This is a genomic window from Rhizobium sp. AAP43, from assembly GCF_001296045.1.
Classification (GTDB): domain Bacteria; phylum Pseudomonadota; class Alphaproteobacteria; order Rhizobiales; family Rhizobiaceae; genus Allorhizobium.
The window spans coordinates 113,941-169,182 of sequence record NZ_LJHS01000009.1 but is presented as its reverse complement, the minus strand read 5'-3'; the positions used below and the strand labels follow the sequence as shown (position 1 = coordinate 169,182).

The following is a 55,242-nucleotide window of genomic DNA, read 5'->3' as shown; positions in this document are numbered from 1 at the left end:
GCCCCGGGCTTGTTCACTCGGTGATGCGACAAAAAAAACGGCCCGCGCAGAGGCGGGCCGGAGGTCAGTTGCGCGGTGGATCTCAAAAGGCCTGTTTCGGCACTAGTCTGGTATGGCCCAGGAATGGAAGACAGAGCGGCTTGATCCTCCCTTGCCGCGATGTGTTCCGCTTTCCACGTCGTTTGCAGCCACGCGATCCGTCAGGTCATTGCCTGCGAGACCGAGCCGTACCTGCTCGACGAAATAAGAATGGGGCAGCTCAACGTCACTCGAAGCACGCAACTGTTCCGCCAGTCGATCGATCAACTCGGGTCCATCGATCATGCGCTCGGCGGGTTTACTCACACGCGTCTTGATTACAGCGGTCTGCCAGGTCATCGCATATCCCTCCTCGATAGTGCGTGCAGGGGCAGGATGCTCAAGAAGATGCTGAAACGCAATGCGATGCGTCAATTTCCGAGGCGTGATTCGCTAAGCACTCAGAAAGACAGGCCATTCTTTTTCGTGAGGGCCTGTGAACGTTGTTGCAAACGATTGCCCACGAAAATTCAGGGCCAGCGTACCATCGGTGGTAGCGATGACAGAATCGATTCGACGTTTCCGCCCGTCTTCAAGCCGAAGATCGTGCCCCGGTCGTACAGCAGGTTGAATTCGACATAGCGGCCACGACGGACAAGCTGTTCCTCGCGGTCAGCATCGGTCCAGGGAGCGTTGAAGTTGGCCCGGACGATCTGCGGATAGATTGCCGCAAAAGCCTGGCCGACAGAGCGGGTGAAGGCAAAATTTGCCTCCCAGCCGCCGGCATTGGCCTCGTGATGCAGCCAGTCGTAGAAGATGCCACCGATACCGCGGGCCTCGTTGCGATGGGGCAGGAAGAAGTAGCGGTCGCACCATTCCTTGTAGGCAGGATAATCAGCAACGCTCGGATGGGCCTCGCAGGCCTTTTGCATGGCGGCATGGAAGGCGAGCGTGTCTGGATCATCCTGGGTACGGCGGCGATCAAGCACGGGGGTGAGGTCAGCACCGCCGCCAAACCACTGGCTTGAGGTAACGACCATGCGCGTGTTCATATGCACGGTCGGGACGTTGGGGTTAACGGGGTGGGCGATCAGCGAAATGCCGGAGGCCCAGAAGCGCGGGTCTTCCTCGGCGCCTGGCATCTGCTTGCGGAATTCGGGTGAGAATTCGCCATGGACGGTGGAGGTGTGGACACCGACCTTTTCGAAGACGCGGCCTTCCATCATCGACATGCGGCCGCCGCCGCCCTTGCCGTCGTCGCGCTGCCAGTCCTTTGCGACAAAGCGACCGGCGGGGCGATCAGAAAGGGGGCCGGTGAGCTCGTCCTCGATGGTCTCGAAGGAGGCGCAGATGCTGTCGCGGAGGCTTTCGAACCAGGCACGGGCCGTGGCCTTCTTCGCCTCGATATCGTCGGGCAGCCCCTTTGGCAGGTCCGGTCGCTCCATGGTCTTCTCCCCCTTTGCGGTCATTCAGCCCTTATCAGGTCCGAGACCGGGCCGCCACCGAGGCGGGCTTTGCGTCCCCGGAAAATCTTCTCGCCAAGAACGCGAAGGCGCATTAAAGTTGCACGCATGCGAGGGATGTCACGATGAAGATGCCCGGTCCGCCGTCATTTCACGGCCTGAAGAAGCGCATTGCCGAACAGCGCGCCCATGCCGCGCTTGGGGGAACCTCTCAATTCGTCAGGGAAACCTACTGCCAATCCCGAGAGGAAGCCCGGGCGACGGCGCGCGAATGGTTCAATGCCTTTCCAAAGGCTGCCTATTGGACAGAGGTCGAGAGCTGGCGCCAACTCGAGGGCGATCAGATCGAATTCACAATGCGGCGTCTGTCATCGGCCGACTGAAAGTCAGGCTGTTGAGACAAACTGGCTTTGATCGTGAAAAAGCGATGCGATCTGAAGTCTTGCTAAAATTCTAATGTTTCGATCAATCGAAATACAAATGCTGCCTGTCAGTATGCCCCATGACGACGGACGGCATGATGCCGCCCATGAAGCGACATGACAGGTGGCGAGTTCTCCATGACCTCAGTTTCGTTCAATCCGACTTCGACCAGCGCGGCCTCGCGGCTTGCGGCGTCTTCCGTCGCCCTGGACGCCTCCCAGCGCCAGACCGCATCGGCCAAGACCGTTGCCCGTGCGCAAGATGACGCCGCTTACTGGTCGATCGCCACCACGATGCGCGCCGAGAGCCTGTCGATGACGGCAGTCCAGGATGCGAACAGCCTTGCAGCCGCAATGACCGATACAGCCGCCAGTGGGCTCGACAAGGCCACCGATGTCGTCGCCCAGATCCAGCAGAAACTGATCATTGCCAAATCTGTCGGGGCCAACCGTGCCACGATTGGCAGTGACATTAATGAGATGAAGGGGCAACTGGCCTCAATCGCAGTATCTGGTGGTTTTGCGGGGGAAAACTGGCTGCAGGTGGAAGAGGGGAGCCGCCCTAAGGTCGCTGCGCTGCTGGCATCCGTGACCAGCAATGGCGCCGGCGACCTCTCGATCAACATGATCGACTTCGACACCGGCAACTCTACGCTGATTTCGAAGCAGGATGCGGCCGATGGCATGTTGACGCGGGCCTATTCCGGCACAACGATCAGCGGCGTGAACTATAATTATTACCTCCTCGACGCGGGATCCGCAGTCGGTAATGGCAATGCATCGCGCGAGATCCGCGTCGATCAGAACACAACCAGTGACGAACTCGACGGGATGATCACGACGCTCAATCGCGTGATGATCGACATGGTTGGGGCGAGCGCCGATGTCAGTTCGACACGCAACCGAATTTCGGCCAATGTCGATTTCGTCGAGGATCTGCAGGGCTTGAACGACGCGGCTGTCAGTCAGCTGGTGGATGCCGATATGGGCGAGCAGTCCGCCCGCGAGGCAGCGCTCGGCGCTCAGCGACAGCTGCAGGCGAGTGGGCTCAACATCGCCAACAACTCCATGTCGCTGAAGTTGAGCCTTTTCCTGTAAGCCTCTGATAAAAAATGGAAAGACGCCGGTTTTCTGGCGGCTTTCGTGTCTCAGCGGCGGCGTTTGCCAGCGGCAGGCTTGGCTTTGCTGCGCGGCAGGACGACGGGCTTTGACGCAGGCTGCGCGATGGCTTTCGTTGTAACCGGAGCCTCCGCTTGTGCGGTCAGAGGTTCCGAAACGTGCTCTGTGGTGGCGGGCTCGACAGGAATTGCCGGTTCCATCACAGCTGTGGAGAGCGATGTCGGTACCGCTTCCTCGGCGCTGTCCGTGACGTCCAGCTGGGTCGCAACGGGTAGGCTCTGCGGGTCGATGGCCGTGGTGCTGGCAACTTCGACCGCGGCCACGGGTTCCTCCGTGAGGGCCGATATTGGCTCTGGCTTGGCTTCCACGGCGGGCTCGGGCGGGATTTCGGTTTTAGGCGCGAGCGCCGTCACGGGCGCGGCAGGCAGTGTGCTTGCCGGGATTTCCTCAGGTGCGGCCTCGGGCGCCGTCGATAAGATTGGCGTTTCGACCACAGCGCCCCGGGCCATGATGCCCTTGAGGATCTTTGTGACGTGAAGTGTGCCGGGCAGGTCGGTATTGGTCGAATGACCGCAGAATGGCACTTTCAGGTCTGCCGGGATTTTCGGGCGAGAATTCAGTTCGCCAAACCAGTCCAGTTCGCCAACGACATCGATGACTTCGGTAAAGGCCTCCGGCATCTTGATGCGACCGCCGAAGGTGACGACGCGGCAGGCATCAACAAGGGTTGCGAGACGTTCCGGGTCGTTGCGCTTGAGTGTGAAGAGGGCGTCGGCAATGACTTTGTTTCCGCGCGAGTGCCCCGCGATGAAGGTAAAGGATAGATCCTTGTCGGCCAGCAGGGTTGCGACCGTATCGCTATCCAGTCCGGTGCGGCGCGCTGGGTTCGTGTCTGCGGCCCGCTGCCCGTAGGCCCCAAGTTTGGGGCGGCCGACCGCATCGTCGATGGCCTCCAGATTTCCGCGGATATGGCCCATCCATCCGAAGAGGAATGCGCCGCCGATTGCCTCGTTGACAAGGTCACCGAGACCATAGCCCGAGACCACGGCTGCAACCGGCTGTCCAAGTGCATCGGCAACGTTACGGGCAAAGGCGGCAGCCCCGATCGCCGAGCCACCAATGCCGGCGACGGCCATGGAATGGACGTCTTTTCCGCCGCGAAGCCGGTATTCCTCGACGCTGTCGCATAGCGTCAGCATGCCGTGGCCGGTCGGCGGCACGATCATGATCAGCCCCTCGGAGGCGATGCTGTCGCTGACATAGAAGGTTTCTTCGGCCGTCAGGGCCTTCACGTCATAATAGAGTGCGTCAAGCCCGGTGTTGCGAAGCCGCCAGGGCTCGAGGGCGGCGTTTCGAACGGGGCGGCGGCTGAGCCGTTCGGGGAAACTCAAGGATCGTGCGAACTGCGTCAGGCCTAGGGCAAATGCTGTCTCGAACATGGCTCCAACTCCCGTAATGTTGCGCCGCAGCATACCGCCTTTCGGGTGAATTAGCAATCTTTCAAGCGCTTCATGCGGGTATTCAAGCCCAGACTTTCGCTGTAGCCAAACGCGCCACTTGACCTCAAGGGTGGTTGAGGTCCGATGATTGTTTCGTCGATTTGAAAAGAGGGGGTCTGGGATGGCAGCAGGCAGAAAATGGCAAGCGCAAGCGGCGTCAGGGCCCTGTCTGGCGCATGGCTTCGCCAGCGATCATTGCGGCGGAGAGAGCGACGTTGATCGACCGCTGCCCTTCGGCCATGGGAATGAGCACGCGCTCTTCCGCAAGGTCATGGACATGCTCCGGGACCCCCGCGCTTTCGCGACCGAAGAGGAGAATATCATTCGCCCGGTAGTCGAGGCGGGTATAGGGGAGGGCCGCCCTTGTCGAGGCGAGCACCAGCCGGCGTCCCTCACTGAGCCGCCAGGCGTCGAAGCGGTCCCAGTTGATGTGCCGGGTCATGGCGACGCTGGCCAGATAATCCATGCCGGCGCGCCTGAGATTTTTGTCGGACAGGACAAAACCGGCGGGCTCGATGATATCGACCTTCAGCCCAAGACAGGCGGCAAGCCTCAGGATCGTGCCGGTATTGCCGGGAATGTCGGGCTGGAACAGGGCGATGCGCAAGTCGGTCATGGCGGTTTGCTTACGACAGGTGACGGCGCGGCTCAAGCGTGGTGGCAAACGGCGGCCTGCTTCGCGCCAGTGGTCCTTCTTCTCGATCCACCATGGGCCCTGGCTGTGCCTCTCTTGCAACAGTCACGGTGGAATGCCCGGCCTTTCGAAGAGGCTTATGGTCAAAAACTGAACAGGACGGTAGAAAGAGTGCCTGTTCAACACGCAAGCGGGAGGGCCATTGATGGATCGATCTGGTATTCACACGCCATTCCGCGTTTTTACCCTGATTGCGTGACGGCGAGTTCATCGCCCTTCTTTCACCGGTAATTTCGTCCTGAGGCCGACAAGGCCTTCCTCATTGACATTTCGCGCCGTCGCGACACCGCATATCCGTCAGGCTGCGCCTATCCATTTCGGAGACATCTCATGTTCTCGTGGTTCGAAAACCGCCTGAATCCCTATCCGTCCGACGATCCTGTGCTGCCGCCGAAGGGGCTGATCGCCTTCTGCTGGCACTATACGCGGGCGGCGCGCTGGTGGTTGGTCGTGCTTGGCGCCTGTTCGGGCCTGATCGCGGTCGTGGAAGTCCTGCTCTACCAATTCCTCGGCAATATCGTCGACTGGCTCTCGACAGCCAATCCTGACACGTTCCTGCAGACGGAAGGCGGCACGCTGATGTGGATGGCGGCGCTGCTTCTCCTCGGCATGCCGCTGCTCGGCATCATGCACACGATCACCATGCATCAGGTGCTGGCGGGCAGTTTTCCGATGATCGCACGGTGGCAAATGCACCGTTTCCTCCTGCGTCACTCGATGACCTTCTTCGCCAATGAATTCGCGGGCCGGGTCTCGACCAAGGTCATGCAGACGGCACTCTCCATCCGCGAAAGCGTGATGAAACTGATCGACGTCTTCATCTATGCGACGACCTTCTTCGTCTCGATGCTGGCGCTGGTCGCGTCGGTGGACTGGCGGCTTGGCATTCCCCTGGTGGCATGGCTGGTGATCTATGCGCTGATCTTGCGCCACTTCATTCCGAAGCTGCGCAAATCGTCCAGCGAGCAGGCTGATGCCCGCTCGATGATGACGGGCCGGATTGTCGATAGCTATACCAATATCGGCACCGTGAAGCTCTTCTCGCATGCCGGTCGCGAAGAGGTCTATGCGCGCGAGGGGATGGATGCCTTCCTTGGCACCGTGCATCGCCAGATGCGGCAGATTTCGCTTCTGAACATCTGCGTCGACATGAATAATGTGCTCGTCCAGTTCCTGGTGGCTGGCCTTGGCATCTGGTTCTGGCTGAACGGAACCGTCACCGTCGGCGCGATCGCCGTGGCGATCGGCCTTTCCATGCGTATCAACGGCATGTCGCAGTGGATCATGTGGGAGGTGGCATCGCTCTTCGAAAACATCGGCACCGTCTATGACGGCATGAGCATGATGACGAAGGCGCATGACATTGTCGATCAACCTGGTGCAAAAGCGCTCGAAGCGCCGAAGGGCGAGATTGTCTATGATGGCGTGCGCTTCCACTATGGCAAGGAAAAGGGTGTCATCGAGGACTTCTCGCTGACCATCAGGGCAGGCGAAAAGGTTGGTCTCGTTGGCCGCTCCGGGGCGGGCAAGACGACGCTGATGAACCTGCTGCTGCGGTTCTACGATCTCGAGAAGGGCAAGATCCTGATCGACGGCACGGATATCTCAACCGTGTCGCAGGACAGCCTGAGAGCGCTGGTCGGTGTCGTTACGCAGGATACGTCCCTTTTGCATCGCTCCATCCGCGACAACATCGCCTATGGCCGGCCTGATGCCACGGATGCCGAGGTGATGGAGGCGGCGAAGCGTGCCAATGCCTGGGACTTCATCGAGGCACTGTCCGACCAGCAGGGACGTCGGGGACTGGACGCGCATGTTGGCGAGCGGGGCGTCAAGCTGTCCGGCGGTCAGCGCCAGCGGATCGCGATCGCCCGCGTCTTTCTCAAGGACGCGCCGATCCTGATCCTCGACGAGGCGACGTCGGCACTTGATTCCGAAGTCGAGGCGGCGATCCAGGAGAGCCTGTTCAAGCTGATCGAGGACAAGACGGTGATCGCGATTGCCCATCGCCTGTCGACCTTGACGCAGATGGATCGCCTGATCGTTCTCGACCGGGGACGGATCGTCGAAGAGGGAACGCATCTCGATCTGGTGGCCAATGGCGGCATTTATGCCGACCTCTGGAACCGGCAATCGGGTGGTTTCCTGGCGGACCAGCACGATGCCGGGAGCGCGAAGGAGGTGGCGGCGGAGTGATCCGCCTCCACCATTCCGGCCTCTGGATTCAATTGGTCGTGATACCTACTGTTTTTTGTTATAATAAATGAATTCTTTAAATATTGCCGGGTAGAGCTGGGTCCGTCGCAACTCCACGGACATGAAACGTCCCTTTTTCGGTCAGGCTCGATGCGCTTCCTGACATGTTGCGGCATGCGTCTCTCCTCCCCGGAATCTACTCATGTCAGACATTAAAATCAGGACCTTGCTGCCCGTGCTTTTTGCCGTGGTGGTGGCCTTTGGTATCGGCCAGGGCATTCTTGCGACCCATTTCATCAGCAACGTGAAGGCGCAGGTCGATGTGATCGGCCGCGAACGTTTGCCACGGACCATCGGCGTTTCGCGCATGAACGACACCTTTGCAGAAGTCAGGCGCACCTATGCGCTGCTGCTGAGCGCCAATCCTGGCGAGGAGGTCGCGAGCAGGGAGGCCGCGGCCCAAACCGCCATCGAACAGCGCAATGCCGCCTTTGCCGATTATGAAAAAATGATCACGCTGCCGGCGACCAAGGCCCGCTTCGAAGCCATGCGCACCGCAATGGCCGACTACGATCGTCAGGGCAAGCAGTTGGTCACCATGGCGGCGGCCGGCGATCGGGAAGGGGCAAAGGCCTTGTTCTCCGGCGAGATGGCAGCCAATGCCAAGACCCTGGGTGGGCTCATGCAGGAGATGCTGAGCGCCAATGCCGAAACCACGCAGACGGCTCTGACCAATGCCGACGAGATATCAAGCTTCGCCATCAATGCGACGATCGCTTCGGTCGTGATCAGCACGCTGATCGCCGCCCTCGCTGCCTTCTTCAGCTTTCAACGCATTGTCCGGCCGATCTCGGCGATCACCGCATCGATGAACGGGCTCGCCCGTGGTGATACACAGAAGGCCATTCCGTTCGATCACCGCCGCGACGAAATCGGCGAGATGGCAGCGGCCGTATCCGTGTTCCGTGACAATGCGCTTGAGCGCGCCAACCTGGAGCGCAAGGCGGAAGAGAATCGCAGCCTCAGCGAAACCGAGCGTCTGGCCCGGGAAGAGCAGAAAGCGAAGGAAGCGGCTGAAGTGCAGTTTGCCGTCGACCAGCTCGCCTCCGGCCTGCAGCGTCTTTCGGACGGTGATCTGACGGTCAAGCTCGACCAGGCCTTTTCTGCCCAGCTCGATGGCTTGCGTGTCAACTTCAACCAGTCGATCAACCGCTTGCGCGATGTGCTGCATTCGGTTGGCGAAAATGCCCGCTCGATCGATGCCGGCGCCAACGAGATGCTGGCTGCTGCCGACGACCTGTCGAAGCGGACCGAACAGCAGGCTTCTTCCGTCGAGGAGACGGCAGCCGCGCTTGAACAGGTGACGACTGCAGTGAAGGATTCGTCCATCCGCGCCGAACAGGCTGGCTCTCTCGTCAGCCGCACCAAGGAAAGTGCCGAGCATTCCGGTGAAGTCGTTCGCCGCGCCGTCGATGCGATGCAGAAGATCGAAAATTCGTCGTCCGAGATCTCCAACATTATCGGCGTGATCGATGACATTGCTTTCCAGACCAACCTGCTGGCGCTCAATGCCGGTGTCGAAGCGGCACGCGCTGGTGAAGCCGGCAAGGGCTTTGCGGTCGTTGCCCAGGAAGTGCGTGAACTGGCTCAGCGTTCGGCCAATGCGGCCAAGGAGATCAAGGCGCTGATCACGGCATCTGGCGATCAGGTGCGCAACGGCGTGGCGTTGGTCGACGAGACTGGCCGAGCGCTCGACGCGATCGTGATCCAGGTGCAGGAGATCAATCGCAATGTCGAGGCGATCGTTACCTCGGCTCGCGAACAGTCGACCGGCCTCCAGGAAATCAACATGGCCGTCAACCAGATGGATCAGGGCACGCAGAAAAATGCGGCCATGGTCGAGCAGTCGACGGCAGCAAGTCATGCTCTTGCGCAGCAGGCGACGGCGCTTCGCCAGTTGATGGCCCAGTTCAAGGTCGATGCCGGTGCACAGCGGACCATGCCCGCAGTTGCCACCGCCGCACGCCAGCCCGTGCCGTCTCCGGCCAGGGCTCTCGGTCGCAAGATCGCCGGTGCTTTCCAGGGCAATGCTGCCGTCGCACAGGAGTGGAGCGAGTTTTAAACCTCGCTCGACCGAGCAGGCACACGAAGTGAAGATGGGGCAGCGATGCCCCATTTTTCGTTTGTCGCCCACTGATATCCCGTGGACGACGGGCCGAGAGGCAAGAATCCCCCATTTCCCGGTAAGGTTTTCTTAGACCCGCCCTGTCAGGCAGAAATTGCAGTGTTTTTTTCTGCGCAATGCCAATTTTCAAGTCGGGATTTCATTTGTCATGAAGCTCAAGATCAGCCTTCTCCTGCCGATGCTTTTCGCACTTTTGGTCGGTGTCTCCATTTTGCAGGGTGTGATGGCCGTCCAGTCTATTGATCAGGTGAATGGCCAGATGTCGCGTTTGAACGCACTTAGCGGTCGTTCACTGAGCGTTGCCGATGTGGACTCCAAGCTCAGTGAGGTGCGCCGCCTTTACCTGATGATCCTGAATGCCAGCAATGCCAACGACAAGAAGGCGCTGGTCGAAAGCCTCCAGGTGTCGATCACCGCGCTCGATACCGCTTCTGCGGCCTATGGCGCAGGTATCCAGGACCCCCAGGCGCGCGAGCGCTTCGACGCCTATTCAGCCGTCATGCGGGATTATTCGGCGCTGGGTGAGCAATTCGTTGCGCAGGCCATGGCCTCCAAGCTCTACCAGGCCAAGGATACCATCGCCAAAATGGTGCCGCTCGGAGGCGAGGCCGGGAAGATCCTGAAAGACATGATTGCCGACAATGTCGCTCTGAGCAGTGCCGAGCGCGAAGCCAGTGCTGCGGCCTCGGACGTGGCGCGCTATTCGACCCTTGCGGCCGTTGTCTTTGCAGCCTTGCTGGCTCTTGCCGCCGCACTCGTCTCGATCAGCCGGGTGACCCGCCCGATCGGGGAGATTACGGCTTCGATGAAGAAGCTTGCCGAGGGTGATACGGCTGCGGTGATCCCGCATGAGGGACGGCATGATGAAATCGGTGAGATGGCCGCCGCCGTCAGCGTCTTCCGCGAAAACGCGCTTGAGCGCGAGCGTCTCGAATTGCAGGCTGAAGCCGACCGCTCGCTGAGCGAGACGGAACGGCTGGCGCGGGAAGAACAGAAGGCGCGTGAGGCGGCCGAGGTGCAGTTTGCCGTCGAGCAGCTCGCCTCCGGCCTGCAGCGGCTTTCCGATGGCGATCTCACCGTGAAGATCGATCAAGGCTTCGCTGCCCAACTTGATGCGCTGCGCCTTAACTTCAACCAGTCTGTTACCCGCCTGCATGATGTCATGCGCGATGTGGTTGAAAACGCGCGCGCCATCGACGCCGGTGCCAACGAGATGCTGGCCGCATCAGGGGATCTTTCCAAGCGAACCGAGCAGCAGGCCTCCTCGGTCGAGCAGACCGCAGCCGCGCTCGACGAGGTCACCACGGCCGTCAAGGATTCGGCTCAGCGTGCCGAACAGGCGGGTGCCCTGGTCGGCCGGACCAAGCAGGGTGCGGAACATTCGGGGGACGTCGTCCGTCGTGCCGTCGATGCGATGCAGAAGATCGAGAACTCGTCGAGCCAGATCTCCAATATCATCGGCGTGATCGACGACATTGCCTTCCAGACCAACCTTCTGGCGCTCAACGCCGGCGTTGAAGCGGCGCGTGCGGGAGATGCGGGCAAGGGCTTTGCTGTCGTTGCCCAGGAAGTTCGTGAACTGGCCCAGCGTTCGGCCAATGCCGCCAAGGAAATCAAGGTGCTGATCACCGCATCCGGCGATCAGGTTCGCAGCGGCGTGGCGCTGGTTGGCGAAACCGGCCGGGCTCTTGAGGCGATCGTCACCCAGGTGCAGGAAATCAACCGCAATGTCGCAGCGATCGTCACCTCGGCGCGGGAGCAGTCCACCGGTCTGCAGGAGATCAGCGCGGCCGTGAACCATATGGACCAGGGTACGCAGAAGAATGCGGCCATGGTCGAGCAGTCGACGGCCTCGTCACATGGTCTTGCCCAGCAGGCCAATGCGCTGCGCGAGCTGACAGCGCAGTTCCGTCTGGCCGGACAGTCGGAGCGGGGGTATCCGGCTCATGTTGCGCCTAGCAGTCGGCCGGTGCCGTCGCCGGCGCGCGGCATGGCCGGCAAGGTCGCACGAGCCTTCCAGGGTAACGCGGCCGTGGCGAAGGATTGGTCCGAATTCTGAAGGCCATGACTTCACCTTGATTTGGCAGAGGGGGCCCTTGTGGCTCCGTCTGTGTTTCTGCGACGGCGCGTTGCAAACCGTTTCGGGGCGTCCGGACAAATTTTAACAAAGTCTGAAACCAATGTTTGTTTCGTAGTTGCTAATCTGGCGCCCTGGCGATCGGAGGTTGCGGCATGGAGAAGGGCATCGGTCACGATATCGATTTCGACCGTCTCGGGCGGCGCGCGCTGGCTTTTCTGACGCAACACAAAATTCCCCTGAAGGCCGAAAACTACCAGGTGGTGCTCGGTGTGCTGACCGGAACGGACCCTGCACTGCGCAAGGCCTTTGTCGAGCTCGGCCAGCCGATCACCGAGGAGGCGGTGGCAGGGCTTGCGAAACGCTTCGGTGGAGATCATGCCAAGGCGGCAGAAGTCAGGGCGGCCGCGGTCAACCTCAAGTCTGCGCTGACAGGACTTGCCGCTGAAATCGGCACCGCCGATCTCTTGCGCATGGTCGACGGCAAACCTGAACTGGTCGATAGAAGCAAGCTAGATCAGGCGCTTGCTGCGGTTCTTTCGGCAATTTCATTCATTGAGCCGACTGTCGTGCCTATGCCGGTTCCTGCGCGGGCCCGTATGCTGGAAGCTCAGCTGCCCGTCGATCTCAGTGATTACAGTGCCTTGGAACAGCATCTTACCGAAATCTTTTCCCACGCCGCTGTCGAGCAGGGCGTGAGCCTTTTGCTCTGCCATATCCGAGGGCTTGCAGCTCTTCGCCAGCCGCAGGCTGGTGCTGCGGAAAGCTATGTGCACAACACGGTCGGACGGTTTGCCAAGCGCCTGCTGCACAGTGATGAACAGGCTTTCTGGACCGCGCAGGACGAGCTCGGACTGGTGCTTGCGGCGACCTCCGAGAGCTATATCGAGACCGTTTGTGACAAGCTGGGTCGCATCATTGCCAATGTCGAGGGCGTGGTCGGGCGTGCCGTGCCGCAGGCCCCAGCGCTGCAAAAACACTTTGGATGCGCGCGCACCTATCGTCCGGTGCCGCCGGCGCGCTTCTATGGTGAGGCTGCGAAGATGCTGCAAAGGGCCGAGCTTCGGGAGGAGGCGGGCCCGTTCTTTGCCGATGTCAGCGGCGGGACGTCGCGGCGCTACGAGACGCTCTACGGCAATGCAGGCCTATGACCGCGGCATAAGCCGGGCAGGGACGCCCACGCGCATGTGCTGAGACGGGGTGGCTTCTGGTTTGCACACCGTTCACCGCTTCTTGCCTTTGCCACCGCGTTGAAAACGCCTATATCGCGTTTCATGTTTCAATCCGTTGCCCGCCTCTTCGAAAACTGGATCGACCCTTTCTCTCGTTCGGACAATTTGCGTCCGCCGGAAAAGACCTGGGCCTTTGTCTGGTTCTATGTTCGCCAGGCCAAGATGGCATTCCTGCTAATGGCGCTGTTTGGCGGTGCCGTCGCCATGCTGGAAGCCGGCCTGTTCTGGTTCGTCGGGCGGCTGGTCGACGTGCTCGACACCGTGCCGAAGGCCGCGGGCTGGGACGGGTTGATTGCAGCGCATGGCGGGGAATTGCTGGCGATGGCACTGATCGTGCTGATCGGTCGTTTCATCGTCGTCACCGTTGGTGCGCTGGTCGAGGAGCAGGTGATCGTCCTGAACTTCTTCAACCTCGTGCGCTGGCAGGCGCATGCGCATGTGGCGCGCCAATCGCTCTCCTTCTTCCAGAATGATTTTGCCGGGCGTATCGTGACCAAGGTGTGGTCCGCTGGGCAATCGACCGGTGACCTTCTGACGTCGCTGCTGCAGGTCGTCTGGTTCATGGTGATCTATACCGTATCGACCATGGCGCTGGTGGCCCAGCTCGACTGGCGACTGGCTGCGATCATCGCCGTATGGGTGGGGATCTTTTTGATCCTGGCGCGCTATTTCGTGCCGAAGATCCGCCGGCATGCACGGGAGACGGCGGAAGCTGCTTCGATGCTGAATGGCCGGCTGGTGGACAGCTATTCCAACATTCAGACGCTGAAGCTCTTCGGCCATGAGCGGCAGAATGATCACTATATCCGGAGCGGCTTTGACCGGTTTCAAGACACGCTACGGCCGTTTGCGCGGCTTTTGACCGGTGTTCGATCCTCGCTTGCCATCCTGTCTGGCGTCATGATTCTGATGGTGGCGCTGCTATCGGTCGAGCTGTGGTTCTCGGGCGCGGTCACCGCCGGCGGGGTTGCCTTCACCCTCGGATTGGTGCTGCGCCTCAACATGCTGCTCGGTCGAATGATGACGCAGTTGAACGGTATCATGCGCAATATCGGCACGATCCAGAACTCCGCCGAGCTGGTCGCGCGGCCGATCGATCTTGTCGACAAGCCGGATGCGTCGGTCCTGGAGGTGAAATCGCCGGAGATCAGCTTCGACAATGTCAGCTTCCACTACGGCCGCAAGTCCGGCGCGATCGACCATTTGACGCTCAAGATCCGGCCAGGCGAAAAGGTCGGGATCGTCGGCCGGTCGGGGGCGGGAAAATCGACGCTGGTCAATCTGCTCCTGCGTTTCTACGACGTCGAGGCAGGCCGGATCCTGATCGACGGACAGGATATTTCGACTGTTACCCAGGAAAGCCTGCGCTCGCAGATCGGAATGGTGACGCAGGATACGGCGCTGCTGCATCGCTCCATCCGGGACAACATCGTGTTTGGTCGCGAGGATGCGAGTGAAGAGCAGCTCTTGAGGGCGGCGGACCGGGCCGAGGCCCTGGATTTCATTCAGAAGCTGGAAGATCAGCGCGGGCGCAAAGGTTTCGACGCCCATGTCGGAGAGCGCGGCGTGAAGCTGTCCGGTGGTCAGCGGCAGCGCATCGCGATTGCTCGCGTCATGCTGAAGGATGCCCCGATTCTGGTGCTGGACGAGGCGACGTCCGCGCTCGACAGCGAAGTCGAAGCTGCGATCCAGTCCAACCTCGACCGGCTGATGCAAGGCAAGACCGTGCTTGCCATTGCTCACCGGCTGTCGACGATCGCTGCCCTCGATCGGCTTGTCGTCATGGACAAAGGCCGCATCATCGAGCAGGGAACGCATCGGGAGCTTGTCGAGCTCGGCGGGCTCTATTCCGAGCTTTGGGCACGTCAATCCGGTGGATTCCTCGACACGGCAAGCGCCGAGACGATGTCCTGACGCCAGGTCTTCAAGGCCTGGCAAGCATGGTCAAAATGGCCATTGCTCGATAGGCGGGCAGATGGTGGCGGGAAAGGCGTCTATCGCGGAAACGATGCCGCCAGAATGCGCGGCAATTGACCGCATGGCGATTGTCCCAATTTATTCCGCGACATAAGCGCTCCGTGTCGGTCTGAGACTGGACAGAACCGAATATCGGGCTTAGAACGCGCCAATCTGGCGGGGAATCCATGGCTGCAGAGTGGCCCAATTGTGATTCCCGCTGCGGGGGCAAATGCGGTTTGTCGCAGGATTGCGAAGAGGAAAAAGTGACCGTGAGCGAACACGAGAAGACTACCGAACACGCGGGCGAGCCTACGCGCCGCGATTTTCTCTATATGGTGACCGGTATGGCCGGTGTGGTCGGTGCGGCTTCCGTCGCCTGGCCTTTCATCGATCAGATGCGTCCGGATGCCTCGACGCTCGCGCTCGCCTCGATCGAGGTCGACGTTTCGGCGCTTGAGCCGGGCATGTCGCTGACCGTCAAATGGCGCGGCAAGCCTGTCTTCATCCGCAACCGCACCGACAAGGAAGTCGAGGAGGCGAAAGCCGTCGCTCTTTCCGATCTGAAGGATCCGGTTGCGCGCAATGCCAATATCGATGCGACTGCAGAGGCAACGGACCTCGCTCGCTCGGCCGGCGAAGGCAAGGAAAACTGGATCGTCATGATCGGTTCCTGCACCCATCTCGGTTGCGTGCCGCTCGGTCAGGCGGGTGATTTCGGTGGCTGGTTCTGTCCTTGCCACGGCTCGCACTACGATACGGCTGGCCGTATTCGTAAGGGCCCGGCGCCTGCCAACCTGCCGGTGCCGAACTTCGCATTCACGACCGACACTGTGATCACGATCGGCTGAGGGGACAAAACAAGATGAGTGGCCATTCCAGTTACCAGCCGTCCACTGGCGTCGAGAAGTGGATCGATGCGCGCCTGCCTCTGCCGCGCCTGATGTATGACAGCTTTGTTGCGTATCCCGTTCCGCGCAACCTGAACTATGCCTACACTTTCGGTGGCATGCTTTCGGTGATGCTGATCGTTCAGATCCTGACCGGCGTCGTGCTGGCCATGCACTATGCAGCCGAAACGACCGTTGCGTTCAACTCGGTCGAGAAGATCATGCGCGACGTCAACAATGGTTGGCTGCTCCGCTACATGCATGCCAACGGCGCCTCGTTCTTCTTCATCGCCGTTTACCTTCACATCGCCCGCGGTCTCTACTACGGCTCCTACAAGGCGCCCCGCGAAATCCTCTGGATCCTCGGCGTTGTGATCTTCCTCCTGATGATGGCAACCGCGTTCATGGGCTATGTTCTGCCCTGGGGCCAGATGTCCTTCTGGGGTGCAACTGTTATCACCGGCTTCTTCACGGCCTTCCCGGCAGTGGGTGAATGGATCCAGCAGTTCCTGCTCGGTGGCTTTGCCGTCGACAATCCGACGCTGAACCGCTTCTTCGCGCTGCATTACCTGCTGCCGTTCATGATCGCCGGCGTTGTCATCCTGCACGTCTGGGCGCTGCATGTGACCGGTCAGACCAATCCGACCGGCGTTGAAGTCAAGTCGAAGACGGACACCGTTCCGTTCACGCCTTACGCAACCCTCAAGGATGCGCTCGGCCTGTCGGTCTTCCTTCTGGTCTTCGCCTGGTTCGTCTTCTACATGCCGAACTACCTCGGTCACCCGGACAACTACATCCCGGCTGACTCGCTGAAGACGCCTGCCCACATCGTTCCGGAATGGTACTTCCTGCCGTTCTACGCCATGCTGCGTGCGATCACCTTCAATGTCGGCCCGATCGACTCCAAGCTCGGTGGCGTTCTGGTGATGTTCGGTGCGATCATCGTCCTGTTCTTCCTGCCCTGGCTCGACACGTCGAAGGTTCGCTCCGCTGTGTATCGCCCCTGGTACAAGCTGTTCTTCTGGCTGTTCGTGGTCAACTCGATCATTCTCGGCTGGCTCGGTGCCATGCCGGCGGAAGGCATCTACGTCATCCTGTCGCAGGCCGGTACTGCCTACTACTTCGGCTTCTTCCTCGTGATCATGCCGTTGCTCGGTCTGTTCGAGACGCCGCGGCGCATCCCGAATTCGATCACCGAAGCGGTTCTCGAAAAGAGCGGCAAGTCCGCCTCTGCCCAAGCCTGAGCACGTGAGAGGAAGATAACAATGAAGAAGCTTGTCACGAGCATCGCGCTGATCGCAGCCCTCGCCGGATTCTCCGGCGTAGCGGTTGCCGCAGAGGAAGGCGATCTCGCCCACGCCGTAGAACATGCGGCGAAGGTCGGGCACTATCCGATCCTGAAGCCTGAAGAAATGGATTGGTCCTTCGCCGGTCCGTTCGGCAAATACGACAAGGGCCAGCTGCAGCGCGGCCTCAAGGTCTACACCGAGGTTTGCTCGGCCTGTCACTCGATGAAGCTCGTTGCCTTCCGCACGCTGGAAGATCTCGGCTATTCGGAAGCGCAGGTAAAGGCATTCGCGGCGAATTACGAAGTGCAGGACGGCCCGAATGCTGACGGTGAAATGTTCACCCGCAAGGCGGTTCCGTCTGACTACTTCCCGTCGCCATTCCCGAACAAGGAAGCCGCGGCGGCCGCCAACAATGGTGCCGCACCTCCGGATTTTTCGTTGATCGCGAAGGCCCGTGGTGTGACCCGTGGCTTCCCGCAGTTCGTCTTCGACATCTTCACCCAGTACCAGCAGGGCGGCCCGGATTACATCCACGCTCTGCTTACGGGTTACAAGGAACCGCCGGAAGGTGTGACCGTTGCTGAAGGTACGCATTTCAACCCGTACTTCGTCAGCGCCGCTGCACTTGCCATGGCGCCGCCGCTCTCGGACGGTCAGGTGACCTATGATGACGGTTCGCCGGAAACGCTCGACCAGTATTCGCGCGACGTTGCCGCGTTCCTGATGTGGGCCGCCGAGCCGCATCTGGAAGACCGCAAGCGCATGGGCTTCATGGTCATGATCTTCCTCGCGATCTTCACTGCGCTGGTCTATCTGACGAAGAAGTCGGTCTACGCAAACAAGGAACACTGATCCATCGGATCACGTTCATCGAGAAGGCGGCCTTCGGGCCGCCTTTTTTATTGGGGGCCAAGGCCATTCTTGGTAAGGTCCCGCCACATTCCTTTCCGTCCCAATCCGGATGTCCCATGGCCAAGATCGCTGACGAACTCTCCCACTCTATCCGCTCTATTCCCGACTATCCGAAGCCGGGCATCATCTTTCGCGACATCACCACGCTGCTTGGCGATGCGCGGTCGTTTCGCCGCGCGGTGGACGAGCTGGTGCAGCCTTATGTCGGGCTGAAGGTCGACAAGATCGCCGGGATGGAAGCGCGCGGCTTCATTCTTGGTGGCGCCGTCGCGCACCAGCTTTCGGCTGGCTTCGTGCCGATCCGCAAGAAGGGCAAGCTGCCACATGAGACGGTGCGGATCGCCTACAGCCTGGAATATGGCGTGGACGAAATGGAAATTCACATGGATGCCGTGAAGCCCGGCGAGAAGGTGATCCTGGTGGATGATCTGATCGCGACCGGTGGTACGGCGGTCGGCGCCGTGCAGCTTCTGCGCCAGATCGGGGCCGATGTCGTCTCGGCCTGCTTTGTCATCGACCTGCCGGAACTCGGTGGCCGCAAGAAGCTCGAGGCGCTCGGCGTCGAGGTTCGCACGCTCGTGGAATTCGAGGGGCATTAAGCCCCTCGGTCGTGGCGCTGACGGTTCAGCCTTCGAGCGCTTTGATGATGTCGGCTTCGATTTCGGCAGGGGCTGTGCGCGGCGTGTAACGCGCAATCGGCTTGCCGTCGCGGCCGATGAGGAATTTTGCGAAATTCCAGCTGATCTCTTCGCCGCGATCTGCGCCCGGTGTTTCGGTCTTCAGATAGGCGTAAAGGGGATGGCTACCGGGGCCGTTGACCTCGACCTTGGCAAAGAGCGGAAAGGTGACGGCGAAGCGTGTCTCGCAGAAGAGGGCGATGTCCTTCTCGGTACCGGGCTCCTGCGCGCCGAACTGGTTGCAGGGGAAGCCAAGTACGACGAGATCCGTATAGGTGTCGTGCAGCGCCTCCAGGCCCTCATATTGCGGTGTCAGACCGCATGCGCTCGCCGTATTGACGATCAGGAGGACCTTGCCGGCATAGTCCTTCAGGCTGCGTTCTTTTCCGTCGATGGTGGTGGCGGTAAAATCGTGGACGGTCATACTGCGGTCTCCTCGTCGGGGAAGAATTCGATCAAATTGCTTTTGAAGCGCAGCACTGGCTCGCCGTGCTGGTTGATGCCTTCGCTTACGGCTGAGTTGAGAATGTATCGGTTTCGACCCTGGACGCTGCGGCTATCGATCGGCGTCATGAAGAAGGTGATCGTATCGCCGGCATAGACCGGCTTCAACCATTGCAGTTCGGAAAAGCCTGGTGAGGGCCCGAGCTTCGGCGGGGCAATGCCTTCGGATTTCAGGCGCGCCATCTCGCGCCCGATAAAGCCGATGAAGCTTTTCATCCAGTTTGCGCACGTGTGCCAGCCCGAGGCGCAGAGCGCGCCGAAAACGTAGTCCTTTGCCGCCTCGGCATCGATGTGGAAGGGCTGCGGATCGAACTGTTCGGCAAAGCGGATGATGTCTTCGGCGGTGAAGGTGACGGAGCCGAGTTCGAGCCTGGTGCCTGCGGGATAGAGATCGAGCATCCTCATGCGGGTATCTCCCCGGTTTCGCGTCGGCGGATCATGATCGAGTTGCGGGCGGAGAGCACTGTTTCACCGCGCTGGTTGACCAGTTCATGGTCGAAAGTCGCGATACCGAGATGCGGTCGCGACCGCATGGGCCGCACGGCATGGACGGTGGAATGGCCAGACAGCGTGTCGCCTGCAAGCACGGGCTTGCGCCATTGCATGACATCAATGCCGGGTGCCCCTTCGGAGGCCGTGGACAGCAGATAGGCGTCAATCATCATGCGCATGAAGAGGCTGGATGTGTGCCAGCCGGAGGCGGACAGGCCCCCAAGGATGCTGGCCTTGCCGGCTTCTTCGGAGAGATGCATGGGCTGTGGGTCGAACTCGCGGGCGAAGGCAATGATCTCCTCGGCGGTCACGGTTCGTGGGCCGAGGTCGAAGCGCCGGCCTTCCGTGAAGTCTTCATGGTGAAGTTTGTCGGGTGCTGTCATGTCTACCTCGCTTTGCGACAGTCTGCGCAATCTCCCGATATGTTCAAGGGTGAACTTTCTCTGGGGCACAGAAAAAAAGGCGCCTCGTGGGAGGCGCCTTGTCGCTTGCTTCAGGTGTTGAAGCGGAAGTGGATGACGTCTCCATCGTTGACCACGTATTCCTTGCCTTCATCGCGGCCCTTGCCGGCTTCCTTGGCGCCGACTTCGCCCTTGTAGGCGATGTAGTCGTCATAGGCGATGGTGAAGGCGCGGATGAAGCCGCGTTCGAAATCCGTGTGGATGACGCCAGCGGCCTGGGGTGCCTTGGTCCCGCGGACAATGGTCCAGGCGCGGCATTCCTTCGGGCCGACCGTGAAGTAGGTGATGAGGTCGAGCAGGTGGTAACCCGCGCGGATCAGGCGGTCGAGGCCGGCTTCATCGAGGCCAAGTGCGGAGAGGAATTCGGTGGCTTCCTCTTCCGGCAGCTGGGCGACTTCGGCTTCGATGGCAGCCGAGATGATCACGCATTCCGCACCCTGTTCCGTTGCCATCTTGGCGACGGCCTCGGTGTGCTTGTTGCCGGTTGCAGCGTCGCCCTCGGCGACGTTGCAGACATAAAGGACCGGATGCGAGGTGAGAAGGTTCAGGCCCTTCAGCACTTCGATCTCGTCGGCGGCCAGCGTCTTCAACAGGATCCGAGCCGGCTTGCCTTCGTTGAGAAGCTTGATGACCGCTTCCATGACGGGAAGCTGGGCCAGCGATTCCTTGTCCTTGGAGGCGGCGCGCTTGCGGGTCTGCTCGACGCGGCGTTCCAGGCTTTCGAGGTCGGCGAGCATCAGCTCGGTCTCGATCGTGTCAGCATCGCCGACCGGATTGATCTTGCCCTCGACATGCGTGATGTCGTCATCTTCGAAGCAGCGCAGCACGTGGACCACGGCATCGACTTCGCGGATGTTGGCGAGGAACTTGTTGCCCAGGCCTTCACCCTTCGATGCTCCGCGCACGAGGCCGGCGATGTCGACGAAGGAGATACGGGTCGGAATGATTTCCTTGGAGCCGGCGATGTCCGCGAGCTTCTTCATGCGCGGATCGGGAACGGCCACTTCACCGGTGTTCGGCTCGATCGTGCAGAAGGGATAATTGGCTGCCTGGGCTGCCGCCGTCTTGGTCAGCGCGTTGAAGAGTGTGGACTTGCCGACATTCGGCAGCCCGACGATACCGCATTTGAAGCCCATGGCTCTATATACCTGCTCGGGATGGATTTTCGTTGCCCACGCCTATGGGGTATAGGAGGGACATGGTCAAGTGTTGCGGGCTTCAAGGCCGCCAAGTTGCAGGAGGTTCGATGGCGAGAGATACCGTGCTGACGCCGAAGACGGTGACCAGGCCGAAGGTTGAAAAACCACGGCTGTACAAGGTCATCCTGCACAATGACGACTACACGCCGCGCGACTTTGTGACCATCGTGCTTAAGGTCGTGTTCCGGATGAGCGAGGATGCCGGCCATCGCGTGATGATGACCGCGCACAAGTTCGGCTCGGCCGTGGTTGTCGTCTGCACGCGGGAGATCGCCGAGACGAAGGTGACGGAAGCTATGGACCTGGCCAAGGAGGCAGCCATGCCGCTGTTGTTCACGGCAGAACCGGAGGAGTGAAGGCATGACCACGCGCACCGACTGGGCGCTCGTCCGGCAGATGATGACTGCGGCAATCGACTTCTGCGAGGAGGTCGAGAGCGCAGGGTATAGCGAGGCTGATCGTGACGCGACCACAGTGGTCCACGGCCAGGCCGTCAGCGCGCAGGACGTGTTGACGAGCGCATGGACCTATCCGGAAGCCATGCGCTACGCCATCATCCGCACACGGCACGCCGCCGCCGACGATCTCGCCTATGTTCCTGAAGCCGCTCGGGTCCTGACTTCTATGGCTGCGGCCTGTGCCGAGCTTTGTGGAGCCAAGTCCGGAGCAGCCGAAGAGGCTGGCGTCGGCGAGATGCTCCGTTGGTTCGATGGGCATGCCGGAGAGACCCTGAGGGGTGCGTTATCGGCGCGGGTAAAAGAAGACTGAGCGAGGCTCTCATCAGATTTTCGGTGTCTCGGGGATGCGCGCGATTACCTTGATCTCGAAATCGAAGCCTGCGAGCCAGTTGACGCCGATTGCCGTCCAGTTGGGATAAGGCGGGGCGGGGAAGATCTCCGCCTTGACCTTCATGATCGTGCCGAATTGGTTTTCCGGGTCGGTGTGGAAACTCGTGACGTCGACGAGGTCTGCGAAGGCGCAGCCGGCCGCTTCCAGTGTTGCCTTGAGATTGGCTAAGGCGCGGCGGACCTGGGATTCTAGGTCTGGCTCAGGCGTCCCGTCATCGCGGCTTCCCACTTGGCCCGAGACGAAGAGCAGGTCGCCGGATCGCATCGCGGCGGAATAGCCGTGCTCTTCGTAAAGGGCGTGGCGTTTTGCGGGGAAGATGGGGTGCGGGCGGGTCATCAGTTTCCTTTCGGGCATGCGGGATCGTTCCGCCCAGGGTCGGGTCGGTGAAAATGCCGCTTGGCTAGGGGTTTTGAATTTCATATACGTTGCGTATGTAGGGGTATTTGCATACGGCTCGTATGTCAAGTTGACATACGGCGTGTATGCGAAATTCGGAGTGTGTTTTGAAGCGCAGTCGTTTGGAAAGCATGGAGGAAAACCGCGCCAAGCTGATTGCGGCTGCGCGAAAGGCCTTTGCAGACAGGGGGTATGCAGCAGCCTCCATGGATGTGCTGACAGCGGAAGCGGGGCTGACGCGGGGGGCTCTCTACCACAACTTCGGCGACAAGCGCGGGCTGTTCGCTGCGGTCGTCGACCAGATCGATACCGAGATGGCCGAACGCGCCAAGGCGCGAGGTGCGGCGGCAGGCGAGGGGTGGAATGCGCTTCTGGCCGAAGGCGCCGCCTATATCGAGATGGCGCTTGATCCGGAGGTGCAGCGGATTGTTCTGCTTGACGGACCGGCGGTGCTCGGTGATCCGTCGCAATGGCCAAGCCAGAATTCCTGCCTCCAGGTTACCCGCGCCGCGATCGAAGGTCTGATGGCGAAAGCTGTGCTCAAGCCGGTCGATGCCGAAGCTGCGGCGCGGCTCATCAGCGGTGCGGCATTGAACGCGGCCATGTGGGTTGCGGCCAGCGATAAACCTTGGGAGGTGCTGCCACGGGCGCAGGTGGCATTCCAGGCGCTTGCCGAGGGGCTGCTTGCCAAGCCAGTTGGTTCATCGTCTGCCTAAGACGGTCCGCGTAGACCGCCTCCCGTCAACGAATTGAATACCTCTGGCGCATACACTGGCATGATGACGCCCGATCTCAACAGTCTGCCGGAGGCCGCGACATGGCACTATGCCGTGGCACTTCTGCTGTCTGCCGCCTTCGGCGTCGTTGTGCATGTCGTTCGCGCCGTCTTCAACATCTTGCCGGACCGCCTGTCTGACCGCCCTACGATGGATCTGATCATCAGCGACGGTTACGACTGGAAGGATCGGCTGTTTGGAACGGAGTATGACGAGGCGGGATATTACCGGCTCGACAGCCTGCATAACCTCGGACTGTCCGTCCGTTGGTGCACCTTCAGCGGATTCCTGACCCTTCTCTTAAGTCCCGGCGCGGCAAAGATCGCAGCATACTGCATCGATAGTAGCCTGGCGGCACTCGTCGATCTCTTCTGGTATCGCGTCGAGACCTTCGCGTGGTGGTGAGCCGGGCCTTCCGGCTCAGCCCTTCACACCAAGCGCTTCGGCGCTGATCCAGAACACCGCATCTTCTTCTTCCGATGTTTCGACCCAGTGGAAATCGAGGTCCGGGAACTCGGCTTCGAGAATGTCGCGGCCGCGGCCGATTTCGCAGAGCATGCCGCCGCCGGGGTTGAGGTGCTTTGGCGCCTCGACGATGAGGGTGCGGACGAGGTTGAGACCGTCTTCGCCGCCGTCATGGGCCATGGCGGGTTCGGCGCGGTATTCGGCCGGGAAGGCGTCCATGGCTTCGTGGTCGACATAGGGCGGGTTGGTGATGATGAGATCGAACTTGCGCCCGGCAAGAGGTGTGAACAGGTCGCCCTGGTGCAGGGTAAGCTGGTCTTCAACGCCGTGGGCTTCGCGGTTCTTTGCGGCAACGGCCAGCGCATCTTCGGACAAGTCGACGGCATCAACCGTTGCCAGCGGGAAGAAGCGCGTGGCGAGAATGGCGAGGCAACCGGAGCCGGTGCAGATGTCGACGACGCTTTCGACAGCGAAGGGATCGGGCAGGAAACTCGATTCGAAATCGTCGCCATATTCGTTGAACAGGATCTCGCCGATATGCGAGCGCGGCACGATGACGCGTTCGTCGACGAAGAAGCGCATGCCCTGGATATAGGAGCGGCCAGTGAGATAGGCGGACGGCTTGCGGGTCGACACGCGCGCCTCGATCCGCTCGGCCAGCAGATGGCGCTCTGTGGCCAAGAGCCTGGCGTCGAGGAAGGGATCCAGCGTGTCGATCGGGAGGTCGAGACTATCGAGCACCAGGAAGGCAGCGTCATCGACGGCGTTCAGCGTGCCATGGCCGTAGCTCAGATTGGCGGCGTTGAAGCGCGAAATCGCGTAGCGCCAGTAGTCGCGCAGGGTGACGAGGTCGGTGGTAATGTCGTGGCTCATGGCATGTCCTGATCGATAATGCGCGTGTTTCATATGCAGTGCAGGGCGAGAGGCCGGCGTGTGCCTCGTCTCAATCGCCCTTGGGGCCGAACATCTTCTTCAGCATCTCGGCCATGGGGCCGGTCTCTGGAAGTTTCTTCGGCTGGGCGAAATTGCGGGCCTGGCGGATATGGGACTGGCCTGCTGGCGCGCTCTTCTGTGCTTTTGCCGGTTTCTCGTCCTCGGTCTTTCCCCCGGTTGCCAGGGCCAGCTTGTTCATCAGCTGGGAATCTTCCCCCCTGACCAGCATGTCGGCATTGTCGGCCAGTGCTTCCAGGAGGGGATCCAGCCATTCGGCGTCGAGCTTGCCGAAGTCGCCGAGGACATGGTTGTGCACCTTCGACTTGTCGCCCGGATGGCCGATTCCGAGGCGGAGCCGCCGGTAGTTCAGTCCGCAATGGGCGTCGAGCGATTTGATGCCGTTGTGCCCGCCATGGCCACCGCCGGTCTTGATGCGGGCCTTGCCGGGCATGAGGTCCAGCTCGTCATAGATGGCGACGATCGCCTCGGGGCCGAGCTTGTAGAAGCGCATCGCTTCGCCGACGCTTTCGCCGGATAGGTTCATGAAGGTCTGCGGCTTGATCAGCATGACCTTCTCACCGGCAAGCGTGCCTTCGGCGATCTCGGCCTTGAACTTCTTGGTCCAGGGCGAAAATCCATGCCGGCGCTGGATCGCGTCCACGGCCATGAAACCGATGTTGTGTCGGTTCTTTGCGTATTGCTGACCCGGATTTCCGAGACCTGCGAGGATGATCATACCGTTCTTTCCGTGCTCGCCGCCGTTCAGGTCCTTCCACGACCGCGAAACGGTGTCGTTGTCAAGCCGGTTTCAGCGATGCGGCATTGCTCATGGCGTTGGCTTGTCCTGCCCGAAGTCGGTGTAGCGCAGGTCGTGCTCCTGGAAAATGCGGGCCTGCGTGCCATCCGCGATCATGCGATCGAGCGACGCCTGCATCTTGTCTCGGATTTCGTCGGGGAAATCGATGTTGCAGGCAATGGCGAAGGTCTGCTGGGAGAAGACGAACTGTGCCTCCACCGGCTCGCCGCGTTCGACCAGCTCCACATAGTGTTGCTCTGACATAGGCATCAGGTCGATGCGTCCGCTGGTGAGCTTCTTCAGCGTCAGCTTCAGATCGGTTGCGAGGTCAATCTTGGCGAAACCTTCCTTTTCGAGGATGGTCTGCGTGTAATCGTTGCGCTGGGTGCCGACGATGTAGGACTTCGAATCGTCGATAGATTTCACCTTCACACCACTATTCTTCGCCGCGACCATGAAATTGCGGCCGACATCGATGGGTTCGACCCATTTGAACAGCTTGTCGCGTTCGGGAATATGCGCAGCGGTGAAGACGCAATGCATCGGTTCCGACTGGGCGAGGGCTATGGCGCGCGCCCAGGGCATCATCTCGATTGAATAATCGATACCGACATCCTTCATCATCAGCAGCAGCTGAGCATAGCCAGCCCCCTTGATTTCCTCTCCGACGCGAAAATTGTAGGGCGGGTAGTCCTCGGTCGTGAAGAAGATCTTGTCTGCGGCGGTGGCTGGGCCCGCCGCGAGTGCAAGCATGATGGCCAAAACTCTCATGGCAGGGTCCCTTTCACTGTTTAAATCAACCCGCCGACACCTTGCGTGGGTGGGTTCGGTTCTTGCGAGCGGCATCGAGCAAGGCGGAAAGCGGCTGTGGTCGGGCAAAGAGATAGCCCTGACCATAGTCGACGCCGAAGCCTGACAGAATGCTGCGCTGTTCCTCGGTCTCGATGCCCTCGGCCACGACGCTGCATTGCATCTTGTGCGAGATCGCCGTGATCCCTTCGACGAGCATGCGGCTCTTGTGGCGCTGCTCCGGATCGTCTTCGGTCAAGGAGCGGATGAAGGATTGGTCGATCTTGACGATGTCGACCGGGAAACGGTTGAGATAGCTCAGGGACGAATAGCCGGTGCCGAAGTCGTCAAGCGCCAGGCGATAGCCGAAGCGGCTGAATTCGTCGAGGATCAGCCGGATCTGTGGGTTGTCGTGGAGCAGCGTCGCCTCGGTGATTTCGATGACGATGCGATGCGGCGCGATGCCATATTCCCCAATCAGGGCCGCGATGCGAACCGGAAGCGAGCGGTCGAATTGCTGCGGCGAGAAATTGATCGCAAGATAGGTCTGGTCGTCTTCGGTTTCTGCGCTGATGCGTGCGAGATTGGATACTGCGCGCTCCAGAACGCGTCCGCCGAGGCGCCCAATGGCGCCGGTTTCTTCGGCGACTGCGATGATCTCTGCGGGCGGCATGATCCCGCGCTCGGGATGCACGAGCCGCATGAGCGCCTCGTAGCCGGTCACCCGCCCTGAGGTCATGTCGATGATCGGCTGGAGATAGGCTTCGAGCCAGTCGTGCTCCAGTGCTTCCTCGATGTCCTGCTCAAGCTCTGCCCGGTGGCGGGTGTGGTCCTGCATGGATGGATCATAGACCACGGCACCATTCTTGCCGTCGCGCTTCTTGCTGTACATGGCCATGTCCGACTTCTGCAGAAGTTCGGCCGCGTTTTGTGCGTGACGCGGATAGATGGCGATGCCGATGCTGGCGCTCAGGCGTACGGTGGAGCCTTCGATGATCATCGGGTCGGCAAAGAGCGCGCAGAGAGAGGCGGCCACGTCGATGGCAGAGGCCTCGGCATCATGGGCGCGGAGGAGGATCGCAAATTCATCGCCACCAAGACGGGCCGCCGTCGCGCCCGCAGGGAGGAGTGGCAGCATCTGCTTGACGAAGCGTGCCAGCACGTCATCGCCGGCCTGATGGCCAAGATTGTCGTTGATCCATTTGAATCGGTCCAGATCGACGAAGAGGCATGCCAGTTCGTCTCCGGCAGCGTCCGTGCGCAGGATCTGGGTGTCGAGGGAAAGCTCGAAACCCTTGCGGTTCTTCAGACCGGTCAGGTGGTCGGTAATGGCCTGAAGCCGGTTGCGCGCTTCCGACTGCTTCAGTGCCGTGACATCGGTCATGACGCTGAGCGATATGCGCTCGTCCGCCGTCTCCCCGTCTCGGGTCGTCTCTGAAATCAGCACGTCCTTGATGGTGCCGTCGGCGCATACAAAGCGGGTCGTTGCCTCCAGGACGCCGGAATCGCTGCGGGTGTTGCGCAGCTCCTGATAGGCCTCCTGGTCATCGTCGGGCACGAGTTCGACGAAGCGGCGGCCGACGACTTCCCGGCGATGATAGCCTGTCGCCAGCAGCCAGTAGTCGCTGACGCCGGTGATCCGGTCCTCGTCGTCCAATGAGAACAGCATGGCCGGTGTCAGATTGTAGACGTCCGTGGTGCGCCGGTGGGCGAGGCGCAGTTCCGCTTCCTCGTTCTCCAGCTTGATCTGCATGGCATTGAAGCTGCGGGCCAGGCGGCCGATTTCATCGTTCGACTGCCAGTCGACGTGATGACGCGAACCGAGGCGGCGCGTGGCTTCAATGGCAGCGGTCAGCTTCAGCAGGGGGCGGATGACCATCAACCGGTGACCGAAGACGGCGGCACAGACGGTTCCGAGGACAGCCAGTGCAAAAATGCCGATCAACATGACTTCCGCCTGCCTTAGCGAGGAGAACATGTCGATGCGGCTATAATACAGGGTAATCTTGCCGACGGGCTTGGGGCCCTCCACGGCCTGGTAGAAAATCTCGCGCGAAAGATGGGCAAGACCATTCTTCGACCACCGCGGCAAGGCTGGTCGCGAGACCTTGATGCCGCCGGACAGATCTTCGACCCTGACGCTGTTGACGCTACTGTTCGATACAATCGTCGCGGTGATCTGCTCGACACTTTCCGTGTCGAAGTCCCAGAGCGGTTTTGCCAAGGCCTGGGCATTCGCCTCGATCAGGACTTCGAGATTCTGCTGGAGTTCGCGAGACGCGCGATCCGTTGCCAGATTGAGGAAGAGGGCGAAGAGCGGTACGACGATGACCGAAAAGGCCAAGGCCACCATGGCAAGGAACCGGCTCTGCACCGATCGCGTCATTGCGCGTCCATTCCGTGCCGTGGCGGTCGGTTGTTCATGTCAGACGGTGTCCCTTGTCGCATGTCGAGGAGGCACGGTCTCAGTAAAGCGTTAAAGCTCACTGAAAGAAGCAGCCTTAAATCCGGTGGTTGCTAATGGAATTCTCCTTAAAATAGAAAACCCGCCCTCCGAAGGGGGGCGGGTTGCAGAATAGGCCGATGAACGAAAGGCTCAGCCTTCGGTCGTTTCTTCAGCTACGCCGCCTGCAGGGGCAACGATCGTCGCGATGGTGAAGTCGCGATCGCCGATAACCGGCGAGGTGCCGGCCGGCAGCTTGACGGCCGAGATATGGACGCTGTCGCCGACCTTGAGGCCAGCGAGGTCGACCGTCAGGAATTCCGGAATGTCGGAAGCCGGGCAGTGCAGCTCAACTTCGTGGCGCACGATGTTGAGGACGGCGCCGGTCTTGATCGCGGACTTCTCTTCGTTGATGAAGTGAACCGGAACCTGAACCGAAACCTGGCTGTTTGCCGAGACGCGCAGGAAGTCGATGTGCATCGTGAAATCACGAACGACGTCGAGCTGGTAGTCCTTCGGCAGAACGCGGATCTTTTCGCCATTGATGTCAATGATGGCGACGGTGGTCATGAAACCGCCGGCATGGATGCGCTTGGTGATCTCGTTCGTGTTGATCGAGATCGAAATCGGGGCCTGCTTGTCACCATAGATGACAGCCGGAATCAAACCGTTGCGGCGAAGTTCGCGGGAGGACCCCTTACCAACCCGTTCGCGTGCTACGGCCTTGAGCTCGTAAGTATCGTGGCTCATGGCTTTTCCTTTCAAGTTACTGGAGAGCCCGGGCCACCTGTTTTTGGCATGAACCGGACCGGAAGCCCGAAGGCTTCATCCGCATTGCCTCCAAGGGTGTCTGTGCGGATCGGGCGCCTATAGACCAGATGCTCTGCAATGGCAAGGTTTTCCGCGCTCTTTGGTGGGGTTTGGGCGTGTCTGGTTGCGAGACGCCAGGGTTGAACGGTTACCGAGCAGGTAACCATGTCCGGTCAACATTTCGCAACCCGCTAATGCTATTTTGCCCTCTGTCAAAATCCAGGGTTACCGCAATATGCTTCCTGTTCTCAGCTGCATTGCCTTCGAGCATGAGCCCGTTTCTCTGTTCGCAGCTGTCTTGGTCTGCGTGCTCGGCTCGTATCTCACGATGCGGTTGTTCAGTCGTGTGCGCAATACGCGTGGCCTGACGCGCGTCAGCTGGATCTTTCTGACAAGCTTTATCGGCGGCGCATCCATCTGGACGACGCATTTCATTGCGATGATGGGATATCGATTGCCGCTGGGGGCTGGCTATGAGCCGACGGCTACGCTGGTTTCGCTGGTGCTTGCAATCGTCGTCACAGGTGCGGGATTTGCGATCGCGGCCGCCGCTCCACGCAGCTTTCTCGTCGAGGCTGGTGGTGCCGTCATGGGCGCTGGCATTGCAGCGATGCATTATGTTGGCATGTCCGGCTACGAAGTTCAGGGGCATATCGTCTGGGATCAGACTTATGTCGCAGCGTCGCTGGTTGCAGCGGGTGTCTTCGGAGCACTGGCAACGAGCCGGATTGCGCGTTCGATCACGCGCTACTGCCGCTATGGCGGTGCGCTGGCCATGATCCTGGCGATTGCCTCGACCCATTTTATCGGCATGACGGGGGTGACCGTCGTGCCGGATGCCGCTGCGGTGATGCCGCAGAATGCGCTTCCTGAAAGCGTTATGACCGTAGTGATCTTGGTGGTCAGCCTGATGATTCTGACGATCGGCTCGATGACTTACGTGATCGACCGGCAGTCGCATCGTTCGGCGGTCGAACGCTATCGGCAGCTGTCATTGCATGACGCGCTCACAGGCTTGCCGAACCGCACGGCTTTCATTGAACGGTTGGCGCACCTGATCGATACCCCAGATTCGCGGCACGATCGCATCTATGTGCTGGCCTTCGACCTCGACCGCTTCAAGGAAGTGAATGACGTGCATGGTCATGCCGCAGGGGACCATGTTCTGCGCGTGGTTGCAGAGCGACTGGGAAAGCGTATGCGCCCAAATGAGTATGTGGCGCGCATCGGCGGAGACGAGTTTACGGCGGTGTCTCCCATTATGTTTACAGACGGTCAGGCCGAACTTTTGGCGCGGCGGATCGTCGAGGATCTCTCTGTGCCGATCCAATGGGAGGAGCAGACCCTGTCGATTGGTACCAGTATCGGGATTTCAGTCTATCCCGACAATGCGTCCACCATTGACGAGCTGCTGGCCCAGGCGGACACGGCGATGTACCGGGCCAAGGCTCTCGGATCGAACAATATCTGCTTTTTCGACGAATCCATGGATCATGCGGCGCGAGAGCGCAGCGCGCTGGCGCTTGACATGCGGCTCGGCTTCAAGCGCAACGAGTTCGAACTTTATTATCAGAAGCAGAATGACACGCATACCGGAGAGGTCGTCGGTCTCGAAGTGTTGCTGCGCTGGCGACATCCAGTCCGGGGACTCGTTTCGCCATCCGATTTCATCCCGATCGCGGAGCGCAGCGGCCTTATCATGGAACTGGGTGATTGGGTGTTGCACCAGGCCTGCATTGAGGCGGCAACCTGGAAGAACCCTTTGAGGATCGCCGTCAACGTCGCGCCCAAGCAACTCGCTGCTTCGAGTTTTCCGGTGCGCGTCCGCGATATCCTTGCCGAAACGGGGCTGCCGCCGGAGCGCCTGGAGCTCGAAATTACGGAATCGGGGATCATCGACGACCAGCAGCATGCCCTGTCGATCATCCGCCAGCTGAAGGCGATCGGTGTGAAGATTGCCATGGACGATTATGGCACTGGGTATTCCTCGCTCTCGACCCTGCAGCTCTTCCCGTTTGACAAGATCAAGATCGATCGGGGCTTCATCGATAGCGTCACCGAAAACAGGCAGTCGGCCGCGATCGTCCGTTCGACGCTCATTCTGGCGCAGAGCCTCGACATTCCCGTACTCGCCGAGGGTGTCGAGAACCTCGACCATCTGCGTTTCCTGCAGGAAGAGGGCTGTGACCAGGTTCAGGGCTATTTCTATGGCAAGCCGCTGCCTGTTGGTCTCCTTCAGGATATCGTGAACCCGGGTGATCGGTTGGAGTCTGATCCTGCACTTGACGACCAGACTGACGCATCGTCGGACGGAAACCCGATTGCTGCCTGACTGGACGCGAAAGACTTTGGATATGTCGCATATGTGCGACAGGTTCTCCCCGTGAAATCTGTTAGTTCTTGCTTCCAACGACGCCTGTTGCAAGATCGCAGTGAAAGGTCATACTCACCATTGCGCTTTGGGAGGAGCCGATGCGGCAGGAACTGAGTCATACCGAGCGCGTCTATTCCACGACGCAAAACAAGGCCGCCGCGGTCACGTCGCCGGTTGCTGCATCGTGGAGCCGTTGCGTCAATCTCTACAATTTGCAGCCGGAGGAAGCGCGGAAACCTTATCAGGTGGATGAGACCGTCTTTCGCGAAGCCCGTGAGCGAATGGAGCGGCTGATCGGCAGTTCCGCCGAAGAGGTCGACCGACTCTACCAAACCATCGGTCGCTCAGGCTGCTGCATCGTATTGGCCGATACAGACGGCATTGTCGTCGACCGGCGCGGTGCAGCCGGCGATGACGTCGAATTTCGCGCATTGGGTCTGTGGCAGCAGAATGTGTGGAGCGAAGCGAGTGTCGGGACAAACGGCATCGGCACGGCACTGGCCGACGAACGCTCCGTCGTCATTCATCGCGACCAACATTTCATGAGTGCCAATATCGGGCTCTCCTGCGTAACGGCGCCGATCCGGGACCATCTCGGCCAAGTCGCCGCCGCACTCGACGTCTCGACCTGCCGAAACGATGTTTCGGAGATGACGCTCGCCATCCTGTCCCAAGCGGTGCGGGATGCGGCCATGCGCGTCGAAAGCAATCTCTTCCGCCAGGCGTTCAACGGCGCGCGCATTGTCGTTGTGCCGCAGGCCAATTCGATGTCGGCCCTTATCGCGGTGGATAGCGACGATCTCATACTGGGTGCAACGCGGGCAGCCCGGCAGGCGCTCAAGCTTGATGACGGCACGATCGCCCAAGGTGTGCCGGCCGCCGATGTGCTGCGTGAGACGCGGGGTAGCGTGATCAGCGATCTGGAGGATGCCGAACGGGCAGCCCTTCGCCGCGCCTTGTCGCGCGCGCAGGGCAATGTCTCTCTCGCTGCACAGACACTGGGCATCAGCCGCGCGACACTGCATCGGAAGATCAAGCGTCTGAACCTTCAATGACGCTCGTCGCTGTGTCGCAGGCCTGACACAGAGTGCGGCGCAGCATGATTTTGCTGCACTTCTATCGCGGAGTTTTCACGGCAATCATTGTCCCATCGAACCCGAGGAGGGGTTCAGCAACGGGAGGATGACAGCATGAATATCCAGGTGCAGACTATCGCGGCGTCGCCGTTCAAGCTGAAATATGGCAACTTCATCGGCGGCGAATTCCGCGAGCCGGTCAATGGTCGGTACTTCGAAAACACGACGCCGGTTACCGGGGGCAAGCTTTGCGAAGTGGCCCGCTCCGATGAACATGACATCAATCTGGCGCTTGATGCGGCCCATGCGGCCAAGGATAAATGGGGGCGGACGTCCTCGACCGAACGCTCCAACATCCTGATGAAGATTGCCCAGCGGATGGAGGACAATCTCGAGCTTTTGGCCAAGGCCGAGACCTGGGACAATGGCAAGCCATTGCGCGAGACCATGGCCGCCGATATTCCGCTTGCGATCGATCACTTCCGCTATTTCGCCTCCTGCATCCGCGCCCAGGAAGGGACAATCGGCGAAGTCGATCATGATATGATCGCCTATCACTTCCATGAGCCGCTCGGCGTCGTCGGCCAGATTATTCCGTGGAACTTCCCGATCCTGATGGCGGCCTGGAAAATGGCCCCGGCACTGGCGGCCGGAAACTGCGTCGTCTTGAAGCCTGCGGAACAGACACCGGCCTCGATCCTGGTGCTGGCCGAACTGATCGCCGATCTCCTGCCGCCGGGCGTGCTGAACATCGTCAACGGCTTTGGCCTGGAAGCCGGCAAGCCGCTCGCGACCAGCCCGCGGATCGCCAAGATCGCCTTTACCGGCGAAACCTCGACCGGTCGTCTGATCATGCAGTATGCCAGCCAGAACCTCATTCCGGTGACGCTGGAACTGGGCGGCAAGTCGCCCAACATCTTCTTCGAGGACGTCATGCGCGAGGATGATGACTATCTCGACAAGGCGCTTGAGGGCTTCGCAATGTTTGCCCTCAATCAGGGCGAGGTCTGCACCTGCCCGAGCCGCGCGCTGGTGCATGAGAAAATCTATGATCGCTTCATGGAAAAAGCACTGAAGCGCGTCGCTGCGATCAAACAGGGCGATCCGCTCGACATGTCGACGATGATCGGCGCGCAGGCCTCGTCGGAGCAGCTGGAAAAGATCCTGTCCTATATGGATATCGGCCGGCAGGAAGGCGCCGAGGTTCTTATCGGTGGTGAACGCAACACCCTGGCGGGCGATTTGGCTGGGGGCTATTACGTCAAGCCAACGGTGTTCAAGGGCCATAACAAGATGCGGATCTTCCAGGAGGAGATCTTCGGGCCGGTTGTCTCCGTCACGACCTTCAAGGACGATGCCGAGGCGCTGGAAATCGCCAATGACACGCTCTATGGCCTCGGGTCCGGTGTGTGGAGCCGCGATGCCAACCGTTGCTACAACTTCGGCCGCAACATCCAGGCGGGCCGCGTCTGGACCAATTGCTACCATGCCTATCCGGCCCATGCCGCCTTCGGTGGCTACAAGCAGTCGGGTATCGGTCGCGAGACCCACAAGATGATGCTCGACCACTATCAGCAGACCAAGAACATGCTGGTGAGCTATAGCCCGAAAGCGTTGGGGTTCTTCTGAGGCTTTATACCTCCCCTTGAGGGGGAGGTCGCAGCGAAGCTGCGGGTGGGGGTGATGGTCCTGCCAAATAGAGGATCACCCCACCCCGGTACTGCGTGCCGCCCCTCCCTCGCAAGGGGAGGGTGCCTCCTTGTTATACGCTCAGAAGGAGCCGCCGTGACCATCAACCCAAATCCAGGCGAACCCTGGGTGATCGCCACCGATGCCGCACTCACCTTCCTCGCCGAGATCCGGAAGGACCATCCCGACATCCTCTTTCACCAATCCGGCGGATGCTGCGACGGGTCCTCGCCGATGTGTTATCCGGCCAGCGATTACCGCGTCGGGGAGACCGATGTGCAGCTAGGCGAGATTGGCGGCGTGCCTTTTTACATCAGCGGTAGCCAGTATGATGTGTGGAAGCATACGCAATTGATCATTGACGTCGTGCCGGGGCGCGGGGGCATGTTCTCGCTCGACAATGGCCGGGAACGCCGGTTCCTGACGCGCTCCCGGCTATTTTCCGGTGGCGAGGCCTGTCCGTTGCCGCCGCGATAGTCCGGGCCCCACCTCCTGTGCTTCAGCAGAGGCCGAAGTCGACGCAGGTGGCGTCGATCAGGGAGAGCTTTTCCGCCTGATAGAGGTCGTATTCATCCCTGAATTCCTTCGAGATCCACATCGTGGATCGGCCGCGCTTGCCAAGCCAGCCGACGCTGCCGAGATCTTCGGCTTCACGAAGCTTGCGGGTGAGATGCGTGCGGGACACACGGAAGCGTTCGGCCAGTTGGGGCACGGAGCGCACCTGCGTCAGGAAGCGTGTGGCCGTATCATCCGTCGACTGGATGCTGGTCATCAACCAGTCCATGACAACGCCACCGCTGTTGAGCCAGGTGAAGAGCGCGTAACGCGGCGGCGGAGACCTGACAATCGGCGAGGCCAGCACGCGTTCGGTTATGGCGGGGTGCAAGCGATGGACGAGGGCGTCGTCTTGTTCGAGAGCTTCCGTCCGTCGTCCGCCGTCAAAATTGTCAAGGCTATGCAGGTGGACCCAGACCCATTGGCGCAGAGCGGCGACGGCATGGGGTGCCGGGATCACCGGACGATGACGGCGATCATCGGCCGTCGACTGGACAGCGATCCCATAGGCGAGCATTTCCTTGATGAAGGCGTCGGCAGTGTTGACACTGGAGATTTCGAGGCGTCGGACCTGTTCGAGGAAACGGGCCATGACGATGACCGGTTCCGTCGCCCCGCTGGCAGCATCGAGAAAATACTGTGCCATCCCGACATGGGCGAGCATCCAGCGTTGATGTGTTCCAAATATTGAAGCGAGTTTGGGCGCTTTCTGATGAATATCGAGAAACGCAAGCGTTTGGTCCATGAGTACTTCATGGAACCTTGGGTGTTGTAGCAGAGCGTCGACAGTCAATGCCATGGCGTCTATCTGGACCGGAGGTGAAGCAGATGAACATCTGCCCCGTCAGAAGTACAAGCCATAGGAAATAAAGCCGCTTTACGCAAGGGTAAGCGGCTTACGTTGGTAAAGTGCCTGATGTTGGGTGAGGGTCAGTCGAACAGACTGGAGACCGACTCTTCGAGGCTGGTGCGGTTGATTGCTTCGCCGAGAAGCGTCGCTGTCGAAAGAACGCGAATGTTGTGAGCCGACTGAACAGCCGTCGTGGGCTGGATGGAGTCTGTGATCACAAGTTCGCGAAGTTTCGAAGAGGCAACGCGGGTGACGGCGCCGCCCGACAGTACGCCGTGGGTGATGTAGGCCGTGACGCTAGTAGCGCCGTTCTTCAGAAGCGCTTCTGCGGCGTTGCACAAGGTGCCGCCGGAATCGACAATGTCGTCGATCAGGATGCAGTCCTTGCCCGTCACATCACCAATCACGTTCATGACCTCGGATTCACCCGGCCGATCACGGCGCTTGTCAACGATCGCCAGAAGACAGTCGAGCCGCTTGGCCACAGATCGGGCACGGACCACGCCGCCGACGTCCGGAGAAACAACCATGACATTGTTGGTGTCGTAGTGTTCCTTGATGTCCCGGGCGAGAAGCGGCACCGCATACAGATTGTCGGTCGGTATGTCGAAGAAGCCCTGGATTTGTCCGGCATGCAGATCGAGTGTGAGAACTCGGTCGGCGCCAGCTTCGGTGATCAGGTTGGCGACGAGCTTGGCCGAAATCGGCGTGCGTGGACCAGGTTTGCGATCCTGACGCGCGTAACCGAAATAGGGCAGGACGGCGGTGATGCGGCGTGCCGAGGAACGACGGAAGGCGTCGATCATGATCAACAATTCCATCAGATGGTCGTTCGTCGGGAACGACGTCGACTGGACCACGAAGACGTCTTCGCCGCGGACGTTTTCCTGGATTTCGACGAAGATTTCCTGGTCTGCGAAGCGGCGGACGCTGGCCTTGCCGAGTGGTACTTTGAGATAGGAGCAGATCGTTTCGGCAAGTTGCCGGTTCGAATTACCTGCGAAAACCTTCATCTTGGCCCGCCTGTTACCATGCTGAGATGGGCGCTTTTTAGCGACGTTCCCCCTGAATGCAAGTGGTTTGGACCGTCGCGCCCATATTTTCGGTTAATGGATCAACGAGAAGTGTCGCAAGCGTGCCGCAAGCCGGCCTGTTTGCCTTACCCAGATTGGGCATTTCGCCATTGCATATACTCAGCCATGCTCTTGGTTGCGATCTGTTGCATCACGGATGCGGGCACGGCGGCCCAGGGATCCTTCGCCCCGGAAGGCACGGTTTCCTGCCCCTGAATGCGGTGGAGGCGTCCTCCTGCTGCGTCAAGCACGTCCCAGACATAGGTAATGGTGACCTGGCCGCTGTCGGAGAAGGCGGAGAAGTACCCCTTCAGGATATGTTCGCTGTTGGCATCGTTGGCACTTTTGATCGTCAGGCCACGGGCACGGGCCTCGGCACCGAGCTGGCGGGACAACGGCGTGACCGCCTGGACTGGAGCGCCGATGATCGGGAGAAAGCGGATGGTGCCGCCGGCGGCCTGCGCGCCGCCGGACGGTGGCAGGGAGGCTTGCTGCTGTTGCTGTGCACGCGCCGGCTGTTGTGGCTGTTGTTGCTGCTGGCTGACCTGGTTTGAATCCGACTGCGGCGCTTCAGGAAATTCTTGATAGGCCGCGTTGTCGAGCGGACGCGAGGCCGCAGGATTCTGTCCGCCTTGCGCCAATGCCGCTGCCTGCGCTTCGAGGGTGTTCTGGGGGCCGCGCATCGGGGGCTCGTAGCCGCCGCTTGAGAGCGGCGCCGACTGGACGGGCTGGGTTGGCGCTGCTGCCGTATACTGGCCGGTCGATTGGGTGTAGCCGCCGGTCTGGCTGCCATCGCCGACTTCCGCGCGTGGTGTCATGACCTCAGTACTATTACAGCCCGCAAGCAAAATGGCGAGCGCGAGGGCCGCGTTCAACCGCCACGTCGGGCGAAAGATCAAACCCGTTGCCGGGGATACGGATTGTCTCACCGAGGGTGATCCTTTCCTGAGTTCATGCAGGGAGTTATGCGGCCTCCCAAGATTGCCTGTCAACTCCCGGAACTGGCGGGTTCCGGTCGATCAGGCAAGGATCAGTTCGAGCGGATGACGCGAAAGCGCCTGCGGGGCCGTGGCCGTGGTCAGATAGGTCTGGCCAAGGGTCATGGCCGTCTGCCGGTCGCTATCCATGATGATCATATGGGCAAACAGCGTCATATCGGGCAGGATCTCCTGGGTATTTCCGGCAAGGAACATCTGGTGCTCCATCCAGGAGGGCGCAAAGCGGGCCCCGACCGAATAGCCGCACTTGTTGAAACGCTGCCGCGTGAGGCCACGGTCGTCCATCACCTTGGCGTGAACGTCGAAAACCTCGCCGAATGTGTGGCCGGGACGCAGGACCTGTTCGATGGCCTTCATGCCCTCAAGGGCGGCGTTGAACAATTCGCGGTGGCGCGGGCTTGGTTGGCCGATGACGAGTGTTCGCAGCATCGGCGCGTGATAGTGGGCCGATGCGCCGGCCCATTCCAGGGTCAACTGATCGTTTTCGGCAAGCACGCGACGGCCCGACTTGTAACGGCACAGAAGCGCGTCTTCGCCCGAACCAATGACAAAATTATTGGCCGCATAATCACCGCCACCGGCGAGGATGGCGGCCTGCATGGCGGCGAGGATAGCCGCTTCGCTGCGGCCGGCACCGATCAGCGGGCGTGCGGCGTCGAGTGCGCCATCGGCCAGTGCGGCCGCCTGCCGGACTTTGGCAATTTCAGCAGCACTTTTGATGATCCGCAAATCGCTGACCAGATAGGAGGCGTCGATGGTTTCGCAGAAATTATTCAGCTGATTATCGAGAAGCCGCGCGACGCGGCCGGTCATGCCATGGGTGTCGTATTCGATGCCGACCCGCATGCCGAGAAGATCGAGATCATTGAGGAGATTGCGCAGATCGACGGTTGGATCGGCATTCATCCTGTCAACCCAGACCAGGATATTGTCGATGGTCGAGGTTTGCTTGGCCTGGCGCAGGTCTGGCGAGCGGGTGAGGAGCGTCATGCTGCCGTCGGCCTTCACGACCAGCACCTGGAAGAAGCAGAAGCCGAATGTGTCGTAACCCGTCAGCCAGTACATGCTCTCCTGGGCGAAGAGCAGCATGGCGTCGAGCCTGTCTTCTGCCATGCGCGCGGTCAGGCGGGCCCGGCGTTCCGCGAATTCGGCCTCGGTGAAATGCAGTGCCATATCAGTTCTCCGTCATCGCGATCGCCGAAATCTGCCGGCCATAATCGGGTTCGCCGGCATGGGTGGTCCGACGATAGGAATAGAACGTCTCAGGATCCGCATAGGTGCACAGTCCCAGACAGTCGGCCGCGACGCGGGCCTTCGTCAGGCGCATCACGGTCAGCGCGGGGAGATCGAACATGGAATGACCGGGCGTCGTGGATGGCGTGAAAAACTGTTCGTAGGCAGGGTCGCGTGCCACGAAGCGCTCGACGAATTCCGGGCCGACCTCGTAGTTGCCTCTAGAGATGGATGGGCCGAGCGTTGCTCGGATGCTGCCACGCTTTGCGCCGAGCCCGATCATTGCCTCGATGGTGTTTTCAAGCACGCCGTCGAGTGCGCCCTTCCAGCCCGCATGGGCCGCACCGATGACGCGGTTTTCGGGGTCTGCGAAGAGAATGGGGCCGCAGTCTGCAGTCAGAACGCCGAGGATGATGCCGGGTGTCGCCGTCACCAGCGCGTCTGCCTTTGGTCGCGTGCCGTCATGATCGGCCGAGACGACGACGGCATCGGGAGAGTGCACCTGGTGGGCGGTGGCGAGCCGATCCGGGCCAAGTTGAAACCATTCGGCGACGCGGCGGCGGTTTTCGACGACGTGCTCGCGCTCGTCATTCGACCCGACGCCGACATTTAGGCCACGATAGATGCCCTCCGAGACGCCGCCCTGCCGGGTGAAGAAGCCGTGGCGAATGCCGCTGGTCTTCAGGTTGGACAGGCTGTTTGAGGTGATCGGGCCGGGTTTTTCGGGGGACGTCATGGTCCGTTCTCCACCGCTCAGGGCTTCTTCGTCCGTGGTGAGTATTCGGTCGAAGAACCTGTAATCGTTCGATAAATTTCGAAATATGCGTATTCGGTTCGGGCGCGATGGTGTCGACCTCGCGCCCTCCTGTCAATGCCTGACCCGAAATGGTGCAAGTTGCAGAGCAGGCGAGGAGACGGCCATGACCTTGAACAACTCGCCCATATTGCCGGTGCCGGCTGCCGCAAGCCGGGTGACCGCATCAATAATGCCTTGCTGGGTCGCTTCGTCCTTGCCGCGGCCAAGTGCCGAGGCGCGTTCCTCAATGCCCAGGCCAACGAGAAAATCGCCCTGATGCATGCAGCCATTCAGGTGTATGCCGGCTGCCACTGCTGTGCGGGCGAGGTTTTCGAAGTCGACATGGCTGGTGAGATCGGCGAGCCCCGGATGGGCGAGCGGCGGGTCGAACTGATGGGCCCGCACGGCCTGCAGCGTATCGCCATAGTTGGTGACCATGTGGCCATAGTCGATGATCAGCGCGGTGCCATGGCAGGCGCGCAAACGTTCGCAAATGGTCAGCATCACCGATTGACGGGCCGGTGCAACTTCAAAGATTGCGCCGTCCGCTGGCGGGCTTATGCCTTCCGGCAGCATCGACGCATCGAGGATCGCCGTTCCCAGGGTGAAGCTGAGTTCGCCCGCCTGGCCAAGGCCGACCATGCGCTCGACGAAGCCTGCCGGTGTCTTCACAAACTGGCGGATCGGGATTGCGTCGAACAGTTCATTGGCGGCGAGCAGGGTGAAGCCTTCCGGTACTTCGTCGAAACTGTCGTGCCAGGTGATCTTGTCACCGTGACTGGCAAGGCTTTCCCGTTGCGTGAGTTTCAGCAGGCCGCTCGTCTCGACGAGATGGACGTTTGCAGTCTCGTAAAGGCCAGGTGCCGCGCGCGCTATGACCCGCAGCATGTCGGCCATCATCGTGCCACGGCCGGGGCCGATTTCGACGAGGCGGACGTCCCGAGGTTCACCATGGCGCTGCCATGTGTCGATCATGAAGACGCCCAGCATTTCGCCGAACAGCTGGCTGATTTCCGGTGCCGTGACAAAATCACCGGCGCGGCCGAAAGGGTGGCGTGTCTTGTAGTAGCCGTGCTGTGGATCTGCGAGGCAGAGCGCGAAGAAATCGGAAATGCTGATCGGTCCATTCGCGACGATGAGCGACTTGATCTTTTCGGCAAGCGGGGTTTCGATCTGCATGGTCATGCCTCCGTCCCTGTCGCATTGGCCACGCGGAGCGATCGCGCGATGATTGCAATCCCAATCAGCAGCATTGGCAGTGACAGGACCATGCCCATGGTCAGCCAGCCGCCGACGAGATAGCCGATCTGGGCATCCGGTTCGCGGAAGAATTCGACGAAAATCCGGGCGGCTGCGTAGGCCGTCACGAATACGCCGGTGATGCGGCCGGGGTGTTTCAGGGAGCCGAGCCGGGCAAGCGCCTGCAGCAGAAGAAAGAGCAGCAGGCCTTCGAGTGCAGCTTCGTAAAGTTGGCTTGGATGCCGGGGGAAGGGGCCTCCAGTCGGAAAGGCCATAGCCCAGGGCAGGTCGGCGGGGCGTCCCCAGAGTTCGCCATTGATGAAGTTGGCGATACGGCCGAAAAAGAGGCCAAGCGGAGCTACGCTTGCAACTATGTCGAACAGGCTCCACAGCGGCAGGCCATGTTTGCGGGCGAAGAAGACCATGGCGAGCGTCGCACCGATGAAGCCGCCATGGAAGGACATGCCGCCATTCCAAACCTCAAGCGCGCGCATCGGATTTTCGGCAACGGCGGCGAAATCGTAGAACAGGATATAACCCAGCCGTCCACCTGCCACGATGCCGATCGCAGACCATAAGATGAAGTCGTCGATCTGCTGGAGGGTCGCAGGCGGCGTGCCGTTCGGCCAGAGTGTCTGGCGCTTCAGGAGGTCACGGGCCACGAGCCAACCGAGAAGGATGCCAGCAACATAGGCGAGACCGTACCAGTGCACAGAAAGCGGCCCGATCGAGAATGCGATCGGATCGATCGCGGGAAAGGACACTGCGGCGAAAAGGTCCAGAACTGACAACAATGGGTTACTTTCGTTGATGCTGGGCGAAAATGGCGTTGCGATATGGGACGGTCAAGATGGAATCGCTTGAGCGTGCGGCCTCATCAACGACCATTATCACCCGCGGAACCTTGCATGGGAGTGACGTTAGTCCTACCTCAAGCAGTAGAAATGTGTTTCGTCGTCTTTTTGCTTTGAGAGGAGCCATCCCATGACCACAGGGTCCAACCGTATCCTTGATGATTTTGCCAAGCTCATGACGGACGCCGCAGGTGCCGCTCAAGGCGTGCGCCGTGAAGTCGAGACCGCATTTCACGCCCAGGCCGAGCGTTGGCTGAACAGTCTCGATGTGGTGAAGCGCGAAGAGTTTGATGTCGTTCGCGAGATGGCCTTGAAGGCGCGCGAGGAAAACGACCAGTTGCTCAAGAGGATCGAGGCGCTGGAAGCCGCGCTCGCCAGCAAGGCCGGCTGACAGCCAGAGGCGCGTCGCCGCTCGCTCGGCAAATCACTTGAGACAAAATTGGAGGCCCGCAGTTCGTCGCTGCGGGTCTTTTTGCGTTTTCAGTGCCTTGCAGAGGAAAGTCGCGGGTTTGATACAGGAAAAAATTGGGGGGTGTGGATAGGTCCTAAAAAGCCAATCGCCAGAGTCGGTTATCGGGCAAATCACACGCGATTCCCGAAGGTTCATCCACAGGGTACAACCGCAAAACCGCATAAGGGGGCTGGTGCTTCGGTCCGGCGATTATACACTGATTTTAAATGATGATTCTAAACGGTCCTGCGTAAGTTTCGGACAGGGTGCGTCTTCTACCCTGGGGTCCATAAGAATCATTTTCAATGTTGTTTCCGGTTCTGGTGTCTGCGTTTTCCGGCTTTTGCTGGAGGGGTAGGCGCGTCCGGTCGAGAAGGTGATGCATGAGCCTCATGGAAATGGAAGTCGAACGCCAGTCGAACCCGGTCGATATGATCGAGTTTGTCGCTGCGACCAATGATTGGTCGTTCGAGCGTTCCGGCGAAGACGAACTCGCGATGACCGTCTCCGGCCGTTGGTCGGATTATCAGGTCTCGTTCTCCTGGATGGAGGAGTTCGAAGCGCTGCATCTGGCCTCCGCCTTCGACTTGAAGATTCCCGAGGCGCGCGTCAATGAAGTCATCCGCCTTCTGTCCTTCGTCAATGGTCAGGTGCTGATGGGGCATTTCGACCTGTGGCGGAACGAGGACGTGGTGATCTTCCGTCAGTCGCTGCTGCTTGCCGGCGGCGCAGAGCCGACCAATCGCCAAGTCGAAGTGCTTCTTTCCTCTGCCGTCGAAGCCTGTGAAGCCTATTACCAGGCTTTTCAGTTCGTCGTCTGGTCCGGCATGGACGCCAAGTCCGCCATGGACGCGGTTCTGTTCGAGACGGTTGGAGAAGCCTGAGCATGACGCAATCCGCTTTCGGGCAGATCGTTCTCGTCGGCGCTGGCAATATGGGCGGCGCCATGCTGTCCGGCTGGCTGAAGAGTGGCGTGCCGGGGTCTTCCGTAACGATTGTTGATCCCGGTCCATCCGAGACGACGATGGCGAAGATCCGCGATGCGGGGGCGCGCCACTCGGTTTCGGCGCCTGATAATCTCAAAGCTGACATTCTCTTCCTTGCGCTGAAGCCCCAGGTCATGGATGCCGTTCTTCCGGGACTGAAGAGCCTCGTTGGTCCGCAGACAACAGTCGTGTCTGTGGCGGCCGGCAAGACCTTAGCTTCGATGGAGAGCCATCTGGGCGAAGCGGCCATGGTGCGCGCCATGCCGAATACGCCAGCGATGATCGGTCGCGGCGTGACCGGCGCATTCGCCAATGCCGCAGTCAGCGAGGCGCAGCGCGATGTGGTTCATCGTCTGCTCAAGGTTTCCGGGCCCGTCGAATGGGTCGACAGCGAAGATGCTATCAATGCTGTGACTGCGCTTTCAGGCAGCGGTCCGGCCTATGTTTTTTATCTCGTCGAGTGCATGGCAGAGGCAGGGCGGAAATCCGGCCTGCCGGCGGACCTTGCCATGCGTCTCGCGCGGGAAACGGTCGCGGGGGCTGGTGAACTGCTACACCAGTCCCCCGACCCTGCCGATACGCTGCGCAAGAATGTGACATCGCCCGGCGGCACGACTGCGGCTGCGCTCTCCGTGCTGATGGCGTCCGACGGAATGCAGCCGTTGTTCGATGTGGCCATCGAGGCGGCACGCAAAAGGGCTGAGGAACTGGCGCAGTGACGAATACGCCGGAGACAACCACCATCACCTTTGCCGATTTCGAGAAGGTTGATATCCGGGTCGGCACGATCATTGAGGTCGAGAGCTTTCCGGAAGCGCGCAAGCCAGCCTTCAAGCTGAAGATCGATTTCGGCCCTGACATCGGCGTGAAGAAGTCATCCGCGCAGATCACCGTGCACTACACGCCGGAGACGCTGGTGGGCCGGCAGGTGCTTGGCGTCGTCAATTTTCCGCCGCGCCAGATTGGCCCCTTCCGTTCGGAAGTTCTCACGCTCGGCTTCGAAGACGAAAATGGCGCAATCGTGCTGACCGCTGTTGAACGGCCTGTCGCCAGTGGTCAAAAGCTGATGTGAGCGGGCAGGGCGATCTTGTCGCCCTCTTGGCTTATACCGCCCATCCAAAATCGCAGATTACAACGGCACGCGGATGACGGCTCGCAGGCCGCCAAGGTGGCTGTCCTCGAGCACGACGTTGCCGCCATGGCTGCGTGCGATGTCGCGCGCGATTGCAAGGCCAAGCCCGGTGCCCGATGCATCCAGATTGCGTGCCTCATCAAGCCGGAAGAAGGGCTTGAACACGTCGTCACGCGAGTCGGCAGGAATGCCCGGGCCGTCATCGTCGAAGGTGACGACCAGCCATTTCGGCGTTTGCCGGGCGACGATCTCCAGTGTGTTTGCATAGCGGCGTGCATTCGAGGCGAGATTGGTCACCAGTCGTGCAAAGGCATTCGGGCGCACTTGAACAGTGCTTTCACCTTCGATGCGCCATGTCAGCGTCTTGCCGTGCAGGGCGAAATCGTCGTCGAGCTTTGAAAACAGGACAGTCAGATCGAGGCTGCCGACATCCTCTTCGATTTCGCCCTTGGCGAATTCGAGATAGCCTTCCAGCATGATCTGCATATCGTCGACGTCCTGGTTCAGGCTGTCGAGTTCGGGGCCATCGCTGGTCAGCGCCAGTTGCAATCGAAAGCGGGTCAGGATGGTGCGCAGATCGTGGCTGACGCCGGCCAGCATCGCGGTCCGCTGCTCGATCTGACGTTCGATGCGTTCGCGCATCAGGATGAAGGCAAGGCCGGCGCGACGGACCTCGTCAGCGCCACGGGGCGAAAATCCGCCCGGAGGCCTCTGTCCCTTGCCGAAGCTTTCCGCCGCATCCGCGAGTGCAAGGATCGGCCGGATCTGGCCGCGCAAGAAGAGGATGGAGATCACGATCAGGACAAGCGCGGTCGAGACCATCCAGACGAGGAAGATATGGGTGTTTGAGGCATAGGCCTCGCTGCGGCGGGCAAGAATGCGCAGGGTATTGTCGCCGAGCACGATGCGGATCTCGACGAGGCGCGAATCGCCGACAGTGTCGATCCAGAAGGGGCGGCTGATTTGTCTGGCGATTTCGTCGGACAGGATCTGGTCAAGGATCGAGAAGAACGGCCGGGGCCGCGGGGGCGGAAGCTCTGTGCCCGGTTCGCGCGAGACGATCAGGTTCAACCGGCTGGCGGCGACATCGACGATCTGGTCGAAATCTTCAGCACCCGGATAGCGATCGAGCAGTTCGATGACTGCGGAAATGTCGCGTGTTACGGCAGCCGACAGACGTTCTGTGACCAGTTGCCAGTGTCGCTCCATGAAGACGAAGGCAACGACCGTCTGCAGGATCAGCATGGGCAGAATGATGATCAGGATAGAGCGCGCGAAGAGCCCCGTCGGAAGACGGTAGCGCAGCCAGCGGGTGGCGACGGCAAAGCCTGTGGCTGGACCTTTTTCCCGGTCCCTGCGGATCTGGTCGAAGAGCGTCATGGGCCTCCGTTTCCCCGGCGCTCAAAGCCGGGGCGTCCTGTCGTCTCAGTCCATACTGAGGCGATAGCCGATGCCACGCACCGTCTGCAGCCATAGCGGATTGGCGGGATCGTCCTCGATTTTCCGTCGAAGGCGGTTGATCTGCACGTCGATTGTGCGTTCGCCGACATCGGTATCCTCCGCCACCAGTTCATGGCGGGGAATAGTCTCACCGGCGCGTGTGGCGAACAAGTACATGATTTCCTGTTCGCGATCGGTCAGCCGGATCACTTCTGCACCCTTGCGCAATTCCTTGCGCAGGAACGAAAAGGTGTAAGGGCCGAACATCACCTGGTCGATCTTCGGCTGGTCCGGATTGCTGTTGCGCTTCAGGATATTGTTGATGCGCAGCACGAGTTCACGCGGATCGAAGGGTTTGGCGAGATAGTCGTCGGCACCGGCCTCTAGGCCTGCAATGCGGGAATCGGCCTCCGAGCGGGCCGTGAGGAGGATGACTGGAACGCGCTTGTCCTCGGAGAGGCTCTGGGTCAGTTGCAGTCCGTTTTCGCCCGGCATCATGACGTCGAGAACCAGAAGGTCGAAATCGAGTCCCTCCAGCTTGCGTCGCGCTTCCGCCGCATCAGCGGCGACGGAGACCCGAAACCCTTTTTCAGTCAGGAAACGGTGTAGGAGTTCGCGGATACGCTTGTCGTCGTCGACGACAAGAAGATGGGCCGCATCGTCGGCAAGAGGCTTGCTGCTCACGTCATTCCACTCCGTCGGTGTCGATGGCAGGCTCCACAGTCTGGCCCTGCATGCCGGCGAGGAAACGGCGAACGGCGGAGCGTTCCTCGTCCGTCATTCCGTCCATGGCGGCTGCGATCCGGCGTGACTGTGGTTCGCAGAGGGCGAGCGCCAGTTCGCGGCCGGCAAGGGTCGGATAAAGGCGGCGCTGGCGTCGATCGGCGGGGCCTGCCATCTGGCGGATATAGCCGCTGTCGATCAGTTCCTTCAGCACGCGGGCGAGGCTCTGCTTGGTGATCTGCAGGATCGCGAGGAGATCGGCCACCGTCATGCCTGGCCGGCGACCGACAAAATGCACGACGCGATGGTGTGCCCGCCCGTAGCCGAGCTTGGCCAGGATTGCGTCCGGGTCGGAGACGAAGTCGCGATAGGCAAAAAACAGATTCTCGATGGTCTCGAAATCGATAGCCTTGTCGTCAACGACCGGCATTTCCGGCAATGTCTTCTTGGCAGTCTTTGCCGCAGACTGGCGAATCACGCTTTTGTCCTTCTTCTCAGCGATCCGGCATCAGCCAAGGTCGCGAATCTTTGTCCCATGCCAGGTGTCGTCCCACCCGGCCTTGCGGCGCAACCTATGCACAACTGTGGCAAATTTCCAACAAAATCGCGGGTATCGCAAAACCGGACCAATCTTGTGAAACCTACAGGCGCGCTCGTCGTTTCACGGAGCAGACAATCAAGCTCGTCCGACAATCGCCGCCGCAGGGTGGCGCAACAAACCAGGAAATATCGTGCCATGATGGTTTTGAACCAAGCCCAGGCGCCGCAGAGCGGATCTGGTCTGCGCAACGTCGCTATACTCGTGTTTACCGCGAAGATCGCCGTTGCCGCATTTCTGATTTCCCAGGTCGCGGTGGCCCCCGAGACGCCGATTGTGCAAGCCTATGGTCTTTCGCGCTGACGATCGCTTCGCGTGGCGACGGCGGCATGCTATGCGGGCCGCTGATGTCGCGAACAAGGAGAGCGCTTGCCATGGGCCAGGTTCAAGCCGGAATCATCCCCGTCACCCCGTTTCAGCAGAACTGTACGATCCTGTTTGATGACGAGACCCGCGAGGGTGTGATCGTCGATCCGGGTGGCGATGTGGATGTCATCCTCAAGGTTATCGAAGAAAACCAGATCACGCTCAAGGAAATCTGGCTGACGCATGGGCATCTGGATCACGCCGGCGGAGCGGCTGAACTGAAGGAAAAGACCGGCCTCGATATCATCGGGCCGCATCGGGACGACCTGCCGCTGCTGCAGCGGATCGAGACCCAGGCGGCCACATACGGGATCGATGGAATGCGCAGCGTCGAACCTGATCGCTGGCTTGAGGATGGCGACCGGCTTTCCTTCGCCGGCCATGAATTTGAGGTCTATCATTGCCCGGGCCATGCGCCGGGTCATGTGATCTTCTTCAATCGTGCTCAGAAGTTTGCCCATCTGGGCGATGTGCTGTTTGCCGGCTCTGTTGGCCGAACCGATCTGCCTGGCGGCGATCATGCGGTGCTGATGGCATCGATCCGCGACAAGGTCCTGCCACTCGGTGATGATGTCGGCTTCATCTGCGGACACGGCCCCGGTAGCCGGATCGGCGACGAGCGGCGCAGCAATCCGTTCATTCAGGGGCTGTAAGGTCCGATTTGAACCGTTGATGCAAAAATGGCGCGACCGAGGTCGCGCCATTTCTTTAACTTGCTGCTGCGTCGGCTTATGCCTCGCGGCGACGTCCGCCTGCCGTGCCCGAGCGAGCGGGACGACCCTGGCCGCCGGTAGCTGGACGACCCTGACCCTGGCCGCCGCCACCGGCCGGACGATTGCCGCCCTTGCGGTGACCGGTCTTGGCCGGACGACCATCAGCCTTGGCGCCGCCTTCGGACTTGCCGCGACCCTGGCCCTGACCCTGATGGTTGCGGTTGTTGCCGCCAGCACCACCGCCACCACCGCGACGCTGCGGACGCGCCGGGCGTGCGAGGTTTGCCGGCGGTTCGCCAGAGGCGACCGGGATCTCGATGCCCATCAGCTTTTCGACGTCCCGCAGCAGGCGACCTTCGTCGGGACCGCAAAACGCAATGGCAATGCCTTCGCGACCGGCGCGGGCCGTACGGCCGATGCGGTGGACGTAGGCGTCCGGAACTTCCGGCAGGTCGTAGTTGAAGACGTGGGAGACGGCCGGGATGTCGATGCCGCGCGCGGCAACGTCGGTGGCGATCAGCGTCTTGATCTCGCCATCACGGAAGCCCTTCAAGGCGCGCTCGCGCTGACCCTGGCTCTTGTTGCCGTGGATCGAGGCGACCGAGTAACCGGTGGCGTCGAGGTGCTTCATCAGCTTTTCCGCGCCATGCTTGGTGCGCAGGAAGACGATGGAGCGGCCATCCGGGTTGTCGTTGAGGATCTTCTTCAACATTTCCGTCTTGGCGTTCTGGCCGGCGACGAAATGCACATGTTGCTCGACCTTGTCGGCGGCCTTGCCCGGAGGGGACACGGCGACCTTGAGCGGGTCGGTCAGGAAGCTTGCGGCGAGATCGGCGATCGACGGCGGCATGGTTGCCGAGAAGAGCAGGGTCTGGCGCTTCGGCGGGACCATCTTCGAGATCTTGCGCAGGTCATGAATGAAGCCGAGGTCCAGCATCTGGTCGGCTTCGTCGAGAACGAGGTAACGGACGGCGCGCAGCGAAATCGCGTTGCGGGCGATCAGGTCGAGCAGGCGGCCAGGCGTGGCGACGAGGATGTCGGTGCCCTTTTCGAGCTGCAGCTGCTGCTTGCCGATCGATGCGCCACCGACGACCTGATTGATCTTCAGCGGCAGACGACGCAGGTAGCTGCGCAGGTTCTCGCCGATCTGGTTCACCAGCTCGCGGGTCGGGGCGAGAATGAGGGCACGGGTGGTGCGGTTGTCGGGGCGCTTCTCGTCCTTGAGAAGCATCTCGATCATCGGCAGGCCGAAAGCGGCCGTCTTGCCGGTGCCGGTCTGGGCGAGACCGATGAGGTCACGTCCGCTCAGGACGACGGGGATGCCCTTTTCCTGAATAGGAGTGGGGGTCGTGAAGCCGAGCGTCGTCAGCGTCGCGACGATATTCTTGGAGAGGCCAAGATCATCGAAAGTGGTCAAAGTCATACCTTTCGGGGCGCCAAAAGCCTTTCGACCAGATCGCAGATTTGCGAACTAGCTGGCATTGGCGTCAAGAACCCCGCGTGATTTGGGAACTTGTAAGTTGGAAAAAAGCTTTCCGGCGCTCGGGTGGACATACCACCTTCAACATTTCGCGCCTCACCTTCTTCGCGTCTCAGATGTCGCTGGGCTCGCTCACGCGGCGGCCGGAAGGGAAAGCTGACGTGCTGATGCGCTTGTTTGGCGCAGAAGTCAAGATTTCTTTTGCGGTGCGAAATCGTCGCGCACGCGATGCGGTCTTCGCCCATGCTGAAATTCCGCACAATCGATCAGCCGATTGGCGCGGATGGGACTGCTGCAAACCGCAGTGTGACACCGAGGCCTGCCGGCTCCCGGTTGGCGATTTCGACATCGATGCCGTAGACCTCGGCGATATCGCTGACGATGGAGAGACCGATGCCGGTGCCGGCGATGCGCGTGTCGAGGCGCACGCCGCGCTCGGTCATGCGCTTGAGATCGGCCTCGACGACACCGGGGCCGTCATCGGCGATCAATAAGGTTACGCTGGACGACGTCGCCACGGTGTCGATCATAATCCGCTGACGAGCCCACTTCACGGCGTTCTCGACGATGTTGCCGATCAGTTCCTGCAAGTCGCTCGGGTCGATGCCAAGGCGCAGACCTGTGGGAACGCTGACCTGCCAGGCGAGGCGTTCGCCGTCTGGTGTTCGTTTCAGTGTGCGGACGATCATGGCCACCGACTGCTCAAGATCTGCGTCAGCGCTGCGCATACTGGCCGTTGCGGCAATCCGACTGCGGGCGAGCTCGCGGTCGACATGGTTGCGCATGACGCTGGCCAGGTGGGTGAGTTCCTCGCCGATCTCGGTCTCGCCGCGTTCCTTCAGCGTCTCGGCGTCATTGGCCAAAATGGTAAGCGGCGTCTTCAGACCGTGGGCGAGGTCGGCGGCTCGGGCTCGAGCTCGGGCGATCAGCGCGTCCTGGTCATCTAGCAGGCGGTTCATCGCGTCGACCATGGGCTTCAGCTCGCCAGGCAGCGGGCCGGTGAGACGGGTTGATTGGCGCGCGCGGATGCGGTCGAGACTTTCGCCGATGGCTAAAAGCGGCCTTAAACCGAAGGTGAGCTGGGCAAGCGATGCTGCGACGAGGAAGGCGGCGAGTGCCAGGAGATAGGGGATGATATCGGATACGAAGGCCTGGCGGGCTTCCTTGACGGTCGCGGTGTCGATCGCGACGGCGAGCCGCAGGGGCCTTTCGCCGTCTGGCGCTTTGACGATCACCTTGCGCTCCTGGACAAGCAGGGTCTCGCCTTCGGGGCCGGGAATGTCATAGCGGTGGATTGTGCCGGTTTCCTGTGGGTCGTCGGGCAGGGGAAGCGTGTAGTCCCAGAGCGAGGCGGAGCGCGTTTCAGTGCCACGCAGGTCGTCGGCGATCTGCCAATAGAGGCCGCCATAGGGGGTGGAAAAGCGGATGTCCGTCGGGCGTTCGGGCAGGCGCACGGTTCCATCTGCGGCGAATTCGATCTGGCCGGCGATATTGTTGAGGTGGTCGGTCAGTTCCTGATCGAGCCGGTGCTCAAGGCTACGAGTGAAAAGCCCGACGAAGACGAAAGCCGCGAGCGACAGAGCCGCGGCGACGCTCACGATCGAGACACTCAAGAAGCGTATGCGGATTGAGCGGTTCACGCCTCCGGCCCGCCCATCTTATAGCCGTAGCCCCGGCGCGTGCTGATAGCGTCGCGACCGAGTTTGCGGCGCAGGCGGCCAATCAGCACCTCGACGGAATTGCTGTCGCGCTCGAAGTCCTGGGCATAGAGCTGTTCTGTCAATTCCGCCTGGGTGACGTGCCGGTCGGCATGCAAGGCAAGATGGGTGAGGCAGCGGTATTCGAGCGGCGTCAGGTCGACGGGCAGACCAGCAAGGCTCACCGTCTTGTTGCGGGTATCGATCGCAATGTCTCCGAATTCCAGCACCGGGCTCGCCTGACCGGCCGTCCGCCGGATGATGGCTCGCAATCTGGCGAGCAGTTCTGCCATCTGGAAGGGCTTTGGCAGATAGTCGTCAGCGCCGGCATCGATGCCCTCGACGCGCTCCTGCCAGTTTCCGCGCGCGGTCAGGACGAGAACCGGCATACGCCTGTTGGCATTGCGCCAGCGCTTGAGGACGGCAAGGCCATCCATGCCGGGCAGACCGAGATCGAGGACCACGGCGGCGAAGTCCTCTTCGTCTCCGGTAAACCAGCCGGCCTCACCATCGGTCTCATGCACCACCACATAGCCGTCACGCTGAAGATGGGTGGTAATGTCGCGGGCAATCCGCGGGTCGTCTTCGATCAGCAGGATGCGCATCAGTCGTTCTCGATTTCCCTGATCTTGCCGGAGCGGGCGTCAACCTCGACCTCGACAAGGCGACCATCGCGCCGGAGCACGCGGAATTCGTAGAGTTCCAGGCCGTGTTCCTGCTCTATGCGGGCCGAGACAATATCCCCGTCGACCCGCGACAACACGATGCGACGCAGGTCCGCCAAGGATTTGATCCTGCCGCTCGCAACGCCATCGCGCAATATGTCGTGTTCGGGTTCTCTATGCTCATCCTCTGCCTCCACGGGCAGAGATACCATGATGCCGATCACGGCTAGGCCAAGGGCCGCGATACGCAAGACAAGAGGGCGCGGTGTTTCGATCATGCTCTAACGTATCATTGGAAAGCTGAAGTTTCGCTGACATTTGGCGTCAGGTAACGCTCAGCCCGTGTCCCCTAGGGTTTGCTCAACGGCGAAAGGCAATCCCGCCCCGTCGTCCTTATGAGGAACCCTATCATGAACAAGCTTATTGCTCTCTCGCTCATCACCTTTGCTTCCTTTGCCGGTTTTGCCCAGGCAGAAGACGAAACCGCCAAGTGTGACGCCCCGAAGGACAAGTGGATGACCGAAGAGGCCATGAAGGCCAAGGCCACCGAACTTGGTTATGACGTGCGCCAGGTCAAGGTCGAGGACGGCTGCTACGAAGTCTATGGCATCAAGGACGGCAAGAAGGTCGAAGCCATTTTCAACCCGGCAACCGGCGAACAGGTCGGAGCCGAGTGATGTCGAGCGCCGAGCACAGCATGCCCGGCACCCTCCAGTCCGGCCGCGCGACGCGGCCGGCGCTGGTCAAGGTCTGGGACCCTTTGGTGCGCCTGTTCCACTGGGCGTTGGTTGGCTTCTTCGCCTTTTCGTTTGTAACGGGCGACGAATGGAAAGACGCCCATATCGCCTCCGGCTACATCATCGCTGCGCTGATCGTGTTCCGTGTCGTCTGGGGTCTTGTTGGGACTGAGCATGCGCGCTTTGCCAGTTTCATCTATAGCCCGGTGACGGTTTTGCGATTTATCGCCGAAAGTGCAGCGATGAAGGCCAAGCGTTATATCGGCCACAATCCAGCCGGCGGCGCCATGGTGATTGCGTTGCTGTTGATGATCTCCGGCATTGTCACCACTGGCTATATGATGACGACCGACGCCTACTGGGGCATCGAATGGGTCGAAGACACACATAAGGTGCTTGTCTATTCGACGCTCGGGCTGATCGGCCTGCATATCGGCGGTGTTGTGCTGGCCAGTATCGAGCACAAAGAGAATCTGGTGCGGGCCATGATTACCGGCAGGAAACGGGCAGACTGAGGTCGATGGCGCTTCGAACGCGTGCTTCTGGTGTCATCGCAGATCGACAAAAGGGCGACCGTGATCCGGTTGCCCTTTTTTGATGTTTCCGCTTCCGTCTTGACACGGCCTTCAAGGAGATCGGACAAGGAGATCGGGTGGCCGTCCGGCTCATGTGCACGTCGACGCATCCATCGCCAGATCGAAATCGGCATCCGCCACGGACACGCCGTTGAGCAGGATTTCCAGCCGATGGTCACCTGCATGATAGACACGTGTGGTGATCGGCCGGAAGGCGTGGCGCAGACTGATTGTGGCGGTCTGCGTCGGGGCGAGCGTGAGGCTCCTTCCCTTGAAGACCTTCGGCGACAGCGAGCCATCCTTTTTCTGGTGATGGATGGCGTAATCGACGAGCACCGTGCGCGGTTCCGTGCTGTCATTCGACAGACGGACCTCGAAGCTCAGTTCGCCGGGGAAACCGATATGGTCGTTGGCAAGCACGAGGGTTGCCGTTACGTCCGCGAGCGGTGCATAGCCGAAATTGGCGAGCGCCTTTGCGTGGCCCTTCTTCACCAGGGTGCGGGACGCGTGTTTCAGTAGCCACAGCCGGTTCCTCGAGGCACCCGGCGCGTGGCGCGCAACGAAATCCGCGACGAGATCCGGATGATCCTTGGCGATATCGTTCAGGCTGTTGGCCACCGAGCGGCGGACATAGTCCTCCTCGTCATCGATGAGCGCTTCTAGAATCGGCAGTATCGGGGTTGGATCGCGCACCAGCGAAGGCAGGCGCATCGCCCAGGGCAGGCGAGGGCGGGTCCCTTCGCTGGCCAGTCGGCGAACGTGATGGTTGGGGTCGACGACCCATCGCCCGATGATGGCCAGCGCTTCGTCCTGGCATTCATGGATGAGGCGGCGAATGCCAAACTCTGCGGTGAAATGCGGGGTCAGCGCCTTCAGCAGGTCGAGAGCCGTCCCGAGATGCCCCACCCCTTGTGCCGAGATGAACTGGTTGAAGGAGAGCAGTGCCCATCCCGTCAAGCCGTCTCGGGATTCCTGCGGAAGGCAGGCTGCGAGCACTGCGGCCGCTTTCGGGAAATCTCGAGGCATATGGATCGCGAGCGCATCAGCGATCAGCTGGCCGCGCTGCATCAGTTCATGGGCTTCGATCCGGGGCAGCACATCGGCCAGGAAGGCGCCCTTGTCAAAGTCAGGCCAAACTCGCGACACGGCATCGGCCGTATCGCGGGCGGTCTCTTGACCAATCAGATGTTTCAGCGGTTCGGCCATGGGCGTCCGGTCTCGGCTTGCGTCTGGAAATGCTGCATCAGGGATACGCCCTGGATCGCGGCCATGTAAGGGGCAAAGGCGGGATCTGTCCTTACCTTGGCTGCGGCCGCATCGGCGCTTTGCCTGTCGGCCCATTCGACGAGATCGGCGATCATGTCGCCGTGATCCAGTGCGTCGAGGGCACGCCAACTGAC

The 55,242-nt window shown here is 60.7% G+C and carries 57 protein-coding genes (1 of these 57 only partly in view); 27 read left to right on the top strand and 30 right to left on the bottom strand.

Translation table 11 applies throughout. The features are described from left to right. Positions 1-102: 102 nt before the first annotated feature. Positions 103-378 carry a hypothetical protein gene (locus tag IP76_RS08380; RefSeq protein ID WP_054157751.1) on the bottom strand — a complete coding sequence of 92 codons (276 nt, stop codon included), beginning with the start codon at positions 376-378 and terminating at the stop codon, positions 103-105. 170 nt (positions 379-548) lie between these two features. Further along, a complete protein-coding gene (gene hemF / locus IP76_RS08375) occupies positions 549-1,463 on the bottom strand; it encodes an oxygen-dependent coproporphyrinogen oxidase (RefSeq protein WP_054157750.1) in 915 nt (304 codons plus the stop codon). A 143-nt stretch (positions 1,464-1,606) separates the two neighbouring features. On the opposite strand from hemF, the gene IP76_RS08370 reads away from it, so the two are divergent. Together IP76_RS08370 and IP76_RS08365 are read left to right on the top strand one after the other, a co-directional pair. Next, on the top strand, positions 1,607-1,864 hold the full coding sequence (locus IP76_RS08370) for a hypothetical protein (RefSeq protein ID WP_054157749.1): 258 nt from the start codon (positions 1,607-1,609) through the stop codon (positions 1,862-1,864). Between the two features lie 177 nt (positions 1,865-2,041). Continuing rightward, on the top strand, positions 2,042-3,001 hold the full coding sequence (locus IP76_RS08365) for a flagellar hook associated protein (protein WP_197278318.1): 960 nt from the start codon (positions 2,042-2,044) through the stop codon (positions 2,999-3,001). Between the two features lie 50 nt (positions 3,002-3,051). Here the strand turns inward: IP76_RS08365 and IP76_RS08360 are convergent, their stop codons facing one another. Together IP76_RS08360 and IP76_RS08355 are read right to left on the bottom strand one after the other, a co-directional pair. Continuing rightward, complete coding sequence (locus tag IP76_RS08360; protein WP_245281423.1) at positions 3,052-4,461, bottom strand: cell envelope biogenesis protein OmpA; 1,410 nt, start codon at positions 4,459-4,461, stop codon at positions 3,052-3,054. Positions 4,462-4,678: 217 nt separating this feature from the next. Beyond that, a complete protein-coding gene (locus IP76_RS08355; protein ID WP_054157747.1) occupies positions 4,679-5,137 on the bottom strand; it encodes a tRNA (cytidine(34)-2'-O)-methyltransferase in 459 nt (152 codons plus the stop codon). Between the two features lie 408 nt (positions 5,138-5,545). Between IP76_RS08355 and IP76_RS08350 the strand changes: the two genes are divergently transcribed. The 9 genes from IP76_RS08350 (at position 5,546) to IP76_RS08310 (ending at position 18,551) form a co-directional block, all read left to right on the top strand. Beyond that, entirely contained in the window at positions 5,546-7,411 is a 1,866-nt protein-coding gene (locus IP76_RS08350) for an ABC transporter ATP-binding protein (protein WP_054157746.1), read from the top strand. A 202-nt stretch (positions 7,412-7,613) separates the two neighbouring features. After that, positions 7,614-9,533 carry a methyl-accepting chemotaxis protein gene (locus IP76_RS08345; protein WP_054157745.1) on the top strand — a complete coding sequence of 640 codons (1,920 nt, stop codon included), beginning with the start codon at positions 7,614-7,616 and terminating at the stop codon, positions 9,531-9,533. A gap of 211 nt (positions 9,534-9,744) precedes the next feature. Continuing rightward, positions 9,745-11,655, top strand: a complete 1,911-nt coding sequence (locus IP76_RS08340; protein WP_054157803.1) for a methyl-accepting chemotaxis protein — start codon at positions 9,745-9,747, stop codon at positions 11,653-11,655. A 173-nt stretch (positions 11,656-11,828) separates the two neighbouring features. Further along, positions 11,829-12,824 (top strand): hypothetical protein, encoded by a 996-nt coding sequence (locus IP76_RS08335; protein WP_054157744.1) that lies wholly within the window; start codon positions 11,829-11,831, stop codon positions 12,822-12,824. Positions 12,825-12,947: 123 nt separating this feature from the next. Further along, a complete protein-coding gene (locus tag IP76_RS08330) occupies positions 12,948-14,819 on the top strand; it encodes an ABC transporter ATP-binding protein (protein WP_054157743.1) in 1,872 nt (623 codons plus the stop codon). A gap of 314 nt (positions 14,820-15,133) precedes the next feature. Further along, the gene (gene petA, locus IP76_RS08325) at positions 15,134-15,712 is read left to right on the top strand and encodes a ubiquinol-cytochrome c reductase iron-sulfur subunit (protein WP_054157802.1); all 579 of its coding nucleotides are present in this window, start codon (positions 15,134-15,136) and stop codon (positions 15,710-15,712) included. Between the two features lie 14 nt (positions 15,713-15,726). After that, entirely contained in the window at positions 15,727-16,995 is a 1,269-nt protein-coding gene (locus IP76_RS08320) for a cytochrome b N-terminal domain-containing protein (protein WP_054157742.1), read from the top strand. A 21-nt stretch (positions 16,996-17,016) separates the two neighbouring features. Then, entirely contained in the window at positions 17,017-17,892 is an 876-nt protein-coding gene (locus IP76_RS08315; RefSeq protein WP_054157741.1) for a cytochrome c1, read from the top strand. A gap of 116 nt (positions 17,893-18,008) precedes the next feature. Next, the gene (locus IP76_RS08310) at positions 18,009-18,551 is read left to right on the top strand and encodes an adenine phosphoribosyltransferase (protein WP_054157740.1); all 543 of its coding nucleotides are present in this window, start codon (positions 18,009-18,011) and stop codon (positions 18,549-18,551) included. A gap of 25 nt (positions 18,552-18,576) precedes the next feature. Here the strand turns inward: IP76_RS08310 and IP76_RS08305 are convergent, their stop codons facing one another. From IP76_RS08305 to ychF, 4 genes are all read right to left on the bottom strand, one after another. Beyond that, positions 18,577-19,053, bottom strand: coding sequence for a glutathione peroxidase (locus IP76_RS08305; RefSeq protein WP_054157739.1), 477 nt, complete (start codon positions 19,051-19,053; stop codon positions 18,577-18,579). After that, positions 19,050-19,538, bottom strand: a complete 489-nt coding sequence (locus IP76_RS08300; protein WP_054157738.1) for a MaoC/PaaZ C-terminal domain-containing protein — start codon at positions 19,536-19,538, stop codon at positions 19,050-19,052. The genes IP76_RS08305 and IP76_RS08300 overlap by 4 nt, the downstream gene beginning before the upstream one ends. Beyond that, a complete protein-coding gene (locus tag IP76_RS08295; RefSeq protein ID WP_054157737.1) occupies positions 19,535-20,008 on the bottom strand; it encodes a MaoC family dehydratase in 474 nt (157 codons plus the stop codon). The genes IP76_RS08300 and IP76_RS08295 overlap by 4 nt, the downstream gene beginning before the upstream one ends. A 110-nt stretch (positions 20,009-20,118) precedes the next feature. Continuing rightward, on the bottom strand, positions 20,119-21,222 hold the full coding sequence (gene ychF, locus IP76_RS08290) for a redox-regulated ATPase YchF (protein WP_054157736.1): 1,104 nt from the start codon (positions 21,220-21,222) through the stop codon (positions 20,119-20,121). Positions 21,223-21,332: 110 nt separating this feature from the next. On the opposite strand from ychF, the gene clpS reads away from it, so the two are divergent. Together clpS and IP76_RS08280 are read left to right on the top strand one after the other, a co-directional pair. Then, a complete protein-coding gene (clpS, locus tag IP76_RS08285; protein ID WP_054157735.1) occupies positions 21,333-21,641 on the top strand; it encodes an ATP-dependent Clp protease adapter ClpS in 309 nt (102 codons plus the stop codon). Between the two features lie 4 nt (positions 21,642-21,645). Beyond that, a complete protein-coding gene (locus tag IP76_RS08280; RefSeq protein ID WP_054157734.1) occupies positions 21,646-22,053 on the top strand; it encodes a hypothetical protein in 408 nt (135 codons plus the stop codon). A 12-nt stretch (positions 22,054-22,065) separates the two neighbouring features. On the opposite strand, the gene IP76_RS08275 is transcribed toward IP76_RS08280, so the two are convergent. Beyond that, positions 22,066-22,470, bottom strand: a complete 405-nt coding sequence (locus IP76_RS08275; RefSeq protein ID WP_054157733.1) for a RidA family protein — start codon at positions 22,468-22,470, stop codon at positions 22,066-22,068. Positions 22,471-22,637: 167 nt separating this feature from the next. Between IP76_RS08275 and IP76_RS08270 the strand changes: the two genes are divergently transcribed. Further along, a complete protein-coding gene (locus IP76_RS08270; protein WP_054157732.1) occupies positions 22,638-23,246 on the top strand; it encodes a TetR/AcrR family transcriptional regulator in 609 nt (202 codons plus the stop codon). A gap of 60 nt (positions 23,247-23,306) precedes the next feature. Then, positions 23,307-23,711, top strand: a complete 405-nt coding sequence (locus IP76_RS08265) for a hypothetical protein (RefSeq protein ID WP_054157731.1) — start codon at positions 23,307-23,309, stop codon at positions 23,709-23,711. Positions 23,712-23,726: 15 nt separating this feature from the next. Here the strand turns inward: IP76_RS08265 and prmB are convergent, their stop codons facing one another. The 5 genes from prmB to IP76_RS08240 all read right to left on the bottom strand — a co-directional run bounded on the left by prmB (position 23,727) and on the right by IP76_RS08240 (position 29,482). Further along, a complete protein-coding gene (gene prmB, locus IP76_RS08260) occupies positions 23,727-24,644 on the bottom strand; it encodes a 50S ribosomal protein L3 N(5)-glutamine methyltransferase (RefSeq protein WP_054157730.1) in 918 nt (305 codons plus the stop codon). A gap of 70 nt (positions 24,645-24,714) precedes the next feature. Beyond that, positions 24,715-25,440 carry an aminoacyl-tRNA hydrolase gene (gene pth, locus IP76_RS08255; RefSeq protein WP_054157729.1) on the bottom strand — a complete coding sequence of 242 codons (726 nt, stop codon included), beginning with the start codon at positions 25,438-25,440 and terminating at the stop codon, positions 24,715-24,717. Positions 25,441-25,530: 90 nt separating this feature from the next. Beyond that, the gene (locus tag IP76_RS08250) at positions 25,531-26,271 is read right to left on the bottom strand and encodes an ABC transporter substrate-binding protein (protein ID WP_054157728.1); all 741 of its coding nucleotides are present in this window, start codon (positions 26,269-26,271) and stop codon (positions 25,531-25,533) included. 25 nt (positions 26,272-26,296) lie between these two features. Next, complete coding sequence (locus IP76_RS08245) at positions 26,297-28,675, bottom strand: EAL domain-containing protein (protein WP_054157727.1); 2,379 nt, start codon at positions 28,673-28,675, stop codon at positions 26,297-26,299. A 210-nt stretch (positions 28,676-28,885) separates the two neighbouring features. Next, entirely contained in the window at positions 28,886-29,482 is a 597-nt protein-coding gene (locus tag IP76_RS08240; protein ID WP_054157726.1) for a 50S ribosomal protein L25/general stress protein Ctc, read from the bottom strand. Between the two features lie 295 nt (positions 29,483-29,777). Here IP76_RS08240 and IP76_RS08235 point away from each other — a divergent pair, with 295 nt between their 5' ends. The 4 genes from IP76_RS08235 (at position 29,778) to IP76_RS08220 (ending at position 35,158) form a co-directional block, all read left to right on the top strand. Beyond that, the gene (locus tag IP76_RS08235) at positions 29,778-31,874 is read left to right on the top strand and encodes a bifunctional diguanylate cyclase/phosphodiesterase (RefSeq protein ID WP_054157725.1); all 2,097 of its coding nucleotides are present in this window, start codon (positions 29,778-29,780) and stop codon (positions 31,872-31,874) included. Positions 31,875-32,014: 140 nt separating this feature from the next. After that, entirely contained in the window at positions 32,015-32,971 is a 957-nt protein-coding gene (locus IP76_RS08230) for a GAF domain-containing protein (protein ID WP_054157724.1), read from the top strand. Positions 32,972-33,106: 135 nt separating this feature from the next. After that, positions 33,107-34,621 carry an aldehyde dehydrogenase gene (gene adh, locus IP76_RS08225; protein WP_054157723.1) on the top strand — a complete coding sequence of 505 codons (1,515 nt, stop codon included), beginning with the start codon at positions 33,107-33,109 and terminating at the stop codon, positions 34,619-34,621. Between the two features lie 162 nt (positions 34,622-34,783). Continuing rightward, complete coding sequence (locus IP76_RS08220; RefSeq protein ID WP_156318522.1) at positions 34,784-35,158, top strand: DUF779 domain-containing protein; 375 nt, start codon at positions 34,784-34,786, stop codon at positions 35,156-35,158. A gap of 22 nt (positions 35,159-35,180) precedes the next feature. Here the strand turns inward: IP76_RS08220 and IP76_RS08215 are convergent, their stop codons facing one another. The 7 genes from IP76_RS08215 to lgt all read right to left on the bottom strand — a co-directional run bounded on the left by IP76_RS08215 (position 35,181) and on the right by lgt (position 42,219). Then, positions 35,181-35,981 carry a hypothetical protein gene (locus IP76_RS08215; RefSeq protein ID WP_245281422.1) on the bottom strand — a complete coding sequence of 267 codons (801 nt, stop codon included), beginning with the start codon at positions 35,979-35,981 and terminating at the stop codon, positions 35,181-35,183. Positions 35,982-36,166: 185 nt separating this feature from the next. Continuing rightward, positions 36,167-37,099, bottom strand: a complete 933-nt coding sequence (locus tag IP76_RS08210; RefSeq protein ID WP_054157720.1) for a ribose-phosphate pyrophosphokinase — start codon at positions 37,097-37,099, stop codon at positions 36,167-36,169. 146 nt (positions 37,100-37,245) lie between these two features. Next, the gene (locus tag IP76_RS08205; protein ID WP_245281421.1) at positions 37,246-37,977 is read right to left on the bottom strand and encodes a hypothetical protein; all 732 of its coding nucleotides are present in this window, start codon (positions 37,975-37,977) and stop codon (positions 37,246-37,248) included. A gap of 201 nt (positions 37,978-38,178) precedes the next feature. Next, positions 38,179-39,330, bottom strand: coding sequence for a Xaa-Pro peptidase family protein (locus IP76_RS08200; protein WP_054157719.1), 1,152 nt, complete (start codon positions 39,328-39,330; stop codon positions 38,179-38,181). Between the two features lies 1 nt (position 39,331). Then, positions 39,332-40,126, bottom strand: coding sequence for a peptidoglycan editing factor PgeF (gene pgeF / locus IP76_RS08195; protein WP_054157718.1), 795 nt, complete (start codon positions 40,124-40,126; stop codon positions 39,332-39,334). A gap of 132 nt (positions 40,127-40,258) precedes the next feature. Then, a complete protein-coding gene (locus tag IP76_RS08190; protein WP_054157800.1) occupies positions 40,259-41,359 on the bottom strand; it encodes a class I SAM-dependent methyltransferase in 1,101 nt (366 codons plus the stop codon). A gap of 8 nt (positions 41,360-41,367) precedes the next feature. Continuing rightward, a complete protein-coding gene (gene lgt, locus IP76_RS08185; protein WP_156318518.1) occupies positions 41,368-42,219 on the bottom strand; it encodes a prolipoprotein diacylglyceryl transferase in 852 nt (283 codons plus the stop codon). A 190-nt stretch (positions 42,220-42,409) separates the two neighbouring features. On the opposite strand from lgt, the gene IP76_RS08180 reads away from it, so the two are divergent. From IP76_RS08180 to IP76_RS08165, 4 genes are all read left to right on the top strand, one after another. Further along, positions 42,410-42,670, top strand: a complete 261-nt coding sequence (locus tag IP76_RS08180) for an accessory factor UbiK family protein (protein WP_054157717.1) — start codon at positions 42,410-42,412, stop codon at positions 42,668-42,670. A gap of 443 nt (positions 42,671-43,113) precedes the next feature. Beyond that, the gene (locus IP76_RS08175) at positions 43,114-43,614 is read left to right on the top strand and encodes a YbjN domain-containing protein (RefSeq protein ID WP_054157716.1); all 501 of its coding nucleotides are present in this window, start codon (positions 43,114-43,116) and stop codon (positions 43,612-43,614) included. A 2-nt stretch (positions 43,615-43,616) separates the two neighbouring features. Then, entirely contained in the window at positions 43,617-44,435 is an 819-nt protein-coding gene (gene proC / locus IP76_RS08170; protein ID WP_054157715.1) for a pyrroline-5-carboxylate reductase, read from the top strand. Then, the gene (locus IP76_RS08165; protein WP_245281420.1) at positions 44,432-44,788 is read left to right on the top strand and encodes a tRNA-binding protein; all 357 of its coding nucleotides are present in this window, start codon (positions 44,432-44,434) and stop codon (positions 44,786-44,788) included. Before proC ends, IP76_RS08165 begins: the two co-directional genes overlap by 4 nt. A 57-nt stretch (positions 44,789-44,845) precedes the next feature. Here the strand turns inward: IP76_RS08165 and IP76_RS08160 are convergent, their stop codons facing one another. The 3 genes from IP76_RS08160 to IP76_RS08150 are packed head-to-tail and all read right to left on the bottom strand — an operon-like array spanning position 44,846 to position 47,441. Continuing rightward, positions 44,846-46,228, bottom strand: a complete 1,383-nt coding sequence (locus IP76_RS08160) for an ATP-binding protein (RefSeq protein ID WP_054157714.1) — start codon at positions 46,226-46,228, stop codon at positions 44,846-44,848. A gap of 45 nt (positions 46,229-46,273) precedes the next feature. Then, positions 46,274-46,972, bottom strand: coding sequence for a response regulator (locus tag IP76_RS08155; RefSeq protein ID WP_054157713.1), 699 nt, complete (start codon positions 46,970-46,972; stop codon positions 46,274-46,276). 1 nt (position 46,973) lies between these two features. Then, complete coding sequence (locus IP76_RS08150) at positions 46,974-47,441, bottom strand: MarR family winged helix-turn-helix transcriptional regulator (protein ID WP_156318521.1); 468 nt, start codon at positions 47,439-47,441, stop codon at positions 46,974-46,976. A gap of 306 nt (positions 47,442-47,747) precedes the next feature. On the opposite strand from IP76_RS08150, the gene IP76_RS23095 reads away from it, so the two are divergent. Both IP76_RS23095 and IP76_RS08145 read left to right on the top strand, forming a co-directional pair. Beyond that, positions 47,748-47,912 carry a hypothetical protein gene (locus tag IP76_RS23095; RefSeq protein WP_156318517.1) on the top strand — a complete coding sequence of 55 codons (165 nt, stop codon included), beginning with the start codon at positions 47,748-47,750 and terminating at the stop codon, positions 47,910-47,912. A 71-nt stretch (positions 47,913-47,983) separates the two neighbouring features. After that, the gene (locus IP76_RS08145) at positions 47,984-48,628 is read left to right on the top strand and encodes an MBL fold metallo-hydrolase (RefSeq protein ID WP_054157711.1); all 645 of its coding nucleotides are present in this window, start codon (positions 47,984-47,986) and stop codon (positions 48,626-48,628) included. Positions 48,629-48,704: 76 nt separating this feature from the next. On the opposite strand, the gene IP76_RS08140 is transcribed toward IP76_RS08145, so the two are convergent. The 4 genes from IP76_RS08140 to IP76_RS08125 form a co-directional block, all read right to left on the bottom strand. Continuing rightward, entirely contained in the window at positions 48,705-50,111 is a 1,407-nt protein-coding gene (locus IP76_RS08140) for a DEAD/DEAH box helicase (protein WP_156318516.1), read from the bottom strand. Positions 50,112-50,434: 323 nt separating this feature from the next. Then, positions 50,435-51,808 (bottom strand): HAMP domain-containing sensor histidine kinase, encoded by a 1,374-nt coding sequence (locus IP76_RS08135; protein ID WP_054157710.1) that lies wholly within the window; start codon positions 51,806-51,808, stop codon positions 50,435-50,437. Beyond that, positions 51,805-52,470, bottom strand: coding sequence for a response regulator transcription factor (locus tag IP76_RS08130; protein ID WP_054157709.1), 666 nt, complete (start codon positions 52,468-52,470; stop codon positions 51,805-51,807). The genes IP76_RS08135 and IP76_RS08130 overlap by 4 nt, the downstream gene beginning before the upstream one ends. After that, positions 52,470-52,808, bottom strand: a complete 339-nt coding sequence (locus tag IP76_RS08125; RefSeq protein WP_054157708.1) for a PepSY domain-containing protein — start codon at positions 52,806-52,808, stop codon at positions 52,470-52,472. The genes IP76_RS08130 and IP76_RS08125 overlap by 1 nt, the downstream gene beginning before the upstream one ends. Before the next feature lie 132 nt (positions 52,809-52,940). Here IP76_RS08125 and IP76_RS08120 point away from each other — a divergent pair, with 132 nt between their 5' ends. Beyond that, complete coding sequence (locus IP76_RS08120; protein WP_054157707.1) at positions 52,941-53,207, top strand: PepSY domain-containing protein; 267 nt, start codon at positions 52,941-52,943, stop codon at positions 53,205-53,207. 20 nt (positions 53,208-53,227) lie between these two features. Beyond that, entirely contained in the window at positions 53,228-53,782 is a 555-nt protein-coding gene (locus IP76_RS08115) for a cytochrome b/b6 domain-containing protein (protein WP_054157796.1), read from the top strand. Positions 53,783-53,932: 150 nt separating this feature from the next. Here the strand turns inward: IP76_RS08115 and IP76_RS08110 are convergent, their stop codons facing one another. Then, positions 53,933-55,048, bottom strand: a complete 1,116-nt coding sequence (locus IP76_RS08110) for a DNA alkylation repair protein (RefSeq protein WP_054157706.1) — start codon at positions 55,046-55,048, stop codon at positions 53,933-53,935. Next, positions 55,033-55,242 carry the 3' portion of a hypothetical protein gene (locus tag IP76_RS08105; RefSeq protein ID WP_197278317.1) on the bottom strand. 111 nt of this gene lie beyond the right edge of the window, so only the last 210 of its 321 coding nucleotides appear in the window; the start codon falls outside the window, past its right edge — the gene reads right to left on this strand; it ends in the stop codon at positions 55,033-55,035. Before IP76_RS08105 ends, IP76_RS08110 begins: the two co-directional genes overlap by 16 nt.

Excerpts from the sequence above, each read along its gene's own strand:
- IP76_RS08380 (WP_054157751.1), bottom strand. The coding sequence starts at position 378 with ATGACCTGGCAGACCGCTGTAATCAAGACGCGTGTGAGTAAACCCGCC.
- hemF (WP_054157750.1), bottom strand. The coding sequence starts at position 1,463 with ATGGAGCGACCGGACCTGCCAAAGGGGCTGCCCGACGATATCGAGGCG.
- IP76_RS08370 (WP_054157749.1), top strand. The coding sequence starts at position 1,607 with ATGAAGATGCCCGGTCCGCCGTCATTTCACGGCCTGAAGAAGCGCATT.
- IP76_RS08365 (WP_197278318.1), top strand. The coding sequence starts at position 2,042 with ATGACCTCAGTTTCGTTCAATCCGACTTCGACCAGCGCGGCCTCGCGG.
- IP76_RS08360 (WP_245281423.1), bottom strand. The coding sequence starts at position 4,461 with ATGTTCGAGACAGCATTTGCCCTAGGCCTGACGCAGTTCGCACGATCC.
- IP76_RS08355 (WP_054157747.1), bottom strand. The coding sequence starts at position 5,137 with ATGACCGACTTGCGCATCGCCCTGTTCCAGCCCGACATTCCCGGCAAT.
- IP76_RS08350 (WP_054157746.1), top strand. The coding sequence starts at position 5,546 with ATGTTCTCGTGGTTCGAAAACCGCCTGAATCCCTATCCGTCCGACGAT.
- IP76_RS08345 (WP_054157745.1), top strand. The coding sequence starts at position 7,614 with ATGTCAGACATTAAAATCAGGACCTTGCTGCCCGTGCTTTTTGCCGTG.
- IP76_RS08340 (WP_054157803.1), top strand. The coding sequence starts at position 9,745 with ATGAAGCTCAAGATCAGCCTTCTCCTGCCGATGCTTTTCGCACTTTTG.
- IP76_RS08335 (WP_054157744.1), top strand. The coding sequence starts at position 11,829 with ATGGAGAAGGGCATCGGTCACGATATCGATTTCGACCGTCTCGGGCGG.
- IP76_RS08330 (WP_054157743.1), top strand. The coding sequence starts at position 12,948 with ATGTTTCAATCCGTTGCCCGCCTCTTCGAAAACTGGATCGACCCTTTC.
- IP76_RS08320 (WP_054157742.1), top strand. The coding sequence starts at position 15,727 with ATGAGTGGCCATTCCAGTTACCAGCCGTCCACTGGCGTCGAGAAGTGG.
- IP76_RS08315 (WP_054157741.1), top strand. The coding sequence starts at position 17,017 with ATGAAGAAGCTTGTCACGAGCATCGCGCTGATCGCAGCCCTCGCCGGA.
- IP76_RS08310 (WP_054157740.1), top strand. The coding sequence starts at position 18,009 with ATGGCCAAGATCGCTGACGAACTCTCCCACTCTATCCGCTCTATTCCC.
- IP76_RS08305 (WP_054157739.1), bottom strand. The coding sequence starts at position 19,053 with ATGACCGTCCACGATTTTACCGCCACCACCATCGACGGAAAAGAACGC.
- IP76_RS08300 (WP_054157738.1), bottom strand. The coding sequence starts at position 19,538 with ATGAGGATGCTCGATCTCTATCCCGCAGGCACCAGGCTCGAACTCGGC.
- IP76_RS08295 (WP_054157737.1), bottom strand. The coding sequence starts at position 20,008 with ATGACAGCACCCGACAAACTTCACCATGAAGACTTCACGGAAGGCCGG.
- ychF (WP_054157736.1), bottom strand. The coding sequence starts at position 21,222 with ATGGGCTTCAAATGCGGTATCGTCGGGCTGCCGAATGTCGGCAAGTCC.
- clpS (WP_054157735.1), top strand. The coding sequence starts at position 21,333 with ATGGCGAGAGATACCGTGCTGACGCCGAAGACGGTGACCAGGCCGAAG.
- IP76_RS08280 (WP_054157734.1), top strand. The coding sequence starts at position 21,646 with ATGACCACGCGCACCGACTGGGCGCTCGTCCGGCAGATGATGACTGCG.
- IP76_RS08275 (WP_054157733.1), bottom strand. The coding sequence starts at position 22,470 with ATGACCCGCCCGCACCCCATCTTCCCCGCAAAACGCCACGCCCTTTAC.
- IP76_RS08265 (WP_054157731.1), top strand. The coding sequence starts at position 23,307 with ATGATGACGCCCGATCTCAACAGTCTGCCGGAGGCCGCGACATGGCAC.
- prmB (WP_054157730.1), bottom strand. The coding sequence starts at position 24,644 with ATGAGCCACGACATTACCACCGACCTCGTCACCCTGCGCGACTACTGG.
- pth (WP_054157729.1), bottom strand. The coding sequence starts at position 25,440 with ATGATCATCCTCGCAGGTCTCGGAAATCCGGGTCAGCAATACGCAAAG.
- IP76_RS08250 (WP_054157728.1), bottom strand. The coding sequence starts at position 26,271 with ATGAGAGTTTTGGCCATCATGCTTGCACTCGCGGCGGGCCCAGCCACC.
- IP76_RS08245 (WP_054157727.1), bottom strand. The coding sequence starts at position 28,675 with ATGACGCGATCGGTGCAGAGCCGGTTCCTTGCCATGGTGGCCTTGGCC.
- IP76_RS08240 (WP_054157726.1), bottom strand. The coding sequence starts at position 29,482 with ATGAGCCACGATACTTACGAGCTCAAGGCCGTAGCACGCGAACGGGTT.
- IP76_RS08235 (WP_054157725.1), top strand. The coding sequence starts at position 29,778 with ATGCTTCCTGTTCTCAGCTGCATTGCCTTCGAGCATGAGCCCGTTTCT.
- IP76_RS08230 (WP_054157724.1), top strand. The coding sequence starts at position 32,015 with ATGCGGCAGGAACTGAGTCATACCGAGCGCGTCTATTCCACGACGCAA.
- adh (WP_054157723.1), top strand. The coding sequence starts at position 33,107 with ATGAATATCCAGGTGCAGACTATCGCGGCGTCGCCGTTCAAGCTGAAA.
- IP76_RS08215 (WP_245281422.1), bottom strand. The coding sequence starts at position 35,981 with ATGGACCAAACGCTTGCGTTTCTCGATATTCATCAGAAAGCGCCCAAA.
- IP76_RS08210 (WP_054157720.1), bottom strand. The coding sequence starts at position 37,099 with ATGAAGGTTTTCGCAGGTAATTCGAACCGGCAACTTGCCGAAACGATC.
- IP76_RS08205 (WP_245281421.1), bottom strand. The coding sequence starts at position 37,977 with ATGACACCACGCGCGGAAGTCGGCGATGGCAGCCAGACCGGCGGCTAC.
- IP76_RS08200 (WP_054157719.1), bottom strand. The coding sequence starts at position 39,330 with ATGGCACTGCATTTCACCGAGGCCGAATTCGCGGAACGCCGGGCCCGC.
- pgeF (WP_054157718.1), bottom strand. The coding sequence starts at position 40,126 with ATGACGTCCCCCGAAAAACCCGGCCCGATCACCTCAAACAGCCTGTCC.
- IP76_RS08180 (WP_054157717.1), top strand. The coding sequence starts at position 42,410 with ATGACCACAGGGTCCAACCGTATCCTTGATGATTTTGCCAAGCTCATG.
- IP76_RS08175 (WP_054157716.1), top strand. The coding sequence starts at position 43,114 with ATGAGCCTCATGGAAATGGAAGTCGAACGCCAGTCGAACCCGGTCGAT.
- proC (WP_054157715.1), top strand. The coding sequence starts at position 43,617 with ATGACGCAATCCGCTTTCGGGCAGATCGTTCTCGTCGGCGCTGGCAAT.
- IP76_RS08160 (WP_054157714.1), bottom strand. The coding sequence starts at position 46,228 with ATGACGCTCTTCGACCAGATCCGCAGGGACCGGGAAAAAGGTCCAGCC.
- IP76_RS08150 (WP_156318521.1), bottom strand. The coding sequence starts at position 47,441 with ATGCCGGTCGTTGACGACAAGGCTATCGATTTCGAGACCATCGAGAAT.
- IP76_RS23095 (WP_156318517.1), top strand. The coding sequence starts at position 47,748 with ATGATGGTTTTGAACCAAGCCCAGGCGCCGCAGAGCGGATCTGGTCTG.
- IP76_RS08145 (WP_054157711.1), top strand. The coding sequence starts at position 47,984 with ATGGGCCAGGTTCAAGCCGGAATCATCCCCGTCACCCCGTTTCAGCAG.
- IP76_RS08140 (WP_156318516.1), bottom strand. The coding sequence starts at position 50,111 with ATGACTTTGACCACTTTCGATGATCTTGGCCTCTCCAAGAATATCGTC.
- IP76_RS08130 (WP_054157709.1), bottom strand. The coding sequence starts at position 52,470 with ATGCGCATCCTGCTGATCGAAGACGACCCGCGGATTGCCCGCGACATT.
- IP76_RS08125 (WP_054157708.1), bottom strand. The coding sequence starts at position 52,808 with ATGATCGAAACACCGCGCCCTCTTGTCTTGCGTATCGCGGCCCTTGGC.
- IP76_RS08120 (WP_054157707.1), top strand. The coding sequence starts at position 52,941 with ATGAACAAGCTTATTGCTCTCTCGCTCATCACCTTTGCTTCCTTTGCC.
- IP76_RS08115 (WP_054157796.1), top strand. The coding sequence starts at position 53,228 with ATGCCCGGCACCCTCCAGTCCGGCCGCGCGACGCGGCCGGCGCTGGTC.
- IP76_RS08110 (WP_054157706.1), bottom strand. The coding sequence starts at position 55,048 with ATGGCCGAACCGCTGAAACATCTGATTGGTCAAGAGACCGCCCGCGAT.